Genomic DNA, 56,006 nt, shown 5'->3' with positions numbered 1-56,006 from the left:
CGTGTGGGTCCGTCCGAAGGACGCTTTTTTCGAAACGGTCGAGCTGGACGGGGCGCAGGTGCCTCGCTTTGCGCTCATGTCCGCGCCGGCGCTGCCGTAAACAGCGTATGAATAGATTCTTCCTCCGCGCCGTCGCACCGGCGGCGATCGGCCTGTCCGGCTGCGTCTTCGGCAGCGGCGCCGATGTACTCGATGCGCCCACCCAGCAGGTGGAAGTGCATGCCATCCTCGAACACCGCGAAGTTGCCGGCGTCGGCTGCCTGCTGGCCAACGACATCGGGCGTTGGTTCGTGGTCGCGCCTGGACGCGTGACGATCACTCGCAGCAGCAAGCCGCTGGCTGTCTACTGCAAGCGCGACAAGCTTGGCAGTGCCGAGGAGTGGTGGGGGGCGAATTACCAGGCCAACCGCCTGGTCGGCAATATCCTCTATACCGCCGGCCTTCAGGATTACGTCAACGGCAACTACGCCTACCAGTCGGTCATCACGGTGTTCATGCACCCGGCCAAGCCTGGCGAAGGCGATACCAGTGCGGCGGATCCGGGCTCGCCAGTCTTTTGATTCTCAGTCACAAATCGCGTTGCGATAAAAAACGGGCGCTTCGAAAAGCGCCCGTTTTCGTTCGTGCTTCAGGTGCGGTTTATACGCGGTTCAACAGGAAGGTCGTCAGCAGTGGCACCGGACGCCCGGTCGCACCCTTGGCCGCACCCGATTTCCAGGCGGTGCCGGCGATGTCCAGGTGGGCCCAGGCGTAGTTGCGGGTGAAGTTTTCCAGGAAGGCCGCCGCAGTGCACGAAGCGCCGCCCGGGCTGCCGATGTTGGCCAGGTCGGCGAAGTTCGACTTCAGCTGCTCGTTGTACTGCTCGCCGATCGGCAGGCGCCAGGCGGTGTCGCCGGTCTGCTTGCCGGCGTCCATCAGCTCGTCGGCCAGGGCGTTGTGCTGGTCGTCGTGGCGGGTGAACAGGCCCGAATTATGGTGGCCCAGTGCGACGATGCAGGCGCCGGTCAGGGTCGCGATGTTGACCACGGCGGCCGGCTTGAAGCGCTCGGCGTAGGTGAGGGCGTCGGCCAGCACCAGACGGCCTTCGGCATCGGTATTCAGGATCTCGATGGTCGTGCCGTTCATCGCGGTGACGATGTCGCCCGGTTTGGTGGCGCGGCCCGAGGGCATGTTTTCGCAGGCGGCGACGATGCCGACCACGTTCAGCTTGATGTTCATCTCGCCGATCGCGCGGAAGGTGCCCAGCACCGAGCCGGCGCCGCACATGTCGTACTTCATTTCGTCCATGCCGGGACCCGGCTTGAGCGAGATGCCGCCGCTGTCGAAGGTGATGCCCTTGCCGACCAGGACCACCGGCGCTTCGTTCTTCTTGCCGCCGTTGTGCTTCAGGACGATGAACTTCGGCGGTTCTTCACTGCCGCGGGTGACCGACAGGAAGCTGCCCATCTTGAGGGCTTCGAGCTGCTTGCGCTCCAGGACTTCGATGTCGAAGCCGTAGTCGGCGCCCAGCTTCTTGGCGGTGTTGGCCAGGTAGGTCGGGGTGCAGACGTTCGGCGACAGGTTGCCCAGTTCCTTGGTCAGGGCCATGCCGTTGGCGATCGCCTGGGCCTGGGCCAGCACCGCCTTCACTTGCGGGGTCGCCTGCGGGACGGCGATGGCCAGCTTGCGCACGCCGCTCAAGGCCGGATCCTTCTTGCTCTTTTGTCCGTCGGTGCGGAATTCGGCTTCGCTGGCGGCGACCACGATGCTGCGCACGGACCAGGCGAGGTCGCGCTCTTTCACATTCTCGACCGGGAATGCGATAATGGCATCCTGCGCACCCAGGGTGGCGAAGGTCTTCAGGGCGCTGGTAACGGCGCTGGCGAAGCTCTTCTCGCTCACGGCTTCGTCGGCGCCCATGCCTACCAGCAGCACGCGGGCGGCGGAGACGCCGGCCACGCCGCGCAGCAGCAGTGTGGTGCCGGCCTTGCCGGAGATGTCACCCGACTTGACGGCGGCAGCGATCTCGCCGTTCAGGTCGAGGGCTTTGGCGGCCTCCGACAGTTTCTTGTTCTCGAACACAGCGACTGCGATGCAGCCCGATTTGGCTGCCGTCAGCGTGTTTTTTGTGTCGAATGCTTTTATGCTAAAGTCCATTGGGTTCTCCCTGTTAGTGCCTAACCTGCAATTATAACGATCGAATGATTTTCCGACGCGCCCTACAGCGTGAAATGGCCAGCGTGGCCGGCGCAACCTTCACCGTCCTGTTTTCCATCCTCGTCACCTGGACCCTGATCACCATTCTCGGCAAGGCCGCGGGCGGGAAGGTGGCGTCGGGCGACGTGCTTGCGCTCATCGCTTTTGCGGTGCTGAATTATCTGCCAACTATCCTGATCCTCACCAGCTTTATTTCGGTGCTGGTCGTGATCACGCGCAGCTACCGCGATTCCGAAATGGTCGTCTGGTTTGCCTCCGGCCAGTCGCTGACGCGCTGGATCTCGCCGGTGCTGGTGTTCAGCCTGCCGCTCGTGATCCTGGTGGCGGTGATCTCGCTGGTGGCCATCCCCTGGGCCCAGCTCAAGAGCAACGAGTTCACCGAGCGCTTCGAGAAGCGCGAAGACCTGCAGCGCGTGGCGCCCGGCCAGTTCCGCGAATCGGCCGCGGCCGACCGCGTGTTCTTCGTCGAGAGTTCGGCCGCGCGTTCGTCGACGGTGGTGCAGAACGTGTTCGTCAATACCGTCGACCAGGGCGTCACCACCACCGTGGTCGCCAAGGAAGGCCAGATCGAACCTGACGGCAAGGGCGGCCAGTACCTGGTGCTGAAAAACGGCCGCCGCTACCAGGGCACGCCGGGCAAGCCGGACTTCCAGGCCATGGAGTTCGAGCGCTACCGCATGCGGGTCGCGACCCAGGCGCCGGTGATGGGCGACCTGAAGGTGCAGGGCATGTCGACGGCGGCGCTGATCGCGATGCCGCGCAATCCCTACGCCGACGCCGAGCTCCAGTACCGCCTCACCTGGCCGATCATGTGCGTGGTGCTGATGCTGCTGGCGATCCCGCTCGGCTTCGTCAACCCGCGCGCTGGCGCCTCGGCCAACCTGATCCTGGCGCTGCTGATCTTCTTCACCTACCTGAACCTGACCAAGGCCGCCGAGCAGGCCGTCAAGCAGGCCAAGGTCGGCTTCGGCATGGCCTGGTGGCCGCTGCACCTGCTGGTGCTGCTGGCCGCCCTCGGCCTGTTCGCCTGGCGCCTGAATATCCACCACCGCTGGCACCCGCTGCTGCTGGCGAATGCCTGGAAGCGCCGCCGCCTGCTGCAAAGCGCCGCCGCGAAGGAGGGCGCGAAATGAAGATCCTCGAACGCTACTTCTTCGTCAACATCGCCCAGGCCGTGGCCTTCGTGCTGGTGGCCTTCCTGGCGCTGGCCGCCTTCATGGACCTGACCGGCGAGCTGCCGGCGGTGGGCAAGGGCGGCTACATGATCCAGCACGCGCTGCTGTATGTGCTGATGCTGGTGCCCGGTAACATGTACCGCGTGATGCCGATCGCCGCGCTGCTCGGCACCATCTACACGATGGCGCAGTTCGCCCAGACCTCCGAATTCACGATCATGCGCGCGTCCTCGATGTCGACCCGGATGGCGGGCGGCATCCTTTTCAAGATCGGCATCGTGTTCGTCGTCCTCACCTTCATCTTCGGCGAACTGATCACGCCACGCACGGCGCCGCTGGCCGAGCGCCTGCGCCTGTCGGCCAAGGGCGCAACCCTGTCTGCCGAATTCCGCTCCGGGATGTGGACCAAGGACACCATCCACGAGGGCGGCCAGAAAGGTCCCGTCACCGGTTCGCGCTTCTTCAACGCGCGCCAGATCAGCGCGGACGGCAAGCTGCTCGACGTGCGCCTGTACGAGTTCGACAACAGCATGCGCATGCGCAGCCTGATCACGGCCGCCAGCGCCGTCTTCAGCGGCAACCACACCTGGCGCCTGCAGGACGTGACCGAGACCCAGTTCACCAACAGCCGCACCCTGCCGGCGCCGGGCACGCCGCTGCCGAACGGCCAGGCCATCCAGAACCGCTTCGGCCAGGACACCGCCGCCGTCGGCACGCGCAAGCTGGCTTCGCTCGACCTCGAATCGGAGATCACGCCAAAGATCCTGTCGGTGTCGCGCTCGGACCCGGAACGCATGTCGGCCAACGAACTGGCGGTCTACACGCGCCACCTTGCCGAGAACCGCCAGGAGACGGAGCGCTTCAAGATCGCCTTCTGGCGCAAGCTGATCGGTCCGCTGTCGATTTTCGTGATGATGGCGCTGGCGCTGCCCTTCGGCTACCTGCAGGTGCGCAGCGGCGGCGTCAGCTTCAAGATCTTCATCGGCATCATGCTCGGCGTGAGCTTCATGTTGATCGATAATCTGTTCTCGCACATCGGCATGCTGTCGACCTGGCCGGCCTTCATGACGGCGGCGGCGCCAAGCCTGCTGTATCTGCTGCTCGGGCTCGGGGCCTTGCGCTGGGTCGAGCGGCATTAGGAATATGACCATGGAACGCGCGCTGATCCTGTTCGCACATGGCGCCCGCGCCGCATCCTGGGCGGCGCCCTTCGAACGCCTGCGCGAACTGACCGCGCAACAAAGGCCGGACCTGGCCGTCTCGCTGGCCTTCCTCGAGCTGATGACGCCCAGCCTGCCCGACGAAACAGACGCCCTGGTTGCGCAGGGCGTGCGCGAAATCGTCATCGTTCCCATCTTCCTGGGGCAGGGCGGGCACCTGCTGCGCGACCTCCCGCGCCTGGTCGACGAACTGCACGCGGCGCATCCCGGTATCGCGTTTTCGACCGTGCCCGCGGTCGGCGAAGACCCGGCCGTACTGGCAGCGATGGCGGCCTACTGCGTTTCGTCTTTGCCTAATTAACATCTTTTTTTGTTCGATAACTCTGTTGTTTCAGATGTAATTCTTTCTGCAAACTCCGTTGTTTCCAGACTAATCTTTTGTTGCTTCCAGGGGATATTTCCGTACGGGAAGTAATTTCCGCATTGCATTTCGAATTGCCGTAGGGAATCATACTCGTCATGAGCCGCGCGCGCCGCCGCACGGCAAACCTCTCGAAGACGACCATGACCACTCCCTCGACCACGATCTACGTCCGCCCCAGCTGGGGCATCTCCACCTGGACCTATGCCGGCGCCACCATGCCGTCGGGCGCCGCGTCGAGCGCGGTGACGGCGGTGTCCTTCGACCTCACGAGCAGCCTCGGGCAACAGCTGACGCGCGGCGAGCTGCAGTACAGCTTCGATAACGGCAGGACCTGGAACGCCTATGCAGTGGCGGCCGACAGCCAGGGCGCCTACGTCCCGGCGGCGGGCACGCTGTGGCGCTTCCTCGACCACAGCGCGGACACGGCGAGCCCGAACACCTTCAGCGCACACTACAAGCTGGCGGACGGCAGCGTGGTCAACGCCGATACCACGGTCATTCCCGATAACCCGCCGGCCAGCCTGAGCGGCGAGAACGACACCATGTTCTCGACCCTGCAGGCGGGCGCTGTGGTCGACCTGCTGTCCCCGGTCGACACCGGCTCCCTGACGGGCGGGCGCTGGGTCATCGACAGCCAGTCGGCGCCCGGCCTGTTCTCGATCGCCTATAACCCGGCCACCGACACGGCCGCGCGCCTGGTCATTGCCGACGCCAGCAAGCTGCCGATGACCGGCCTGTCGGCGGCGGTGACGGTCCATTACTACGACCGCGCCCAGCTCGACACCGACGGCAACCCGATCGCCGGCCAGGGCGTCACCCGCACCCTGGGCTACACGGTGCAGGACGGCGTCACCCACGAACTGCCGGGCTTCGGCGACGACATCAAGCTGGGCGCGGCCGGCAATGCCTGGACCGCCAATCCGGCGCTGGCCAAGCTGTCGAACGGCGGCTTCGTCGCCGTCTGGCAGGGCGTCGATACGGCAGCCGGTGGTCCAGGCGCCGGCCTGTGGGCGCAGCTGCGTGATGCCAACGGCGCCGCCAGTGGTGCGGCCTTCGCGCTGACCCCCAAGGGCGACGCCAGCATCGAAGGCGAGCCGGCGGTGGCGGCGCTCTCCGCCGGCCGCTTCGTGGTCGCCTACTCCATCAACGAGGGCGGCGCGAACCGCATCGCCTACCGCGTCGTCGAGGCCAACGGCAGCGCCGGCGCGGAACACGTGGTCGACAGCGGCGCCAGCGGCGATGCGGCGATGCCCACCGTCGCCACCCTGGCCGACGGCTCCTTCGCGCTCGGCTGGCGCAGCGGCGGCACGGTCCACGTGCAGCAGGCGGCGGCCGACGGCAACCTGACGGGCGGCCAGCAGGTCTACGGCGTGCTGTCCTCGGCCTTCAGCCCGAGCATCGCGGCGCTGAAGCAGGGTGGCTACATGGTGTCCTGGGGCGAGATCAACGACGGCAACGTCTACGCGGCCACCAGCGTTTCCAGCCAGGCCTTCGTCGTCAACGGCGACGGCTTTGCCGCCAGCCTGGCGACTGCGGCGCCGCTGCCGCACGCCACCACGCTCGCCAACGGCAACGTCGTCATCGCCTGGGACAGCTATGTCAACGCACCCTTCGGCTTCGCCGGCAGCGACGTCTTCTTCCAGGTCTACGACAGCACCGGCCACACGCTGGGCGCCCCGGTCCAGGCCAACCTGGCAGGCGGCAGCGGGCACTATGACGCCGCGGTGACGGCCTTGTCCGACGGCAGCTTCGTGGTGGCCTGGCAGGCGGAGACCGGCGACTACGACGGCGCCGGCATCTTCGGCCGCCGCTTCGGCTCTGATGGCAGCGCAATCGACCAGCAGGAATTCGCGATCAACCAGATGCGCGCCGGCGACCAGACCGGCCCCGACCTGGTGGCCCTGGCCAACGGCGGCTTTGCCGCGGCCTGGGTCGACAGCCAGGCCGGCAATGTGTCGGTCGAAGCGCGCGTGTACAGCGCGGCCGGGGCTCCGGTTGCGGGGACTGACACCAGCCCGGTCCAGGGCGGCACCGAGGTGTCGACCGCGGGCAGCGGCGCCGGCGAACCGGCGCCCGTCGTGACCCCGCCGGTGGTGACTGCCCCGGTAGTGACGGCGCCGGTAGTGACCCCGCCGGTGGTGACCGCGCCCAGCACACCGGTGGCGACTACCCCGGTGGTGACGGCGCCGGGCACGCCGGTGGCGACCTCGCCCAGCGTGCCGGCCCAGTCCAACGCGGTCGGAACGGCCGGCAACAACGTGATGGCGGCAAGCGGCGCCGGCGGCCTGCTGGATGGGAAGGAGGGGATCGACACGGTGCTCTTCGGCAGCCAGCGCAGCCTGTATTCGCTGTCGAACGATGGCGCCAACGTCTCGGTCTACGACTACAACAAGGGCAGTACGACCACGCTGGCCAATGTCGAGCGCCTGCAGTTCAGCGACCAGAATGTGGCGCTGGACATCCACGGCAACGCCGGCGAAGCCTATCGCCTGTACCAGGCCGCCTTCAACCGCACCCCGGACAAGGCCGGCCTGGGCTACTGGATCGAGGCGCTGGACAACGGCAACAGCCTGCAGAACGTGGCCCACAGCTTCGTCAACAGCGCGGAATTCGCCAGCATGTATGGCGCGAATGCAAGCGACACCCAATACGTCGCGGCGCTGTACGCGAACGTGCTGCACCGCGCGCCGGACGCATCGGGCTACGAATTCTGGCTGCACGCGCTGGAGATCGCGCCGCGCGCCGAGGTGCTGGTGAACTTCAGCGAAAGCGTGGAAAACCAGGCGCAGGTGATCGGCGCGATCGCGAACGGGATCGGCTATATGCCCTGGCACGGCTAAAACGTAGGGTGGGGTTTTGAGGCCGGGGGCCTCAAAACGAACGTGCCCGCCTTAATCGGGGCGCTGGTGCGCGCGGCGTTGTAAAGCTTCGCCGATCATGACCAGCACCGGGCCGTGGGCGGTCTCGAGGCCGTGGGCCAGGTCCGCTAGGGTCAGGCGCAGGATGCGCTGGTCGGGACGGCTGCAGTTTTCGATGACGACCACCGGCAGCTCGGGCCGGCGACCCAGCGCCAGCAGGCGCTCGGCGGTGGCGGCGGCTTCGCGCCCGCCCATGTACTGCACCATGGTGTCGGTTGCCGGCAAGGCCGCATGTTCAGGCTCGTCCGGCGCCGTGCTGGAAGTGAAGAAGGCGACGCTGCGCGCCACGCCGCGCTTGGTGAGCGGCTGCTTCGTCGCTGCTGCCGCGGCCACCGCGGTGGTGATGCCGGGGACGACTTCGACTTCGATGCCGGCTTCCTCGAGCGCGCGCAGTTCTTCGTCGGCGCGGCCGAACAGCATCGGGTCGCCGCCTTTCAGGCGTACCACCATTCCATAGCGCCGCGCGCAATCGACCAGCTGTTCGTTGATGTGGACCTGGGCGGTGGAGCGCTGGCCGGAGCGCTTGCCGACCGAGATCTTCTCGGCCTGGGCGCAGAGTTCCAGCATCTCGGGGGTGACCAGGGCGTCGTAGAGCACGACGTCGGCCTGCGCCAGCAGGCGCGCGCCGCGTACGGTGATGAGGTCAGCTGCGCCGGGACCGGCGCCGATTAGATAGACTTTTCCCAGCACCGGCATACTTTCCTTTCACGTACGTCGTCCCCGCGGAGGCGGGGACCCAAGTTCCGCGCGTTTCGTTAGCTCATGCAAACTTGGGTTCCCGCCTGCGCGGGAACGACGGTCAGATACGAATCATACCTGCTGCAACGGTCTGGTGCGTCACTTCATCGATCAGGATGAAGGCGCCCGTCGCCCGGATATCCTCATAAGCATCCGCCGCCAGCGGCTGCTGCACCGCCAGCTCGATACGCGCGATGTCGTTCAGCTTCAGGCCCTCGGCAGCATGGCGCTGCTGGGTATTCACGTCCAGGATGTTCTCGATCGCCTTCACCTTGGCCATGGTCTGGCGGGTGCCATGCTTGATCCAGTATTTGCGGCGCACGTCCAGCGGCTCGTCGGCCATCCAGCAGACGTCGGCCTTGACCTGCTTGAGCAGGGTGGCCGGCTGCGCGGCGCCGGCCAGCACGTCGCCGCGGGAGATGTCCACGTATTCGTTCAGCAGCAGGGTGATCGACTGGCCGGCCACCGCGGTTTGCAGGGGGCCGTCGAAGGTCTGGATTTCCCTGACCGTGGCTTCGACGCCGGACGGCTGCACCACCAGCTTGTCGCCGACGGACACCTTGCCCGACTCGATGCGGCCCATGTAGCCGCGGAAGTCGTTCGCTTCGTGGCCGTTGTGGCGAGCCACCAGCTGCACCGGGAAGCGGAAGGGCGCGTCGTGGGCTTCGTCGTAGACGCTGATGGATTCCAGCAGCTCGATCAGGGTCGGCCCTTCGTACCAGGCCATGTTGTCGCCGCGTTCGACCACGTTGTCGCCGGCCAGCGCCGACAGCGGGATCGCGGTGATGTCCTTCAGGCCCAGGCTGTTGGCAAATTCCGTGTAGGCGCCGACGATGCGGTCGTAGACGCCGCGGTCGTAATTCACCAGGTCCATCTTGTTGACGGCCACGATCACGTGCTCGATCTGCAGCAGCCTTGCGATGGTCGAGTGGCGTTTCGTTTGCGTCAGGAGCTCCACGGAGCCGTCATCGCCCAGCTTCACTTTCGAGACGTCGACCAGGATGATCACGGCGTCCGCGGTCGAGGCGCCGGTCACCATGTTGCGGGTGTACTGCTCGTGGCCCGGCGTGTCGGCGATGATGAACTTGCGCTTCGGCGTGGCGAAGTAGCGGTAGGCCACGTCGATGGTGATGCCCTGTTCGCGTTCCGCTTCCAGGCCGTCGGTCAGCAGCGACAGGTCGATGGTGTCGCCCACGGTGCGCTTGTGCCTGGAGCGTGAGACGGCGGCCAGCTGGTCCGCGAAGATGCCCTTGCTGTCGTACAGCAGGCGGCCGATCAGGGTGCTCTTGCCGTCGTCGACGGAGCCGGCGGTGATGAAGCGCAGCAGGGCCTTGCCGCCGGGGGCTGCAAGGCGGCCGGACTGGTCGGCGGCGTGGTTCAAGTTTTCAGAGACGGCGTTCATCAGAAATATCCTTGCTTCTTGCGTTTTTCCATCGACGCTTCCGAGGTCTGGTCGTCCATGCGGGTGGCGCCGCGCTCGGTGATCTGGGTGATCGCAGTTTCGGCGATGATGTCGAGCGGATTCGCGGCGGTCGAGGCCACCGGGCAGGTGCAGGAGATGTCGCCGACGGTACGGAAGCGGACCGTTTGCGTTTCGACCGTTTCGCCTTCGCGTGCCGGGGTAAGCGGGGTCAGCGGCACCAGCAGGCCGTTGCGCGGGATCACCTGGCGCTCGTGCGCGTAATAGATAGGCGGCAGCGCCAGCTTTTCGCGGGCAATGTACTGCCAGACGTCCAGTTCCGTCCAGTTAGAGATCGGGAACACGCGCATGTTCTCGCCGGCGTGGACGCGGGTGTTATACAGGTCCCACAGTTCAGGGCGCTGGGCTTTCGGATCCCACTGGCCGAATTCGTCGCGGAAGGAGAAGATGCGTTCCTTGGCGCGGGCCTTTTCCTCGTCGCGGCGGGCGCCGCCGATACAGGCGTCGAAGCCGTGTTCGGCGATGGTTTCCAGCAGGGTCACGGCCTGGGCCGCGTTGCGCGAGTCGGTGGCCGGATTGCGCAGGCGCACCGTGCCCTTCTTGATCGAGTCCTCGACCGAGCCGACGATCAGGCGCTCACCCAGTTCCGCCACGCGCGCATCGCGGAAGGCGATCACTTCGTCGAAGTTGTGGCCGGTGTCGATGTGGACCAGCGGGAAGGGGAATTTACCCGGGCGGAAGGCCTTTTCGGCCAGGCGCAGCAGCACCACGGAATCCTTGCCGCCCGAGAACAGCAGGGCAGGGTTGCTGCACTCGGCCGCCACTTCGCGCAGGATGTGGATCGCTTCCGATTCGAGGGCGTCGAGGTGGCGCGCGTTCACGTCGCCAAGCGTCCGAGGGGTATCAGTAAAAGTCGTCATGATGACTGTGCCTGTTTTACAGTGGAAGGCGCTCAGGCCGCCACGGATTTGATTCGAATTAACTTGCCGTCGACCAGGTGCAGGCCGCACTCCTTGGATTCCGGATTCTCCCACCACCAGCGGCCGGCGCGGACGTCCTCGCCCGGCTGGATCGCGCGGGTGCAGGGCTCGCAGCCGATCGACGGGTAACCGCGCTCGTGCAGGCTGTTGAAGGGCACATTGTTATCGCGGATATATTGCCACACATCCTGCTCGGACCAGTCGGCCAGCGGGTTGAATTTGGCCATGCCGTGGGCCGCGTCATCTTCCTGCACGGCCAGCTCGGCGCGGGTGCTCGACTGGGCGCGGCGCTGGCCGGTGATCCAGGCCTGCTTGCCGGCAAGGGCGCGCCCGAGCGGCTCGACCTTGCGCACGCGGCAGCATTCCTTGCGCATCTCGACGCTGTCGTAGAAGGCGTTCAGGCCGTTCTTCGCCACGTATTGCTCGACCAGCTCCGGCTGCGGACGGTAGAGTTCGATGTCGTGGCCGTAATGGGCTTTGACCTTGTCCAGCACTTCCAGGGTTTCCTTGTGCAGGCGGCCGGTCTCCAGCGAGAAGATGGCTATCGGCAGGCCGGCCTTCAGGATCAGGTCGGTCAGGACCATGTCCTCGGCAGCCAGGCTGGAGGCGAACACGGCCGGTGTAAAGTCGCGCGCAATGCGCTCGAGGATGCCGCGGGTTTCTTCCACGCGTGCGTGCAGGTCGCTCATCTTCTTTCCTTGACCTCAGATGCCCGCGCCGACGTCGCTGTGCTCCAGCGGCATATCGCGCTGCTGGCGGCGGAACAGGGGCAGTGCCTGGTCCACCGAGCCCTGGTAGGTTTCGGAGAACACGGTCAGGCCCTTCAGCGCGTCGTGGATACTGCGGTCCTGGCGCGTCGCGTAGGCATCGAAGCCGCAGCGCTGCATCTGGAACAATTGGTCGCGCAGCACGTCGCCGATCGCGCGCAGCTCGCCCGTATAGCCGAGGCGCTTGCGCAGGTTGAAGGCGATCGAGTAGCCGCGGCCGTCGCTGAACTTCGGGAAGTCGATGGCGAGCACGGCGAATTGGCCCAGCTCGTCCTTGACGGTGCTGGCCAGCTCGTCGGAGGCGAACCAGATGCCGATCTCGCCATTTGCGCCGGCGCGTTTCGACAGCGTCTCGCGCTGCGCCTGCCAGACCTTCAGCGGCACGATAAGCTTGCCGGCCGGGACCTCGACGGTTTCCGGCGCATCGCCCTCGTCGAGGCGCAGCACCCGCCAGTCGTCGGCGACGACCTCGCGGCCCTTGATGATCTGGGCGTGGTGTTGAATATTAGGCATATTGATCTTCTCCGACAGCCAGTTCACCGGCCGGAATCGGCGTGGCATACACATGTTCCTTGAATGGCGCAATGCCGAGACGCTGGGCGACGTCGACGAAGCGCTCGCCCTCGACGCGCTCGCGCAGGTAGACGTCGAGCAGGCGCTGCACGACTTCCGGCATCTGCGCGGCCGAGAACGAGGGGCCGATGATCTTGCCGAGCGCTGCCTGGTTGCCCTGGGCGCCGCCGATCGACACCTGGTACCACTCGGCGCCGTCCTTGTCGACGCCCAGCACGCCGATGTGGCCGACGTGGTGGTGGCCGCAGGCGTTGATGCAGCCCGAGATGTTCAGTTCGATGTCGCCGATGTCGTGCTGGTAATCGATGTCGTCGAAGCGCTGGGCGATGGCGGCCGCGATCGGGATCGATTTCGCATTCGCCAGCGAGCAGTAGTCGCCGCCCGGGCAGGAGATGATGTCGGTCAGCAGGCCGATGTTCGGCGTCGCCAGGCCTTTCGACTTGGCCAGCTGCCAGACGTCGAACAGCTTGCCCTGCTCGACGTCGGCCAGCACCAGGTTCTGCTCGTGGGTCACGCGCAGTTCGCCGAAGCTGTAGCGGTCGGCCAGGTCGGCCACGAAGTCCATCTGCTCGGCGGTGGCGTCGCCCGGCGGCACGCCGGTCTTCTTCAGCGACAGCACGACCGAAGCATAGCCCGGGATCTTGTGCGGCTTGACGTTGCGCTGGAGCCAGTTAGCGAAGGCCTTGTTGTCTTCATGGCCGGCGCGCGGATCGATGCTCTCGAGCTGCGCGTACTGCGGCGGGTTGAACCAGGCGGCGACGCGGTCGACTTCCTCGCGGGTCAGGGTCTCCGGGCCGTCCTTGAGGTCGGCGAATTCCTGTTCGACCAGGCGCGCGAACTCTTCCGGGCCGGTGGCTTTCACCAGGATCTTGATGCGGGCCTTGAATTTGTTGTCGCGGCGGCCGAACTGGTTGTACACGCGCATGACGGCCTGTGTGTAGGTCAGCAGGTGCTGCCAGGGCACGAATTCGTTGATGACGCTGCCGATGATGGGAGTACGGCCCAGGCCGCCGCCAACCATGAACTTGAAGCCGACTTCGCCGGCTTCGTTGCGCACCGCGGTCAGGCCGATATCGTGCACGGCAATGGCCGCGCGGTCGGCGACGGCGCCGTTGACGGCGATCTTGAACTTGCGGGGCAGGGCGATGAATTCGGGGTGGAAGGTGCTCCACTGGCGGATGATCTCGCAGAACGGACGTGGATCGATGATCTCGTCCGCCGCCACGCCGGCGAACTGGTCGGTGGTGGTGTTGCGGATGCAGTTGCCCGAGGTCTGGATCGAGTGCATTTCCACCGAAGCCAGGTCGGTCAAGATGTCCGGGGTCTGCTCCAGCTCGATCCAGTTGAACTGGATGTTCTGGCGGGTCGTGAAGTGGCCGTAGCCGCGGTCGTAGGTGCGGGCGATGTGGGCGAACATGCGCAGCTGCCTGGTCGACAGCAGGCCATAGGGCACCGCGATGCGCAGCATATAGGCATGGCGCTGCATGTACAGGCCGTTCTGCAGGCGCAGCGGCAGGAATTCTTCTTCGGTCAGCTCATCGTTGAGGCGGCGCTGGACCTGGTCGCGGTATTGGGCGATGCGTTCGCGGACGATGAGGTGGTCGTATTGGTCGTAACGGTACATGTTTGGGATCCGCAGGGTCGGTAGACTATGTGGAATCTTAATAAAATGGCGTCTTATTCCAAACTACTGAGAATTTATTTGCTTATATGAGCCTGAGGTATAAGCATCCTTGTAAAATGTCGCCAAGGCTTCTTCTAAGATAAAAAGGGCAATGAACCTACACCAATTACGCTTCGTTCGGGAAGCGGTCCGCCAGAACTTCAACCTGACCGACGCCGCCAAGGCGCTGTTCACCTCCCAGCCGGGCGTGTCCAAGGCCATCATCGAGCTCGAGGAAGAGCTCGGGGTCGACATCTTCACCCGCCATGGCAAGCGCATCCGCGGCCTGACCGAGCCGGGCCGCCTGGTGCTGGAATCCGTCGAGCTGATCATGCAGGAGATCGACAGCCTCAAGCGGATCGGCAAGGAATACGCGGCCCAGGACAGCGGCAGCTTCACCATTGCCACCACGCACACCCAGGCGCGCTACATGCTGCCGAAGGTGGTGCAGGCCTTCATGGTGAAGTTCCCGAAAGTCCGCCTGTCCCTGCTGCAGGGCAATCCGCGCCAGATCGCCGACATGGTCAAGAACGACCAGGCCGACCTGGCCATCGCCACCGAGTCGATCGCCGCCGTCGACGGCCTGATCACGCTGCCTTGCTACCAGTGGGAACACGTGCTGGTGGTGCCGCACGAACACGCACTGACGCGCTCGAAGGCAATTTCGCTGGAAGAGATTGCGGGTTACCCGCTGATCACCTACGATGCCGCCTTCGCCGGCCGCAGCAAGATCGACCACGCCTTCGAACTGCGCAACCTCAAGCCGGACGTGCTGCTGGAAGCGATCGACGCCGACGTCATCAAGACCTATGTCGAGCTGGGCATGGGCGTGGGCATCATCGCCGGCATGGCTTTCGATCCGGAACGCGACCGCAACCTGCGGGCGATTCCCGTCGGCCAGCTGTTCGGCATGAACGTCTCGCGCGTGGCGGTGAAGCAGGGCGCCTATTTGCGCAGCTATATTTATACTTTCATCGAGCTGCTCGCGCCTGTGCTCAACCGCAAGATGGTCGAGTCGGCAATGCGCGGGACCAGCGACAACTACGAGCTGTAACATGAATCACAACGAACACGACGATTACGAAGACTACGACGACGAAGATTACGAGGACGACGGCGAGGGCCTCTCGGACCGCGATGCCGACCTGGCGGACGTGCGCGAGCAGGTCGCGCAGCTGACCGACGGCCTCCAGACCCTGACCCTGACCGGCGATGAGGGTGTGGTGCCGGCCATCCCGGACGACGTCGCCGGCTGTGGCGCGGTGGTCGCGGAGTTCTGCTGGTCGCGCCTGAAGCGCGACGAGCAGGATGCTTTCCTGGCGAAGCTGAAGAAGGCGTCGGGCAAGGATGCGCTGCTGGTGCTGCTGGACGAGATCTATGTGGAAGGGACCAGCAATACGGTGGCGCGTACCGATTTGCAGGGGAATACCTACGAGATCGTGACGACCGAAGATGGCCAGCGCGTCGAGCGGCCGATGAGTTATCCGACCGATAGCGCGCTGCGCAAGCGTCTGGCGAATGCGGCGAAGGAGATCCGGGTGGCGCGCTGGGAGTATTTCTGGGTGGTGACTTGCAAGTTTAAATAATTGTAAATTCTATCAAAGGGCAGCAGGTTCAATCTCGCCGCCTCCGTCAGTACTTCCTTAGCCGTTGATTCGTCGACGGCTTTTTCACGTCTCGGGCACCGAACCTAGCTTTCTGTCTCAAACGACGACCCAAGCTGATCATAGGCAGCTGTCAGCGCATCCTGTCAATATATTGCAAAGATACGAAATCCTTTTACTTTCGGGTAGTAGGGCCGGTAGATCTGTAGTGCTAGTTCCGTTTTAAAGAATTTGTCACCGCCGCCAAGCTGTGGCCACCGCAGCGTCGATTTGATTCATCAAAGCGGTTTATTTAAAGATTAGCCAAGGCGGCAGCTCGCAAGGAATTGCTCAAAGATTTCTAGGGCGATGTTCACGCCGGCAAAGTTCAGTTAGTGCCGTCCGGCGCTTTAATAAATACGCCAGCTGTACAACCGGCACCTGCTCGTGGCTCGCCGGTGGTTGGGATAGAGCGCCTGCCTCACAGATAAAAAGCGCCGGTATCGCTGTAGGGGGCACTCGGAAAATCCTCTGAAGCGCTGCCATATAATCGACTGAAGTTGCTATTTCCTGATCGAATAAATCCAATGCTTTGAGGCAAAGTTCACGAATGCTTTGCAGATATTCGTCTATTAAAGGTACTAGTAAGAACTCATCAGATAGAGCTGCGATTTCTACGCGGAGATTTTTCCAATTGAAACCGCTATCTAAAAGCGGAGCGCGCTCTAAAGTAAGCCCTACGGAAAAACTCATTGGAGCGCCTTCCGCACCTCTTTCGCCGAAAAGCCCAAAGTTTGATATTGGCAAACTCAAGTGTTGTGAAAAATTTCGCAGTTCGTACATGAATCTGTATCCGAATTTACTTGCATGCTCCGACCGACGTGATTCGTTCCAGATCTTTGCTTGTTTCGAGTCCTTGCCAAATGTTCGACCGATACGTGTTTCGGTCTGCGCCAAAAATGCACTTGCAGAAGCGAGAAAATTTGTTACCGTTTGTACAGCATTTACAAGACCATGCATTGAAAGCTCAGAAATAGTAGCCACCTGCGATTTCGCTGTGTTTATTTGCTCTGTTAAAACTGCGCTCGAAGAAAAAATACTTTGGTAATTTTTCTCTACAACGTCTTCAGCGACCATAACGGGCTGCAAAACGAAGATCGTCGATGTTATTTTTTCAAATTCTTCAAGATTTTCGGGTGTCCAGACTTGTGAATAAACGTGAAAATCGAGCGATCTATTTGACCGCTCTTCATAGTAGCCAAACCTACGTACTTTTTCTTTTTCTTTCAAGTCAGTCTCCGTAATGGGAGGTCCCGAATAAAAACTCTTTTTTCTATTCTGCAGTACAATGGTTGTGATTTGGGTATTTTAGAGGCGACGTTGAGTAAGCACAAGATAACTTAAGTATTAATTTTAGGTGAATGAGCCTATCATCCTCAACTTAGAGGATTCTTTACAATGGCAGTCAGATTTGGCGTATCAGTGCTAGCATTGCAAGTGGTATTGAAAATGGGAAGCTTGCGCCGGTCAGATCAGGTGTAACGTTGAAGAATCAAAGACATAGGAACTTTTGCGGTCGAGGATCCGGTTCCCGTTACTTCCTTGAAGATAGCGTGAGCTATTTTTGACGAACGTTTCCTCTTGAGTATTACCTATTTTTCGCATCGACTTTCTGCCATCTACTTGATCTCCAGAAAAGCTTGAGTTGACTCCCGCTAAGCCCTCTCGATCAGCTTGACGCAACAATGCGCTCTTGGTCACGACACATCAACCCAAGGAGCAAAGCATGGCAATCGACGTTTACCTGCAAATCGATGGCATCAAGGGCGAGTCGCAAGACGACAAGCATAAGGACTGGATCGAGGTCACCGGCGTCCACTGGGGAATCCACCAGCCGCGGAGCGCAACGGCATCAACCGGTGGCGGTCACACTGCCGAGCGGGTCGAGATGTCCGACGTAGCCTTTTCCAAGTTGGCCGATCTGTCCAGCCCGATCCTGGCGCAGACCTGCGCAGCCGGGAAGACGATCCCCAAGGCCAAGTTCGAGTTCTTCCGTGCGGACGGTAACGGCGACCGTGTGAAGTACTTCGAAGTCGAACTGGACAACGTCCTGATTGGCATGGTCAAGCCGCATATGGGCGGGGAGGAGTCGTTTTTGACCGAGAACGTCAACCTCAAGTATTCCAAAATCAAGTGGAAGTACACCCAGCAGAAGATCGGCGGGGGTGGCGGCGGTAACACTGCCGGCGGCTGGGATCTGGCAACGAATAAGATCGCCTGAGGTCTGTCATGCCTGTCGATTTGGAGAAATTCGTCAAGCATCTACGCGATCACGCGGACAAGGGGCCTCCCGGCAAAGGCCGATGCGGCCATTACGTTCGGAAGGCGCTACAGGCTGGCGGAGCCGAGTTTTATGGTCAGTATCCTCCAACCGGGAAGGAGTACGGCCCAGCCTTGGAAATGTTGGGCTTCCATGAAATCACCGTTAAAGACCCCGACAAGTTCAACTTTGTCAAAGGCGATGTGATGGTCATGGACCCTTACAAAGGCAGCAAGAACAATGCGGGCCATGTCGCGGGCTACGATGGTAAAGACTGGATTTCAGACTTTGTTCAGAAGGATTTCTGGGCTGGGCAAGCTTACCGTACACAAAGGCCACACTATGCTGTCTACCGTTACTAAAAAACTGCTCGCGGTCCTGTTGTTCGCCGTGATCGGCAACAGTGCGGACGCTGCACCAAGTAACCGCCCGCCACGCTTCTTGCAGGAGCCAGTCCTTGGTTTGCGCCTGGAACTCACTGGACTGAAGCTCGATCCATTACCGGAGAATGTGCGCGCCATGTGCGGGCAGGTCGCAGATGACGACACATGGACGGGCCGGGTCTGGATCGTTGCAGAAGCGAAGGACGCGGCGGCAACCTACTATGTCCTAGCCGGCTACTTCAAGCGCCGTAATCCTGGGCCGGGAGAAAGTCTATATGACACCGATTCCCAAGGAGGGGTTTACACGATAAAAGGTAGCAAGTGTGGAGGCGATCCGGCGCGTGAGGTATTTGATACACGGGATTTTAACGAGACTCCACAGCCAGTCCTGCAGCAGCTGGCCAACGATCTCGCCATAAGACTTATAAAGGCAATGGGTGGTGCGGATCGGTTGCGAGCTGAACTCAAGGGCCAGCGCATTGATTTCAACCAGCTTTCTCCAGAATTGCAAGTGGCGTTCAAACCATACTTTGGGCAGATGAAGTAGTTTGATTGCGCTTGCTGCGACAACGAAAAACGCGGCGCAGGAATCAATTCCTGCGCCGCGGTCATTTCAGGCTACGCGATCAGAAGCTGTGCCGCAAACCCACCGAGAACACATCCGGATCCTTGCCCAGCAAAGTCGCGGCCGGCGCAATGGTCACCGACGAAGAGCTCAGCCCGAACACGCCGCTGCCATTGTTGTCCAGGGAAGCATAGCTGGCGTAGAGATTGGTGCGCTTCGACAGCGAGTAGCTGTAGGCCAGCGCCCAGCTGTTGCCGCGGGCGGCGCCCTGTTCTTGGCGCTGGTAGTTGGCGTACACGCGGTGCGGGCCGAAGGGCATCGAACCGCCCAGGTTGGTCTGCTTGTACTTGGCCGAACCTTCGCGGTCGGCGGCCAGGTAGTTGCCCTTGATCTCGAAGCCGCCCAGCTGGTCGAACTTGTAGCCGGCGCCGAAGGCGGTTTCCTTGTCTTCGTCGGCGGGGACGCGGTTGATGGTGTGATAGGCCGCGCCCAGGTAGAGGCCACCCAGCGTGTATTCGGCGCCGACGCCTTTCAGGTCGCCCGACGGGGTGTTGGCGGCGGTGACTTCGCCGGCGGCGTAGGCGGCCAGCAGCTTGAAGCCGTTCCAGGACGGCGATTTGTAGTTGACCGAGTTGGCCAGGCGGCGGGTCAGGCGGTTGCTGGTGAAGGCCGACAGGTTGCTGCCGTAGAAACCCTGGCCGAAGGCGTCGGTGGCGCCGGCGACGGCGGCGATCGGCGAGTATTCGCGGCCCAGGGTCAGGCTGCCGAAGCCGCCTTCGAGGCCGACCACGGCGCGGCGGCCGAACAGGGCGGAGTCGCCGGCGCCGGTGTCGATCGCGGTGCCCGCTTCCAGGTTGAACATGGCTTTCAGACCATTACCCAGGTCCTCGGTACCGCGGAAGCCGAAGCGGCTGCTCGACTGGTTGCCCGAGTTGACCACGGTGGTGCGGCCTTCCGGGCCGCCGGTGTCCTGGGACGAAATGGCGGCATCGAGGATACCGTAGATGGTCACGTTGGTCTGGGCGGCGGCGAACAGCGGGGTTGCGGCGGCGAAGGTAACCGCGATCGCGGCGGCCAGGCGTTTGGCTTGCATTCAGAACTCTCCAAGTAGATGACGAAACAGGTCGAAACGCGTCGCATCTTATCGAAGAGATATGTCGGTTTGATGACAGAACGAAAGATTGATTAAACGGTATGCCCGTGCACCGGTACAACGATGTCGATGCGCGTGCCGGGCGGCTCGTCGGAGGTGATACTGATTTCGCCATTCATGGCCCAGACCCGTTCGCGCATGCCGATCAGGCCCAGGGACTCGGCCTTTTCCATGTCCTCGGGGCGGATGCCGCGGCCGTCGTCGCGGATCGTGATCAGGAGCTCGCTGTTCGAGCGGAACAGATTCATGGTGACGGCGCTGGCCTCGGCGTGGCGCGCGATGTTGGTCAGCGCCTCCTGCACCATGCGGAAGATGGCCGTGCTGGCGCTGTCGTCGAGGCGCAGCTCGGCTTCGTCGGCGAGCAGGGTGGTGGGGATGTTGTAGCGCTCGACGAAATCGTCGCGCAGGCCTTTGAGGGCGAAATACAGTCCGCCTTCGTCGAGCGCGCGCGGGCGCAGGTTGGTGGCGATGCGGCGCAGCGAGGCGATCGCCGTCAGCAGGTTCTGCTCCATGCCGGCCATCAGGCGCAGGCTGTCCTCGGAGGTGCCGTCGGCCTGCTGCAGCAGGGTCAGGTCCATGCGCAGCGAGGCCAGGATCTGGCCGAGGTCGTCGTGCAGCTCGCGGGCGATATGGGTGCGCTCTTCTTCGCGGATGGTCTGGAGCGCGGCCGACAGCTGGCGCAGCTGGTCGTGCGAGCGCGTCAGCTTTTCCTGCACCCGCTTGCGTTCGGAGACGTCGCGCATGATCACGGTGTAGAAGGGCGCACCTTCGTTGGCGCGCGAGATCGAGCCTTCGATGGGGAAGCGCTGGCCGTCGGCGCGCAGGCCGGTGACGGCGTAATCGGTGGAACGGCGGCCGGCGCGGCCGCTGCCGGCGCGGAAGTATTCGAGCAGCTCTTCCGGCTCGGCCTTGGCCGACTCGACGAAGCGCGCCAGCGGGCTGCCGATCATGGCCTCGACCGTGGTGCCGAACAGCGCGGCGGCGGCCGGGTTGGCCATGACGATGGTATAGCTGCCGTCGGCGGAGACGATGGCATCGTTGGCGTCCTGGACGATCTGGCGGCTGGCCGGCACGGTGTCTGGGTCTCCGGAGGGTTCGCTGCCCAGCCGGCGGCCCGCCGCGAGCCCGATCAGGAAGCAGGTCGCGGCCCAGGCGGTCGAGCGAAGGCGCTGTCGATTCATGGGTGCCAGTAAAAAACAACCCGCGAGGCGGGTCCGGCATCTACCTTACTCGGCAGCGCTTCGCCAGGACTTGATTTACATCTGCTTGAACAAATGCAGGAAGCTGCGGCTGACTTCGAGCTTGTCCGGGCGGCCCTTGATAAGGACCAGGTGGCGGCCGCGGATGTCGCGGGTCACGCCTTCGATGGCGTTGACGTTGACCAGGGTCGCGCGGTGGATCTGCCAGAACAGCGAAGGGTCGAGTTCGTCGGCCAGGTCGCGCACCGGCTTCCTGATCAAGGCTTCGAATTTCTCGGTCTGCACGCAGGTGTACTTTTCGTCGGAGCGGAAGAACAGGATTTCCTCGACCGGGATCATGCGCAGGTCCTGGCCGATGCTGGCCTGGATCCATTGCAGGTATTTCGGCTTCGGCGCGGCGATTTTCTCGGCCAGTTGCGACAGCATGGCGGTGACGGTGTCGCTGACGTTGGCGGAGGCGCTTGCGCCGGCGCCGCTCGGCGCTGCCAGGCGCTCCTTCAGGCGCTCGACCGTGACCTGCAGGCGCTCCGGCTCCGGCGGTTTCAGCACGTAGTCGATGGCGCCGCGCTCGAAGGCCTCGACTGCGTACTGGTCGTAAGCGGTCACGAACACGATCTGGCTGGCGTCGCCGATGTCGCGCGCTGCTTCCATCCCGGTCTTGCCCGGCATGCGGATGTCGAGAAAGGTCAGGTCGGGTTTCAGCGCGGCGACCAGCTGCACGGCTTCATCGCCGTTCTTGGCCTCGCCGACGATTTCCAGTTCCGGCCACACCTGGGACAGGCGGGTACGGAGCAGGTCGCGCATCAGTCTTTCGTCGTCGGCAATGATTGCTGTAGGCATGGCTGGAAGAGGTAAAAGAAAGAGTGACGATTATTCAACGAAATCGGGTAGCAGGCAATAGGCTCGTCCTTACAACTTATTTCGAGGCCAGCTGGTAGGGGACTTCGATGGTGGCGATCACCCCGCTCGGGATGTTGGCGGCGATGTGCAGCTGGCCGGCGTCGCCGTGCAGCAGCTTGAGGCGTTCGCGGATGTTCGACAGGCCGAGCCCGGTACCTTTGCTGGGCACCACGCCGAAGCCGACGCCGTCGTCGGCCACCGTCACGCGCAGCTTGCTGTCGGCGATTTCCGCCGTCACCGCCAGATGGCCGCCGTCGGGCTTGGTTTCCAGGCCGTGCTTGATCGCATTCTCGACCATCGATTGCAGCATCATCGGCGGGAAGGCCGCGCCGCGCAGGGCGTCCGGGATCTGCAGTTCGACCGTCAGGCGCTCTTCCATGCGCATCTTGAGCAGGTCCAGATAAGAGGTGACCATGTCCACCTCGCGCCCGAGGCTGGTGGTCAGGTTGGCGTCGCGCATCTGCGGAATCACGGCGCGCAGGTACTGGATCAGGGTGCGCTGCATGGCCGAGGCGCGCGGCGGGTCGGTCTCGATCAGGTGCTCGACCGAGGCCAGGGTGTTGAACAGGAAGTGCGGCTCCACCTGGGCCTGCATGGCCGCCATCCGCGCCTCCGACAACTGGCGCTGCATGGATTCGCGCTCGGCCGCCTGGGTGGCGCTCTGCATCTCGGCTTCCGCGCGCTTCTTGCCGCTCATCAGGGCCTTGGTGCCGAACAGGGCCATCACCAGCAGCCAGACGAAGCTGGTGAACCAGGTCGACGCCTGCTTGTGGTAGCTCCTCGCCTTGGCTTCGGCGGCATCGTCGACTTCCGCCTCGATCGCGTCGGACAGCGCTTCACCGATCTGCGGCGGCAGGTCGATATGGACTTCGCCGCCGTTCGCACCGCGCACCAGCTTGGCGCCGATGGCCTTGCTGTTTACGGGCGGAACGGGCGTGGCGGGCGTTGCGGGCGGCGCTTCGTCGGCGTTGTTTGCCGCCTCGTTCGCCTTCTTTTCCGCTTCCGCCGCGGCCTTGCCCGCCTGCTCGGCCTGCTTCAGGGCGTCCGCGGAAACAGCGGCGGCCGCCGCTTCGGCGGCTTTCCGGGCATCGGCATCCTCCTCGTTGCCGCGCCGCTTGGCGCGCGGGCTGATGCGGATGCCGCTGTCGTCGATCGTGATGGCCGGCTCGGACTTGCGCGCGCTGCGCTCGATCACCGGATCTTCTTCGCCGCCCGAGAACAGCTCGTCCTGCAGGATCTGCCCGGCCACCAGCATCAGCGCGGCGAACAGAAAGAACTTCCACCATGACAGGCGCGTTACCCAGGTCGCGACCGCGTCGAACGCGTGGTAAAGCCACGACAGGGTGTTGGAAAAAGATTGCTGGGTCGAACGCCGGGTCTGCATGGAGCTCTTCGTTATTAAACGGTAATTTGCGAGTGTAACCGCTGAGGATCCATCTCAGCGGAAAACACCATCTGTGGTCCCAGCGTCACTGTTGGGATGTTGCAACTTTAATTCCTTGCCGCCGCCATAGCCAGAGGAATGCGACAGCCTGCAGGATCAGCGCCCTGGATTGCAGCCGGCGTGCAAATGCAGCTTTGAAAGATGCAAAATTGCAAGGTATGATGGACCACGCCCTGGTTGCGCCAGCCCATTATTCGTTCTTCATGAAATGAAAGGGTAAAGCACATGTCTGCCGTTCCCCAACGCTACCGCCTCGTCACCCGCAGCGACTTCGACGGCCTGGTCTGCGCCGTTTTGCTGAAGCACCTGGACCTGATCGATGACATCCTGTTCGTCCACCCGAAGGACATGCAGGACGGGAAGATCGCGATCAGCCAGCGCGATATCACCACCAATCTGCCCTACGTGGCCGGCGCCCACCTGGCCTTCGACCACCATCTCTCGGAAACCATCCGCATCGGCGGGCGCCGCGAGAACCACGTGATCGACCCCAGGGCGCCCTCTGCGGCCCGGGTGGTCTACGACTACTACGGCGGCACGCGCGCCTTCCCCTCGGCCTGGCGCGGCATGATGGACGCCGTCGACAAGGCCGATGCCGCACAATTCTCGCGCGAGGAGATCCTGGATCCGCAGGGCTGGAACCTGCTGAATTTCCTGATGGACGCGCGCACCGGCCTGGGCCGTTTCCACGATTTCCGCATCTCGAACTACCAGCTGATGATGGACCTGATCGGCCATTGCCGCACTCTCGGCATCGAGCAGATCATGCAGCTGCCCGACGTGCGTGAGCGCACCGCGCTGTACCTGGAGCACAACGAACTGTGCAGGCAGCAGATCCGCCGCTGCGCCCAGGTCCACAAGAACCTGGTGGTGCTCGATCTGCGCGAAGAAAAGACGATCTTCGCCGCCAACCGCTTCCTGATCTACGCGCTGTTCCCGGAGACGAACATCTCGATCCACGTGCTGTGGGGCCTGAAGAACCAGAACACCGTGTTCGCCACCGGCAAATCGATCCTGAACCGCAGCTCGAACACCAACATCGGCGCGCTGATGCTGGAGTATGGCGGAGGCGGGCATGAGAATGCGGGGACTTGCCAGGTGTCGAATGAGATGGCGGAGGATGTGCTGGGGGCACTGATCCAGCGGATTACTTCCGAAGGATGACGGGTCAGGCCGGTTGGTGAGACCTTAACATTTGTTGAGCCGCATCCGCATCCAGCGGCTCACTGAACCAGATCCCCTGAAACTGGTCGCAGCCATGCGACTTCAAAAAGTCCATCTGCGGCCGTGTTTCCACCGCTTCGCCCACCACCTCCATGTTCAGGTTGTGCCCGATGTCGATCAGGCTTTTCACCAGGGCGCTGGTGCCGTCGGCAATGCCGTGCACGGTGTGGCGCGACAGCTTGACCTGGCTGGCTTCGAGCTGCTGCAGGTAGGCGAGGTCGCACAGGCCGGCGCCGAAGCCGTCCACCGACAGGCAGACGCCGAGCGCGCGCAGCTGGCGGGCGACGTCGCGGCCGAGGGCGGGATTGCGCAGCAGGCCGTCGATAGGCAGGTCGAGCTGCAGGCTGTCGGCCGGGAGGGTGTAGCGCGCCAGCATGGCTGCCAGCTTGTCGACGAAGTCGCCCTGGCTGTATTCGCGGTAGGACACGTTGACCGTGACGGGCACGTCGTGCACCCCGCCCTGGCGCAGCCGGGCGGCGAAGGTGCAGGCATGGTCCAGCACGCGCCGGCCGATCGGCACGATGACGCCGTTTTCCTCGGCCTCGGCCAGGAAGCGGCTGGGCGGCAGCACGCCCTGTTCCGGGTGGCGCCAGCGCAGCAGGGCCTCGAAGCCCATCACCTTGCCGGTGCGTAGCGAGACGTGCGGCTGGTAGAGCAGGAACAGCTCGTCGTTCTCGAGCGCGTGCTTCAGGTCTTCCTCGAGCTTGCGCTTGGCGTCGTTACTCGATCGCATGTCGGCCGAGAAGAAATGCACGTCGTTGTGGCCATTGCCCTTGCCGTGGTACATGGCAACGTCGGCCGCGCGCACCAGCTCGGTGGCGGTGGTGCCGTCGTGCGGGTAGAGCGCAACGCCGACGCTGGCCCCGACCGCGATCTCGCGGCCGTTGAAGGACACCGGAATCGCAAAGCTCTGGCGCAGCCGCTCGACCATGCGCAGGGTGAAGCGCAGCGAGGGCTGGTTCGCCAGCACCAGCACGAATTCGTCGCCGGACATGCGCGCCACCGTGTCGCTGTCGCGCACCGAGGCCTGCAGGCGCCGCGCCACCACCTTCAGCACCACGTCGCCGGCCTCGTGTCCCAGGGTGTCGTTGATGGTCTTGAAGTTGTTCAGGTCGATCAGCACGGTGGCCACCAGCGATTTCTGGCGCTGCGCCATGTGCACCGCCTGGTCGAGCCGGTCCCACAGCAGGTTGCGGTTGGCCAGCCCGGTCAGCGGGTCGTGGTTGACCTCGTGTTCGAGGTGGGCGGTGCGCAGCATGGCCGCGGTGACGTCGTTGATGACGCCGATGAAGTGGGTGACCGTGCCGTGCTCGTCGTGGACCGGGGTGATGTTCAGGTCGTTCCAGAACAGCTCGCCGTTCTTGCGCAGGTTGCGCAGCACCACGTTGACCGAGCGTTGCGCCGAGATCGCCTCGTGCAGCTCGGCGCGCTCGCCCGTGTCCATGCCGGGCGCGGCCATGAAGCGCGGGTCGCGGCCCACCACTTCCGCGGCGGAATAGCCACTGATGCGCTCGAAGGCCGGGTTGACGTATTCGATCGGGTTGTCCGGGCCCTCGCTGCGGGCGATCACGATGCCGTTGCTGGCCGCGTGCAGGGCGCGTTCGCGCAGGTTCAGCTGCTCCTCGCGCTGGCGCCGTTCGCCGATGTCGATGCCGATCCCGAACACGTAATGGCCGCCGTTGCAGTGGACCCGGGTGCCGCACAGCAGCACTGGGATCTCCTTGCCGCTGCGCGCCACGTACTCGACTTCCAGCTTCACCTCTTTGCCTTCGTCGAGCACGCGGCGGATGGCGTCATTGAGCAGGGGGCGCTGTTCCAGGTCTAGCAGGTCGGGCGCGCGCGCGGCCGCCAGTTCTTCCGGCGCCATGCCGGTCAGGCGTTCCAGGTTACGGTTCCACAGCACGAAGCGGCCCTCGCGGTTGAGGGCATAGAAGGTGCCGGGGAAGAGGTCGACCACGGCCGACAGCGGGGTGCGGGCGACATGCTCGGATTCGGGCGCGCCGCGCTCGAATTCGGTGGTGACGGCGACGGCGCAGCCGAGCAGCCGGCCGGCAGCGTCGATTTGCGGCGCCAGCGCCAGCGTGGCGGAGAAGACGCGATTGTCGCAGCAGCGCAGGTCGGCGTTCAGCTGGGCGCCTTCGGGATGCTGGACCAGGGCGGCCCAGCCGGCGGTCCAGGCGTCGCGCGCGCTGGCGACGAACAGGCCGGTGACGGGACGGCCGAGAGCGCCATCGGCGGGCATGCCGAACAGGGCTTCGCAGCCCGCATTCCAGGTAATGATGTTGCCCGCATCGTCCGTCAGGAAGACGGCGTGCGCGGGCGGATCGGTGTCGAACATCGGGGTTCCCATGCAAGGCCAACCGCTGTTGGACAGCGGTTCACGGGAACCGTTCCGTGAAGAATATCAGGCGGCGGCTTCGGCGCGCGGGGGCAGGGCGAGCTGGTTGTCGACGCTGAACTGGTAGTCCTTGAACACGTGCTCGGCAGACAGGATCTGGTAGCTGCCGTCGGCCAGCTTGTGGGTCGTGTCCTTCAGGCGCCAGGTGGTCGAGCCGCAGGTCCAGCAGTTGAAGTTGCGCATATGGGTGCACAGGCAGGTCTTGTCGAAGACCTTGATGTCCTTCGAACCCGGATTCGCCTGCACCTCGCGGTTGTACGAGTTGATGTAGGCGCAGTTGCCGGTCGCGTCCAGCAGGTAGCCGTAGGACTCGCAGCCCGGGCGGATGCCGGAACCGATCGCCGGGGTCTGCTTCAGCATGCGCATCGGATAGCCGGTCGGCGAAACGCCGTTGACGATGATGTCTTCCTCGCTGGCGCGGTAGTATTCCTGCTTGACGTCGTCAGGCAGGCCGCACTCGCGGGTCACGGTGAAGCGGGTCGCCACCTGCACGCCGCCGGCGCCTTTTTCGAGGAAACTCACCGCATCGCTGCCGGTGAAGATGCCGCCCGCGGCGATCAGCGGGATGTCCAGGTTTTCCGCCTTCATGTACGCATGGATCTCGTCCATGATGGTGTGCAGGTCGTACTGCTGCCAGTCGTCGATGCCGAAGCCGAGGTGGCCGCCGGCCAGCGGGCCTTCGACGATGATGTAGTCGGGATTGCGGTTCAGGCGCGAGACCTTGCGCAGGAACAGCTGCAGCGCGCGCACCGAGGACACGATGATGCCCAGCTTGGCTTCGCGGAAGCGCGAGTGGTCCTTGATCAGATCGAACGAACCCAGGTGCAGGCCGGCCGACATGGTGATGCCGTCGATGCCGGCGTCGAGCGCGGCCGACAGGCGGGTGCGCAGGGTTTCCTTCGGCGCGTTCATGGTCAGCTTTTCCATGCAGTTCACGAAGATCAGGCCATCGCCTTTCTTCGCCTGCATGGTCGCGCCCACGTGCAGGCGGGTCGCCTCGGCCAGGCGCTCGAGGTCGAACTGGACCACCGACTTGTCCATGTTGTTGATGTTGAACTTGTAGAGCTTGGTCTTTTCCTTGACGAAGCTCGTATCGAACTTGCGGTCCGACACATCAGGCACCATCGCATCGGAAATGTGGCCAATCCCGCCGAGGCGCGCCGCCTCCAGCGCAAGTTCGGAGGTCGAGATATCGACTCCCATTCCGCCGATCATGATGGGCACATATTCCTTGCCACCCAAGCGCAGGCGGAAATCATCTACACGTTTCATTGCATTCCTTAACAGCCATAGACTTATCGCCCGCCATTTTACCGCAGGAGAGGGGCTTTACAGAGGGCCATTTACCGCACGGTCGTGCGCTAACGGCCCGGCTTTCCGGCTCAGTCGCGGAAGTTGTTGAAGGCGAGCGGCAGATCCTGGACATCCTTGCGCAACATGGCGATGGCTTCCTGCAGGGTATCGCGATCCTTGCCGGTGACGCGCACGGATTCGCCCTGGATCGAGGCCTGCACCTTCATCTTGCTTTCCTTGACCAGCTTGGTGATCTTCTTGGCGTCCTCGCTCTCGATGCCGTTACGCACCTTGATCACCTGCTTGACCTTGTCGCCGCCGATCTTCTCGATCTTGCCTTCGTCCAGGAAGCGGACGTCGACCTTGCGCTTGGTCATCTTGTTCAGCAGGACGTCCTTCACCTGGGAGATCTGGAAATCGGAATCGCCGAACAGGGTGATTTCCTTGTCCTTCTGCTCGACCTTGGCCGAGGTGCCCTTGAAATCGAAGCGGGTCTCGATTTCCTTGCTCGAGTTTTCGACCGCGTTCTTCACTTCGACCATGTCCGCTTCGCAGACGACGTCAAACGATGGCATCGTAATTCCTTCTTTTATATGGTGACAGATGGCGATATTGTAACGGACCGCTGCCGCGGTGGCGCGAGTTTCCCTCTATAATCAGCGGGCCAACTCCGGATCCAGCCACCCATGCAAGCACTGCCCATCGCACACGACATCTCCCTCCAGCAATTCAACACCTTCGGCATTCCAGCCCGCGCCAAGCGCTACCTGCGCGTCGAGGATCCCGCGCAACTGGCGCAGCTCGCCGCCGATCCGGAATTGGCCGCGCTGCCGCGCCTGGTGCTGGGCGGCGGCAGCAACCTGCTGATCACCCGCGACGAGGTCGACCTGCTGGTGCTGCACATGGCGCTGGCGGGCAAGGAGATCGTCGGCGAAACGCCGGACGCCATCCTGGTGCGCGCCCAGGCCGGCGAAAACTGGCACGGCTTCGTGCAGTGGACCCTGGACCAGGGCCTGGGCGGGCTGGAAAACCTGTCGCTGATTCCGGGCACGGTGGGCGCCTCGCCGATCCAGAACATCGGCGCCTACGGGGCCGAGATCAAGGACCTGTTCCACTCGCTCACGGCCTTCGACTTCGCCAGTGGGACCACGCGGACGATGGACGCCGCCGCCTGCCGCTTCGCCTACCGCGACAGCATTTTCAAGCACGAAGAGGGCCGCCAACTGGCCGTGCTGGACGTGACGTTCGCGCTGCCGCGCGCCTGGGCGCCCAACCTGCGCTATGCCGAGCTGGCGCGCGAACTCGAGGGCATCGCCGCGCCGAACCCGCGCCAGGTGGCCGACGCCGTCATCGCGATCCGCCGCCGCAAGCTGCCGGACCCGGCGGAGATCGGCAATGCCGGCAGCTTCTTCAAGAACCCGCTGGTCTCCGGCGAGCATTGCGCACAGCTGCTGGCGAGCTGGCGGAACCTGGTTCACCATCCTCAGCCCGACGGCAGCGAGAAGCTGGCGGCCGGCTGGCTGATCGACCAGTGCGGCTGGAAGGGGAGGGCGCTGGGCCGCGCCGGCGTCTATCCGAAGCAGGCGCTGGTGCTGGTGAACAATGGCGGCGCCAGCGGCGCGGAAGTGCTGGCGCTGGCGCGCGCGATCCAGGCGGATGTGCAAGGGCGCTTCGGGGTGCGGCTGGAGCCGGAACCGGTGATGGTCTGAGGGCGCCGGCTCCTTCGCGGTAGGCGCGTCGCCCGTCAGCGCGTGGAAGACGACCAGCGATGTCACCCCTTACGAAAAGCGAAGCAGAATTACGCTAAGACGGTGGCTCCAGGCCTTGGTTCCAGTCGGCCATGGCGAATCAGCGTGCCGCGTAATATTTCGCCAGGATATCTACCTCCTGCTCGCTCAACTGGTGCGCCGCATTCCGCATCTGCTGGTTGATGTCGTTCGCGCGGCGGCCCGACTTGAAGGCGTTCAACTGGTCGCGCAGGTAGGCTTCCGGCAGGCCGTCCAGGATCGGGGTGGCGGCGCGCGCCACGCCCGGGCTGTGGCAGGTCGCGCAGGCGCCGATATTGCGCATCGGCGAGCCGTTGCTGACCAGGCGCGGCACCTGCTCGCGCAGGCTCGCATGCTGGATCAGGGTCTCGCGCGTCTGCTGCGAGTAGAAAGCGGCGAGGTCGCGCATGTCCTGATCGCTGAGGTTGGTCGCCAGCGGCTGCATCACGGAACTCGGACGGTGGCCGGACTTGAAGTCGCGCAGCTGCTTGTAGGTGGAGGTGGGCGGCTGGCCCGCCAAGTGGGGCGCGTCGGTGCCGGCCGAGGCAGTGCCGCGGGCGCCATGGCACATGCTGCATTGCAGGGCCAGGGTGGCGCCGCGGCCGACCGAAGCGGTGTCAACGGCGCCCATCATCTGGCTGTTGACGATGACGCTGGTCGGGTACACCGCCTTTTCGTCGGGCAGGGCCGGGTTCTGGTAACGCGCCGGGGCGCCGGCCGCGCTGCAGATCGCATCCCACAGCGAGGCCGACGGGTCTTGCGCATGCACGCGCGGCAGCCAGACCAGCCCCACCAGCGCGGCCAGTACCGCAACCAGCACCACTGCGCCTACGCTGATCGTGAACCAGCGGTTCTTCATCGAAAACAGCGGCTCGTTCATGGCTTGCCTCCCACCGGCACCGCCGGCACCGAGGTCTGCTTCAGCGACGCCAACTGGGCGATCGGATAGCCGTAGTTGACGATCGACAGGCCGATCATCAGCGCCAGCCACAGCGCGTAGCTGTTCAGGGCGACGGGCAGGCGCCCGGTCGCATGCACCGGCTGGCTGAAGCGGAACTCAGGCAGCTCGATGACCCGGCTGCGGTGGCCGCGCAGCAGTACCAGCAGGAACAGCAGGCCGGAAATTACCAGTAACAGGCCACCGACCGAGCTGATCAGGACCGTCACCGCCTGCGGTGCGATTTCTGGATTGGTGTAGTCGAAATAGGCCATGCGGCGCGGCATGCCCATCACGCCCACCACGTGCCAGGGGAAGGTGAGGATGATCATGCCGACGAACCACAGCCACAGCTGGGCCTTGATCATGCCGTCCTGGACCAGGGCACGGCCGGTCAGGTGGGGCCACAGGTCGTAGGCGACAGCGAAATACATGATGACGATCGCGCCGGCGAAGATCAGGTGGAAGTGGCCGGTGATCCACTGCGTGTTATGGACGGCAAAGTCCAGCTGGTAGCTCATGTTGATCAGGCCGCCCGCGCCGCCAAAGCCTAGCAGGATGAAGGAAAAGGCCACCGCCAGCATCATCGGGTTACGCCAGGGCAGGGCCTTGACCCAGCCAAGCGCGCCGGTGCCGCCGCGCAGCCGACCGGCGATCTCGACCGAGGCCGCGATCGTGAACACCGTCAGCAGGGTCGGCACCGACACCATGGCCGTGAACACGGCGTGCAGGAACTTCATGCCGGAGCCGACCTGCGGATCCTGGAACAGGTGGTGCATCCCGATCGGCATCGAGAACACCAGGAACAGGATGAACGAGATCCGGCCCATGACGTCGCTGTACAGGCGCCCGCCAATGGCGCGCGGCACCAGGGTGTAGAAGGCGATGTAGGCCGGCATCAGCCAGAAGTAGACGATCGCGTGCAGGGTCCAGGAAAAGAACACGCGCGCCAGGCCGGCGTCGATGGTGTTCTTGAAGCCCAGCGCCACCGGCAGGATCAGGAACAGGATCTCGACCGCGGCGCCGACCGAGGTCCAGGCCCACAGGTAGGCGCCGGCCAGGTTGGCGAACATCGGCAGCGGCACCGCATCAAAGGGATGGGCCTTCTTCCAGACCCGCAGGTTCACCGACATCAGCGCCACCCAGATCCAGGAGCCGACCACCACCAGCACCACGCCGATGTAGTAGGCCGGGTGGCCGATCAGCGGCGGATAGAAGGTGTACAGCACGGTAGCCAGGCCCGCCGACACCGGCGCCATCGCGACCACGGTGCCGAGCACCACCAGCGCGAAGCCGGTCCAGGCCCAGCGCCGCCCGACCAGCGGCTGCTTCAGCGACAGCTCGACGATGGCGTAGCCGAAGCCCATCGCCACCAGGGTCGGGAACACATAACCCATCGCCGAACCGTGGGCCGTCACCGAGCGGTAGTAGAGCTCGGGGTTGCCGATCCAGTCGACCAGCGGGCTGCGGATGACCATCTGCCATTCTCCCAGCACGAGGGCGACGAAGAAGGCGGCAAAGGCCACCCAGAAATGGGACAGCACTAAACGCCTGGAATCCTTACTGAACACAGCTCATCCTCCTTCCCGCCGCGGCTGCGGCCGCAGCCTGCCGCATGAATTCGTCCCTGGCTATCACTTTCACGTGCGCCCACATGGCGGCGTGGCCGGTGCCGCAGTATTCGTGGCAGGGCATCACGTGCTCGCCGGTCTGTTCGAACTTCGTGCGAAAGTTCGAGATATAGCCGGGGATGAGCATCAGGTTGACGTTGCTCTTGCTGACCGAGAAGCCGTGCACGACGTCGGCCGCGGTGCCGCGGAAGTGCAACGGGGTGTTGGCCGGCACCACGATGCATTGGGGCGTGAACGAATATTGGTTGGCCAGTACCCGCACCGTGACGGTGCCATCCGGCTCGGCCACGGAACCCAGATTCGTCTCGACGAATTCGCCGGCGATGTGCAGGGTGGTTGGGTCGACGGTCTCGGTGCGCGTCGGCGGCATGGCGGCCCAGTGCAGGCTCATATAGGCCATCATCGCCACCAGGAACAGGATGATGGCGCCAACGATCCAGGCCCAGCGCGCTTCGGCCCTTGCTGCGACGTCCGTGCTCATTCAATCCCCTCCGCGCGCCACGAAGACAAGGAAATAGAAGGCGAGCCAGAGCGCCATCACGATCGCCACCGCGATGCCGGCCAGGGCGAAGGCGCCGCCCGGACCGCGGGCGACGATCTCGTCGACCCGGCGTTGCTCGGCCGCGCTGTCGGCGGCGCCGCCATTCGTCATGTCTGTCGGTTCCAGGAACACGTTGCCTCCGTTGTTATTCGACCGTGGCCGACCGCAGCTGGTTGACCTCGCGCGCATTTACCGGCGCCCCGCGGTTGCCCCAGGCGGTGCGGATGAAGGTCACCACCGCTGCGATCTCGTTGTCGTTCAGGTCCTGGGCAAAGGGCGGCATCCCGTAGGGCATGGGATTGCGCCGCGTGCCGGGCGGGTAGCCGCCGTTCAGCACCATCCGGATCGGATTGACGGCCGAGCTCATGCCGATCGACTGGTTGCGCGCCAGCGGCGGATAGTGAGGCAGCTTGCCGCGTCCCTCGGCGCCGTGGCAGCTGGCGCAGCGTGCCGCGTAGATGCGCTTTCCTTCGGAATAGGCCTGGTTGACGTCGGCCCGGGCCGGGGCTTCGGCCGGATCGGAGGCCGGCCCCTGGTCTGCCGGCAGACTTTTCAGGTAGACGGCCATGGCGCGCACGTCCTCATCGCTCATGAACTGCAGGCTGTTGAAGGTGACCTCCGCCATCGGCCCGTAGACGGTGCCGCGGTTCGACACGCCCTTCTGCAGCAGGTCGACGATGTCCTGCAGCGCCCAGTCGCCGAGACCGGCCTCGCGGTTCGAAGTGAGGGAAGGCGCATACCAGTTCTGCATCGGGATCAGGCCGCCCTGGAAGGCCCGTTCCTGCGACGAGCCGCCCAGGGCGTTGATCGGCGTGTGGCACATCGCGCAGTGGCCGAGGCCCTGAACCAGGTAGGCGCCGCGGTTCCATTCCACCGACTTGCGGCGGTCAGGCTGGTATTCGCCTTCCTTGAAATAGAGGGTGCGCCAGCCGATCAGCAGGGCGCGGTTGTTGTAGGGGAAGCGCAGCTCGTGCTCGCGTGTCTGCAGGCGCACCGCCGGGACCGAGCGCAGGTAGGCGAAGATGGCGTCGCTGTCGGCGCGCGTGACCTTGGTGTAGGACGCGAAGGGCATCGCCGGGTAGAGCAGGTAGCCCTTGGGCGAGCGGCCCGTGTGCATCATGTTGTAGAAGTCGTCGGCGCTCCACTTGCCGATGCCGGTCTCGCGGTCGGGCGTGATGTTGGGCGCGTACAGGGTGCCGAAGGGCGTCGGCATCGGGCGGTTGCCGGAAAAGATCTTAGCGCCCGGCACCGTGTGGCAGGCGATGCAATCTCCTGCCTGGGCCAGGTACTTGCCGCGCTCGACGACCGATTGCTGGCGCGCCGCCGGCGCAGCCTTGTTCTCGGATTTGTTCTGCGCCAGCGAGGGCGCGACCCAGGCGGCGCCTCCGGCCAGCATGGCCAGCAGGGCGGCCGGCAGCATCTTCCTGAAGATGTTCATCGGCTGGCCTCCGGTTTCTGCGGTTGGCTGCCGCACGCGATCGGCAGCCGCATGCCGGGCTGGCGTAGCGGACGCGAGGCCGTCACCGGCAGCGAGGACAAATAGGCCGATACGGCGGCCACTTCGGGTTCGCTGAGGCTGGAAGCGATGTATTGCATGCAGTCAGGCGCCAGTGCCGTGCGGACCCCGAAGCGCCAGGCGCCGAGCTGGGCGCTCACATAGTCGGCGCGCAGGCCCAGCAGGCCGGGGATGCCGGGCTCGCGGCCGCCCAGTTCCGCGCCATGGCAGGTGATGCAGGCCGGGATCTTCTTGCCCAGCAGGCCCTGAGTGACAATGCGCCGGCCCTCGGCCAGCAGCGAGGCCGGACGCGACACGGAGGGCTGCACCAGCGGCGGCGGATTCAGCGCCGCGAAATGCTCGGCCATACGCATCAGGTAGGCGTCGGGAAGGTAGGCCAGCAGGTAATTCATGGGGACGTACTTGCGGCGGCCGTCGCGGAAGGCCACCAGCTGGTTGTACAGGTAGCCGGCCGGCTTGCCGGCCAGGCGCGGGAAGTAGACGTTCTCGACCCCGCGTCCCTGGGCGCCGTGGCAGCCGGTGCAGGCCTGGACCCGCGCTTCCATGGTGTCCGGGATGCGGTCGGCGGCAGTGGCCTGGGCAAAGGCGGCGCCGGCCTGCGCGGCCAACAGGATAGCGATCGAAGCTGTGAGAATTTTCATCCGCAAGACTCCACCTGCCGGCCTGTGCAGGGCCGGTTCCTCATCGTCGTGATAACGAACGTATCACAGCATTTGCGTAGCCCCGCGCACGGATATGTATTTACCGAATGTGAGTGAAATTCAGTGGCGGAGGAGGCAAAATTTACCGATTTTGCCGCTCAGGCCGCGCCGCCGCCTTGGGCCGACAAGGCAGCCGCAATTTTGCCAATCGGCAAAACATACTGCGCCGCCCCCAGCTCGGCGGCCGCGCGCGGCATGCCGTACACCGCGCTGCTATCCTCGTCCTGCGCGATGGTCGCCTGGCCGGCAAGACGCATGGCCAGCAGGCCGGCGGCGCCGTCGCGGCCCATGCCGGTCAGCAAGACGCCGGTGGCCTTGCGGTCCCAATACCGCGCCACCGAGCGGAAGAACACGTCGATGGACGGACGGTGGATCTCGTCGCGTGGATGGGCGTCGTAGCGCAGGCGGTGGCCTGGGGCCAGGCGCAGGTGGTCGGACGTTGCGGCCACCTGCACCACGCCACCTTCCAGGTGGTCGCCGTCATCGATGGCGACGACTTTCACCGGGGTCTGCTCGCCCAGCCATTTCACCAGCTGGGTGGAGAAGCTGGCGTCGATGTGCTGGACCACCACCGCGGCGGTGTCCAGCGGCGGGCGCCAGTCGGCGAACAGGCGCGCCAGCGCTGCCGGGCCGCCAGTCGAGGCGCCGAGCGCGACCAGGCGCGCCACGCGCGGACTGCTGACCGGCACCGGTGCAGGGCGTCCTTTCACCAGCTTGCCGATGGTGCGGATCTTGGCCAGCAGCGCGCCGGCGCCGTCCTCGCGGCCGAGCAGCACCGGGGTGGCGACCACGTCGAGGGCGCCGGCGCCGAGCGCGCGGAAGACCTGGCCGACATTGTCCTGCGGGCGCGCGGTCACCACCAGGATCGCGCAGGGCGTGCTGGCCATGATGCGCCGGGTCGCTTCGACACCGTCGAGCAGGGGCATGTCGAGGTCCATCAGCACCAGGTCGGGGCGCAGGTCGGCGCACAGGCGCACGGCGTCGAGGCCGGTGCGCGCGACCCAGGTGAGCTCGTGTTCGCCGCTGGCCTTGAGCACGCGGCGCAGGGCCTCGGCGGCCATCGGGACGTCGTTGGCGATGCCGATCTTCATGGTGCCGTCTCCGGGTGGGCTTCGCCGATCAGGTCGCGCACGGCGTCGAGCAGGGTGGCGTCGTGGAAGGCGCCCTTGGCCAGGTACCAGTCGGCGCCGGCTTCGAGGCCGCGCGCGCGGTCTTCCGGCCTGTCCTTGTAGGACACGATCATCACCGGCAGGCGCTGCAGGCGCGGGTCCTGGCGGATGCGTTCGAGCAGCTGTATGCCGTCCAGGCGCGGCATGTCGATGTCGGTGATCAGCAGGTCGTAATCGTCGGCGCGCACGCTGTTCCAGCCGTCGGCGCCATCCAGTGCGACGTCGACCCGGTAGCCGCGCGCGGCCAGCAGCTTGCGCTGCATCTCGCGCACCGTCAGCGAATCGTCGACCACCAGGATGCGGCGCGCGGCCTGCTGCGCGGCGCGTGCCGCCGCCTGCGCCTGCGGCGCCGGCTGCAGCGATTCGCCCGCCTCCAGCAGGCGGGCGATCGACAGCAGCATGTCCGGCACGTCCAGGACCAGCACCGGGGCGCCGTCGTCGAGCAGGGCGCAGGAGGCGACGTCGCGCAGCTTGCCGAACATGGGCTCGAGCGGCTGCACCGTCAGGCTTTGCTCGCCGCGCACATCGTCGACGACCAGCCCGTAGCGCTCACGCGCGCTGCCGATGACGATCACCGCCAGCTCGCCGCCGGCATCCGATGCTGTCGCCTCGCCCAGTTCGAGCACCCTCGCGGCGGCCACCAGGCCGAGGTGGGCGCCCTCATGGTCCAGGTACTGCCGGCCCGACAGCGCCTGCACGCTGCTCGCCGGCACGCGCAGCACGCGCTCCACGCGCGCGATCGGCAGCGCATAGGCTTCGCCGCCGACGTCGGCCACCAGCGCGCGCACGATCGACTGGGTGACCGGCAGCACGATGGTGGTGCAAAAGCCCGCGCCGGGCGTCGACTCCACCCGCACCGTGCCATTCTGGCCCTGCACCATCTCGTGCACCACGTCGAGTCCGACGCCGCGGCCGGAGATGGCGTCGGCGTCCTCCTTCAGCGAAAAGCCGGGCAGGAACAGGAACTCCATCAGCTCCGCGGCGGACAGGGCCTGCGCAATGCCCGGCGGGACCAGGCGGCGCGCGAGGGCGGCGCGGCGGACCTGCCCGGTGTCGACGCCGCGGCCGTCGTCGCTGACTTCGATGGACAGCATTCCGCCACGGTGATGGGCAGACAAGCGGATCGTGCCGGCGCGCGGCTTGCCGGCGGCGGCGCGTTCGGATGGCGTCTCCATGCCGTGGTCGACCGCATTGCGCAGCAACTGGCTGAGGGGCGCTTCCAGGCGCACCAGCACGGCGCGGTCGACCAGGGTGTCGGCGCCGCTGAGGTCCAGGTGCACCTCCTTGCCCAGGCTGCGCGCCAGGTCGCGCACCATGCGCGGCAGGCCGTGCAGGCCGTCGCCGAAGCGGCACATGTGCAGTTCCAGCACTTCGTCGACCAGGCGCGTGGCCACGCCCGTGGCCTGGCGCTCGTAGTGCTCGGCGTCGAGGATGATGCGCTGCAGGGTCCCGGGCAGCGTGGCGGCGCGCTCGTCCAGCAGGCGCACCAGTTCCAGCAGGTGCGGATCGCCGTTCCTGGCGATCGCCTCCTTCAGCTGTTCGATCGCGCCGAAGGCACTGCGCTGCTGGCGCTTGTAGCGTTGCAGGGAATCGACCCAGGGCCGCAGCCGGCCTGCGTGCAGGCGCGCCTGGCCGGCCAGCGTGAGCAGTTCGTTGCGTGGGACTTGCACCGGCGCCGCCGGCGCCGCGGCTGGCATCATCACAGGGACCGGGACGGGCACGGGGGCAGAAGCGATGGGCTTCAGCGGCGCCACCGCCGGCGCTGCCCCGGCGCCGGCCTGCAGCGCAGACAGCGCCGCCAGCACAGCCTCCACCTGGTCCGCGTGCGGACCGGCGCCGGGCAGCGCGGCTTCGGGCAGGCCGGCCAGCGCGCGCATCAGGTCGACCGCGCCGAGCAGCACGTCGACGCCGCCGGCGCCCAAGGTCAGCCGGCCCTGCTGGGCGGCGATGAACACATCTTCCATCGCGTGCGCCAGGTCGACCATCGGGGCCAATCCGACGATGGCGGCGGCGCCCTTGGTCGAGTGGGCGGCGCGCATCATCGCTTCCAGCGTGGCGGCGTCCGGCGCGCGCTCGCTGCGCAGCAGGCCGTCGGTGAGCACGCGCGCCTGGGCCTGGGCCTCCATGCGGAACAGGTCCAGCATCGAGAAGCTGCTCAGGTCCTGGCCGAAATGGTCGACGCTCATCGCAGCACTCCCGCGATTGCCCGTTCGAGCAGGGCGGCGTCCAGCAGGCCGGCCTCGATGGCGGCGTCGGCGATCACGCCGGCCAGCAGCGGCGAGGGCTGGTGGCCGAGCGTGGCCGCAGGCGCACGCATGGCTTTCGACGCATGGCGCAGGATGCCGTGCATCTCCGCCACCGGCAGCGCGACGCAGTGGCTGGCCAGCGCCAGCACCAGCAGGCGTTCGAAGGCGTGGCGGCCGTCCGGCGCCGGCACGCCGGCGGTATCGATGCCGAGCAGCGCCGCCAGCGACACCGCCGGCAGCACCCGCCCGCCGACGTTCACCACGCCGAGCAGGGCGCCGTTTGCACGGTGCGGCAGGCGGTGCACGGGCGCCGGCGGCGCCACGCTCGACGCCAGCGCCACCGGCACCGCCAGCCATTCGGCGCCGATGCGGAACACCATGGCGGCGGCGTCGGTGGGCGTCGGGGCCGGTTCGGGCAGGGCCAGTTCGCGCGCCCAGGCGTCGCGGTAGTCCTGCTCGACCGGGCGTTGCAGGTTGCGCTGGGCCGCCGCCGCATACACGCCGCAGTTGCGGCAGTGGACCTGGCGTTCCAGCTCGGCGCAGCTGCGGTCGCCCGCCACGCCGATGCGGCGCCAGCAGTCGTCGCGGGCCAGGTCGAACACGGGCCGCTGTCCCATCGTGCGTTTCATCGCGTGGCTCCTTGCTTGCCATCGCGCGCGTGCACGCGTGCGGCGCGCCGGCGCAGCAGGTCCGCATCCGATGCGTCGCCGCGCTGTTCGCGCAGCAGGGCCAGGCTGCACAGCGCTTCGTAGTGCTCGGGCTGCAGGTAGAGGCAGCGGCGCAGGTGGCGCTCGGCCGCACGCGGCTCGCCGCCGGCTTCGCTGATCAGGCCGAGCAGGAACCAGGCCTCGGCCAGCCCGGGCTGCAGGGCCAGCGCCTGCTGGCAGGCCCGGTCGGCGTCAGGCAGGCGGCCGGCGTCGGCCAGTTGGCGGGCTTGCGCGATCAAGCCGCCGACCGTGGCGGCGGCCGGGGCTCGTGCGGTTTCTCGCGGCGCGCGCGCGGCTTGCGGCTTCACGGCCGGGCGCGCGCCCTCCGCTTTCGGCGCTGCCATGGGCGCGGGCCGCGGACGAAGCCGCACCGTGGCCAGGGCCTGCTTCTGCAGCGCGTAGGCAATGCCCGGCGACTGCGGCGCAAAGCCGCCGCGGCAGAAGGCGGGCGCCTCGGCGCAGCCGGACAGCAGCAGGCCATCGTCCAGCAGCAGTGCCTGGATGGCCGCCGCCGCCGCCGCGCGCCCGGGCTCGTCGAAATAGATCAGCAGGTTACGGCAGAACACCAGGTCGTAGCGGCCGGCGTTCTGCGCCAGCGCGGCCGGCTTCAGGAGGTTGCCCTGGCTGAAGCGCACGTAGCGGCGCGGCGCCTCGCCGATCAGGTACGCGTCGCCGTCATCGTTTCCGTCTTTCCGGAACCAGCGCTCGCGGAAGGCCAGGCCGGCGCCGCGGAAGGCATTGCGCGTGTAGCGGCCCAGGCGCGCGCGTTCGACGGCAGCCTGCGACAGGTCCACCGCGTCGATGCGGCACTGCGCCGGATCGATGCCGGCGTGCGCCAGCGCCATCGCCATCGAATACGGTTCCTCGCCGCCGGCGCAGGGCAGGGACAGGATCGCCAGCTGCCGTCCCGGATGGCTGAGCAGGCGGCGCTGGACGAAGCGCAGGGCGGTCTCGAACACCTCGGGGTCGCGGAACATCCAGGATTCGGGCACGGTCACGAGGTCGACCAGGGCCTCGAACTCCGGCGTGCCGGGCAGGGGCGCGTAGTCCTCGCGCGCGGACAGGCCAAGTTTCAGCATGCGTTCGCGCACGGCGCGTTCGACCGTCTCGCCCGGGAGCACCAGCCCGGTGCCGCTCTTGAGGAGCTGGTGCAGGTTCATGCCGCGGCTCCGCCGAACAGGAGCGCGGCCACCTCAGGCGCAAGCAGGCGCTCCGGCGCGATCAGCTGCAGCATGCCGCCGCCTTCAGCGCCGCCAGGCGCCACTGCGCCGAGCCAGGGCGCGGCCGCCACGCCGCCCTCGCGCAAGGCGGCGTCGATATCGGCCACGCCCGCCACATGCTCGGCCTTCAGGCCCAGGCGCCGCGGCTTGCCGAGGGCCGGCACGTCGAGCAGCAGGATGCGCGTGTCGTAGCGGATGGCATCCGGCGGACTGCCGGCCAGGCGCGAGAGGTCGATCACGGGCACCGGCTCGCCATGCAGGTCGAGCAGGCCGGGCACGTAATGCGGCGCCCCCGGCAGCGGCTTCAGGCGCGCCACCGGCAGCACCCGCAGCACCGCGGCCAGGGGCAGGGCATAGCGTTCGCGCCCGATGTGAAACACCAGCACCTTCATGCGCTTGTCTTAATCGTTCACGGAGAAAGTGGCGACCGACTGCTGCAGGTCGCCGGCCGCATACTGCAACTGGTGCACGGCTTCGCTGGTGGCCTTCAGCGAGTCCACCGTTTGCTGGGTCGCGTCGGACAGCTGCATCATGGTGCCCGAGATCTGCGAGGCGCCGACGGACTGCGACTGCATCCCCTGCAGGACCAGGTCGAAGCGCGGTCCCAGCTTGCGCACCTGGTCCATCATGCCGGACAGCTGCTCGGCCACGTGGCGCGCTTCGCCGACGTTGCGGCGGATCTCCTCGGCGAATTTATCCATGCCCATCACGCTGGCCGACACCGCCGACTGCATCTCCTTCAGCATCTGCTCGATGTCCCAGGTCGAGACCGAGGTCTGGTCGGCCAGGCGGCGGATCTCGGTGGCCACTACCGAGAAGCCGCGGCCCGCCTCGCCGGCCTTCTCGGCCTCGATCGCGGCGTTCAGCGACAGGATGTTGGTCTGGTCCGCAACCTTGGTGATGGTGGTCAGCACGCTGTTGATGTTGCTGGCTTTCTCGGACAGCGCGGCCAGCTTGGCGCCGATCGAGTCGGTGGCGTTGACCATCTGCTGCATGGTGTGGTCCATGTGCTTCAGCTTGTCCTGGGCGTCGGCGGTGGCGCTGGTGGTGTAGTCGGCCACCTCGGTCGCTTCTTCCATGGTGCGCAGCAGCTCGGCGGTATTCGCCGAGATCTCCCTGGTGGTGGCCAGCACCTCGACGCTGGTCTGGGCCTGCTCGATCCCGGTCGCTTCCTGCTGGCGCGCCGAGGCTGCGATCTGGGTCGCCGAGCTGGCCACCTGGATGCCGGCGCGCTGCACGTTGTTCAGCAGGCTGCGCAGGTTGCCCAGCATGGTCGCCAGGCCTTCGCCGAGGCGGCCGACGGCATCTTCGCCGCGGATCGTGACGGTGCCCGTGAGGTCGCCGCGCGCGGCCTTCGAGACCACTTCCAGCAGCGCGTCGACCTTGGCGCGCAGTTCGTTGGTGGCGGCCAGTTCCTTGGCCTGGCTGTCTTCGATGGCCTGGGCCATGCGGTTGAATTCGAGCGCCACCGCGCCCAGCTCGTCGTGCGAAATCACCTCGGCGCGCGCACCCTGGATGCCGGTGCCGAGCTTGCGCGCGGCTTCGCTCAGGCTGGCCAGCGGACGCGAGACGGCGCGCACCAGCAGGGTGCCGATCAGGATCGCCAGCAGCGCGCTCACCGCTGCGCCTATGCTCAGCAGCAGGTCCATCGAACGCCGCAGCATGCTCGACTCCTCGCTGCGCTGCGCCAGCAGGCGGTTCTCTTCCGCTTCGATCTCGCCCAGCACCTGGCGCATGGTGGCGACGTTGCCGGTGCCGGCCAGCACCGTCGTGTCGACCTGCGCCGTCACCGGGCCCAGGCCTCCCTTGCCGGCCTGTCGGCGCAGTTCGATCTGCGGGCCGACCGACTGTTCCATCCACGCCTCCAGTAGCGGCTCGACCTGCCTGAGGCGTTCCTGCTGGGACGGATTGTCGGCCGTCAGGACGATCGCACGCCGCAGGTGGGTGCGGGCGCTTTCGTGTTCATTGTGGACCGGCGCGATCAGCGTGTCGTTGCCGGTCAGGAGATAGGCGCGGGTCGAACTCTGGACCTGCAGCACGGAAGTGGAGACGTGGTTAATCTCCAGCAGCACTTCCAGGCTATGGCGGTCCCACTCGCGCGCTTCCGAGAGCCGCGCGAAGTTGTGATAGGCCAGGACCAGCAGGAGCAGGATGATCGCGACGACACCGCCGAAGCCGATCATCAGTTTGTTCTTGATGTTGAGATTGTGCATAGCCGCAGGGAGTCCGTAGGGGTCAGAGCCCGGTTTTATCGGGTGGGCTCTGACCCCGAAGTCGCCAGCCGCCGAGCTGCAGCATGCATCGAGGATAGAGCCTATCCCCAAATGTAACATCCCTGGCAACTAGCGGGGAAACAATGATGCGCTATCGCAACAACATTTGGTCACATTTCTCGCGACAGGCCATCCACCGGCAAAGCCGGCAAGCCATGCCGCGCCCGCGCCTGCAGGCACTTGTCGTCGCCGATCTGCACCTCGCGGCAGGGAGCCGGCCGCTGCTCGTACACCCGGCAGGCAAAGCCGCCGTCGCTCGAACGCAGCAGGGCCGCGCAATGCGGCCGCTTCGTATTCGTCCCCGCCATGCACGAGAGGAAAGGATTGACCTGTTCGGTCAGGAAGGCGGGCAGGCCGCGCTGCTCGGCCTCCGCCCAGTAGAAGGAGACCCGGTAGCTCTTGCAGCAGGCGCCGCAGGCCAGGCAGGGGTTGAGTTCGCTCGTATCGCTCATGTCGGTCGCGCCAGGAAGCGCACATGGTAGCGCGCTGCCGCATGGTTGAAAAGACATGTTTTCCAATGAATGTTAACGATAATGAGAATGATTCGCGTTTACTTATCTGTAAAGTTTTGTTAAAGTCGCTGGCGTTCGATTAACCCATTCATAACAACGCCAACCGATAAGACATGAAAAAGCCGATCACCAGCCGCAAACACCCCGTCCTCCGTCCAGCCGCGAGCGCCGCCCTGGCCATGCTGGTGCTGCCGCTCGCCGGCCACGCCGCGGACGGCGCCAGCGCCGACGCCGCCGAAGGCCGCTCGCCGCAGCGCATCCACGTCCACGGCGAACGCGAGCGCGAGAACGAGTACAAGGCGGACCAGGCCGGCTCGCCCAAGTACACCCAGCCGCTGCTGGACACCCCGCAAACCGTCATCGTCATCAAGAAGGAACTGTTCCAGCAGCAGGGCGCCGTGACCCTCACCGAAGCGCTGCGCAATACGCCCGGCGTGGGCACGTTCTTCCTGGGAGAGAATGGCAGCACCAACACCGGCGACGCCATCTACATGCGCGGCTTCGACAGCTCGGGCAGCCTGTTCGTGGACGGCATCCGCGATGTCGGCTCGGTCTCGCGCGACGTCTTCAACATCGAGCAGATCGACGTGCTGAAAGGCCCGGCCGGCACCGACACCGGGCGCGGCGCGCCGACCGGCTCGATCAACCTGAACACCAAGCAGCCGCAGCTCAAGAACTTCGGCGAGGCCAGCCTTGTCGCCGGCAGCGCCGACCGCCTGCGCGGCACCGCGGACGTCAACCGCGTGCTGGATGGCCGCCGCGGCATCGCCATGCGGGTCAACCTGCTCGACCAGGACAACGGCAACGCCGCGCGTGACGAGGTGAAGGACAAGCGCTGGGCCGTGGCGCCCTCGATCGCCTTCGGCCTGCGCGGTCCGACCCAGCTCTACCTCGACTACCTGCACGTCAAGCAGGACAACCGTCCGGACGGCGGCGTGCCCACCATCGGCCTGCCGGGTTACACCAGCCCGGATCCGAAGCGGCCCTACCTGAGCGATGCGGCGGCGGTCGATCCGAAGAATTTCTATGGCTCGGTGGGCGATTTCGACCGCGTCAAGGCCGACATGTTCACGGCCATCCTCGACCACGAGTTCAGCCCGCACATGCGCCTGCGGAACACCAGCCGCTACGGCAAGACCCGGCAGTTCTACCTGCTGAGCGCCTTCATGGGCAACACCGCCAACCTCCTCACGCCGAATCAGGCCGACCCCTCAGGCTGGGCCCTGGCACGCACAATCCGTACCATCAAGGACCAGCAGAACACCATCCTGGCCAACCAGACCGTGCTGACTTCGGAGTTCGGCACCGGCAGCCTGCGCCACACGCTGGTGAGCGGCCTGGACCTGAGTTCGGAAAAGCAGAACAACTGGAGCCATACCGGCACCGGCACGCTGCCGGCCGCGAATCTCTATCGTCCGGATCCAGGCAGCCTGGCCAGCGGCGTGAACCTGGTGCGCAGCGGGGCCCGCACCCAGGGCCAGGTCGACACCCAGTCGGCCTACCTGCTCGACACCATCAAGATCGGTGAACAATGGCAGTTCGGCGCCAGCGCGCGCATCGACCGCTTCGACGTCGACTACGACGCCGTCACGCTGTCGACCCTGGCCGCGAATCCGACCCTGCCGGTGAACACGCCGATCCCGGCCCACATCGGGCTGTCCGACCATGTCGTCAGCGGCAAAGTCTCGGCCCTGTACAAGCCGACCCGCAACAGCAGCGTGTACGCCCTGTGGGCCAATTCGAAGCAGCCGCCGGGCTCGAACCTGACCCTGAGCGGCAACGCCAACAGCGCCTCGAACCCGGTCTTCCAGCCGCAAGTCAGCACCACCACGGAACTGGGCGGCAAGCTCGATCTGCTGAAGCAGCGGCTGGCGCTGACCGCGGCCCTCTACCGCACCGAGGTGAAGAACGAGGTCGAACAGGACCCGGTCGACCTGAAGTACTACCAGACCGGCCGTAAACGCGTGCAGGGCGTGGAACTTGGCGTGACCGGCGAACTGGCGCGCCACTGGCTGGTCAGCGCCGGCTACACCTGGATGGACACCAGCGTCGAATCCGGCAAGCTGGTGACGGCGCTCGGCGAGAACGCGTTGTCGTACACACCCAAACAGGCCTTCACCAGCTGGACCACCTACACCTTCCCGTTCGGCCTGCAGGTAGGCGGCGGCGTGCGCTACCAGGGCCGCCTGCTGCGCGGCACCGACGGCGCCGTCGGCACCCCGGCCTTCGCCGACGATTACTGGGTGACGGATGCGACCGCGGGCTACACGGTGAACCGCTGGCTGGACCTGCGCCTGAACGTCTACAACCTGTTCGACAAGCGCTATATCGCGGCGATCAACAAGAGCGGCTACCGCTACACGCCGGGCGCGCCGCGCTGGGCCAGCGTGACGGCGAATTTCCACTTCTGACCACCGGCTATGAAACCGTCGTCCCCGCGAAGGCGGGGACCCAAGTTTGTTTGCGTTTCGATAGCCCATGCAGAACTTGGATCCCCGCCTGCGCGGGGACGACGTTTACGCGCTGCTGGACGAAAAAAAGCCGCCGATCCTTTCAGATCGGCGGCTTTCGCATTCCTACACGAGAAATTTACTGCCCGCGCTTGGCACGCGCCTTCGCAGCAATCCGCATACGCAGCGCATTCAGCTTGATGAAGCCGCCCGCATCCGCCTGGTTGTAGGCGCCGCCGTCTTCGTCGAAGGTCGCGATGTTCATGTCGAACAGCGAATCGGTCTTCGAATCGCGCGAGACCACGATCACGTTGCCCTTGTAGAGCTTGACGCGGACCCAGCCGTTCACCGATTGCTGCGTGTGGTCGATCAGGGTCTGCAGCGCGACGCGCTCCGGCGCCCACCAGTAGCCGTTATAGATCAGCGAAGCGTAGCGCGGCATCAGGTCATCCTTCAGGTGCGCCACTTCGCGGTCCAGGGTGATCGATTCGATCGCGCGGTGGGCGCGCAGCATGATGGTGCCGCCCGGGGTTTCGTAGCAGCCGCGCGACTTCATGCCGACGTAGCGGTTCTCCACCAGGTCGAGGCGGCCGATGCCGTGCTTGCCGCCGAGGCGGTTCAGCTCGGTCAGCACCTGGGCCGGGGTCATCTTGACGCCGTTCAGGCCGACGATGTCGCCGCGCTCGTATTCGATGTCGAGGTACTCGGCCTGGTCCGGCGCCGCTTCCGGCGACACGGTCCAGCGCCACATCGATTCCTCGGCTTCCGCGCTCGGGTTTTCCAGGTGGCGGCCTTCGAAGGAGATGTGCAGCAGGTTGGCGTCCATCGAGTAGGGCGCGCCGCCGTTCTTGTGCTTCATGTCGATTTCGATGCCGGCGTCTTCCGCGTACTTCAGCAGCTTCTCGCGCGACAGCAGGTCCCATTCGCGCCACGGGGCGATGATCTTGACGTCCGGCTTCAGCGCATAGGCGCCCAGCTCGAAGCGTACCTGGTCGTTGCCCTTGCCGGTCGCGCCGTGCGAGACGGCGTCGGCGCCGGTTTCGTTGGCGATCTCGATCAGGCGCTTCGCGATCAGCGGACGCGCGATCGAGGTGCCCAGCAGGTATTCGCCTTCGTAGACGGTGTTCGCGCGGAACATCGGGAACACGAAGTCGCGCACGAATTCTTCGCGCACGTCGTCGATGTAGATGTTTTCCGGCTTGATGCCGAACTTGATGGCCTTGGCGCGCGCCGGTTCCAGCTCTTCACCTTGTCCCAGGTCGGCGGTGAAGGTAACGATTTCGCAGTTGTAGTGATCCTGCAGCCATTTGAGGATGACGGAGGTATCGAGGCCGCCGGAGTAGGCGAGGACTACTTTTTTAATGTCGCTCATGGGAGTTCCAGTGAATGAGAGAGGAGGGGGATTTATGGTCAGCCGGCCCATTGCTGGGCCGACGATCAAACTAGGGTTGTGGTGATGATGCGTTATTTATCTTCGATGCGGCCCAGCAGCAGGTACTCGATCAGCGCCTTCTGCACGTGCAGCCGGTTCTCGGCTTCGTCCCACACCACCGATTGCGGGCCGTCGATGACTTCGGCCGCCACTTCCTCACCGCGGTGTGCGGGCAGGCAGTGCATGAACAGCGCGTCGGGTGCTGCACGCGCCATCTTGGCGCCGTCCACCATGAAGCCATCGAAGGCTTTCAGGCGTTCGGCATTTTCTTTTTCGTAGCCCATGCTGGTCCACACGTCGGTGTTGACCAGGTGCGCGCCGGCGCAGGCATCCGAGGGGTTTTCGAAGAAGGTGTAGTTGTTCGTGTTAACCAGGGACGGGTCGATGTCGTAGCCCTTCGGGGTCGACACGTTCAGGTGGAAGCCGAACACCTCGGCCGCCTGCAGCCACGAGTACAGCATGTTGTTGGCGTCGCCGATCCAGGCGACGGTCTTGCCGACGATGGAACCGCGGTGCTCGAAATAGGTGAACACGTCGGCCAGCACCTGGCAGGGGTGGTGTTCGTTGGTCAGGCCGTTGATCACCGGGACCCGCGAATTCGCGGCGAAGCGCTCGATGATCTCCTGGCCGAAGGTGCGCACCATGATGATGTCGCACATGCGGCTCATGACCTGGCCGGCGTCTTCGACCGGCTCGCCGCGGCCCAGCTGGCTGTCGCGGGTGTTCAGGTAGATCGCCGCGCCGCCCAGCTGGTGCATGCCGGCTTCGAAGCTCAAACGGGTACGGGTCGAGCTCTTCTCGAACACCATCACCAGGGTGCGGTCGACCAGCGGGTGGTAGACCTCGTAGGCCTTGAACTTGCGCTTGATGACGGCCGCGCGCTCGATCACGTACTCGAACTCGTCGCGGGAAAAGTCGGAGAACTGCAGGAAGTGCTTGATGGGGGTCTGGACAGCCATGTTATGTCGGGAATGCGGGGATCTGCCTGATTATATTCGATCAATACAAGGTTTGGGCCGACTCGTGCAGAAGCTGCGCATACAGCTCGTGCCGGATCTTCGCGATCCTGCCTTCTTCGACCGCCGTCAGGATGGCGCACTGCGGCTCGGCCAGGTGGCGGCAATTGTAGTACTTGCAGCCGCCCAGGAAGGGCTTGAACTCGACGAAGGCGCGTTCCAGCATGCCTTCCGTCAGGTGGTACAGGCCGAATTCCTGGAAGCCCGGCGAGTCGATGATCTGGCCGCCGCCATTGCCCGGCAGCCGGTAGAGCCGGGTGAAGGTGGTGGTGTGCTTGCCGGTGTCCAGCGCCGCCGAGATCTCGCGCACGGCGATGTCGGCGTCCGGCACCAGCAGGTTGATCAGCGAGGACTTGCCCATGCCCGACTGGCCGATGAAGATCGAGGACTGGCCTTCGAGCAGCGGCATGAGGGTGGCGACCGCGCCTTCCGGATCGGTCCTGGCCGAGACTTCGTGCAGCGGATAGCCGAGGCTCGCGTACAGGCCGGCGCGCTCGCGGGCGCGGGCCAGCGGCGCTTCGACGTCGACCTTGTTGAGGATCAGGTGGGCCTCGACGCCGGCCGCCTCGCAGGCCACCAGGGCGCGCGAGACCAGGTCGTCGGCGAAGCTCGGCTCGGTGGCGATGACGATGAACAGGCGCGTGATGTTCGCCGCCAGCAGCTTCGACTTGTACTGGTCGGAGCGGTAGAGCAGGGTGGTCCGCTCGGCGATCTTCTCGATCACCGCCTGGTTGTCCGAGGTGCGCTTCAGGTGCACGATGTCGCCGACGGCGACGTTGGTCTTCTTGCCGCGCGTGACGCACTGGAGGAATTCGGAAGACTGCGCATCGCCGACGTCGGCCAGGTAGTGGCGGCCGTGGGCGGCGACGATGGTGCCTTTAAGATCCAGGTCTTTGCTCATGCGCCGGCCCGCCCCGCGTACAGCGCGCCAGCCTTGGCGGCGCAGATGAAATCGTTCTCGCTCAGTTGGTGCCCGGCCGAGTGCGTGGTCCACGAGGCCGTGCAGCGGCGGTAACTCACCTGCAGGTCCGGGTGGTGGTCTTCGCGGTGGACCATGAAGGCCAGCGCGTTCACGAACTCGATGGTCTCGTGATAGTCGCGGAACAGGAACTCGCGCACCAGGCGATTGCCGTCGGCGTGCCAGTCCGGCAGCTGCGCCAGCAGACTGGCGATGGCGGCGGCGTCCAGCGCCGGCGCGCCGTGCGTGCAGTGGCGCTCGATCAAAGGCAGGACCGTGTTCATGCGGGCTCCATGCCGGCCGTGCCGGCGCCGTTCAAGGCGCCCGCCTCGTGCAGGCGCCGGATGCGGATCGAGGCCGGCGGATGCGAATCGTAGAAGGCCGAATGCAGCGGGTCCGGGGTCAGGGTCGAGGCATTGTCCTCGTACATCTTGACCAGGGCCGAGACCAGCTCGCGCGCGTCGCTGTGGCTGGCGGCAAAGGCGTCGGCCTCGAATTCGTGCTTGCGCGAGGTGATCGAGGTGAGCGGCGCGAAGGGGAAGGTGAACACCGGAAGCACCAGCATGAAGAGCAGCAGCGCCATCGCGTCGTTGTTCTGGCCCAGCAGCGGCAGCACGCCCAGGCCGGTGTAGAACCACACCTGGTTCTTCAGCCAGCCCAGCAGCGCCAGGAACACCAGCGACAGCGCAAAGGCGACCACGATGCGCTTGACGATGTGCTTCAGCTTGAAGTGGCCCAGCTCGTGCGCCAGCACGGCTTCGATCTCGCTGGGCGCCAGGCGCTCGAGCAGGGTGTCGAAGAAGACGATGCGCTTGTTGGCGCCGAAGCCGGAAAAATAGGCGTTGCCGTGGCTCGAGCGCTTGCTGCCGTCCATCACGAACAGGCCTTTGGAGGCGAAGCCGACGCGCGCCATCAGGCCTTCGATGCGGCTTTTCAGGCTCTCGTCGCCGAGCGGCGTGAACTTGTTGAACATCGGCGCGATGACGGTCGGGTAGAGCACCATCATCAAGAGCTGGAAGCCGCTGAACACCAGCCAGGCATACAGCCACCACAGCGCGCCGGTGCGGTCCATCAGGGTCAGCACGACCCACAGCAGCGGCAGGCCGATGACCGCGCCCAGCAGCGTGCCCTTGACGGCATCGAGCAGCCACAGTTTCATCGTCATTTTGTTGAAGCCGAAGCGCTGCTCCAGCACGAACTGGAAGTAATACGAGAAGGGCAGGTCGAGCACGCCGGCGATGACGGCATAGGCCACGATCAGGCCGATCTGGTGCGCCATGCCCGGACCCGTCAGCTGCAGCAGCGCGATCGACAGCGCCTGCAGGCCGCCCAGCAGCGTGAAGCCGACCAGCACCAGGCCGCTCCACACCGCGTGCACCAGGCCGTAGCGGGTCTTGGCGACCGTGTAGTCGGCGGCCTTCTGGTGCGCGGCAAGCGGGATCTTGCCGGCGAATTCGGCCGGCACCCGATCACGGTGACGCAGGACGTGGCGGACGTGCCGGCTGGCCAGCCAGTACCGCAACACCAGGGTCAACATGAAAAAAATGACGAACAAAACCGAAAACGCGAATGAAAGCATCGTGTGCCTGTGAGAAAATGGCGGACTGACTATATACAGCCAAAGAACAGATTATGTCACAAGCCAACGAAACCCAAACCCCTACTGTCACCCCACGCCCCAACGACATGAACCTCGTCTGGCTCGACATGGAAATGACCGGCCTCGATCCGGACAACGATCGCATCATCGAAGTGGCCGTGGTCGTTACCGACGCCGAGCTGAACATCCTGGCCGAAGGCCCGGTGTTCGCCATCCACCAGAGTGACGAGACGCTCGACAAGATGGACAACTGGAACAAGGGCACCCACGGAAAATCGGGCCTGATCGACCGCGTGAAAGCCTCGACCGTGAACGAAGCCCAGGCCGAAGAGCAGCTGATCGCCTTCCTCAAGCAGTGGGTGCCGGCCAACAAATCGCCGATGTGCGGCAATTCGATCTGCCAGGACCGCCGCTTCATGGCGCGCGGCATGCCGAAGCTGGAAGCCTTCTTCCACTACCGCAACCTGGACGTGTCGACCCTGAAGGAACTGTGCCGCCGCTGGAAGCCGGAACTGGCTTCGGGCTTCAAGAAGGCCCAGAAACACACCGCGCTGGCCGACATCGTCGAGTCGATCGAAGAGCTGCGCTACTACCGCGAGCACTTCATCAAGCTGTAAAGCGCAAGCTGTAATTTCGCTGCCGCGCAGTGCAGCATGGAAATTGTGAATTATTCCACACGAAATGTGGAATAATTCCTCATGGCTGACATTCTGCGCATTACCGCCGGGCTCGGCGACAGCGGGACGCGGCGCCTGCTAGGCGCCCGCGACTGGCATTCCTCTCCGCTGGGTCCGCCCGGGTCCTGGCCCCCCGAACTGGCCACGGCCTTGTCCATGGTCCTCAGCTCGACCTTCCCGATGTTCGTCGTATGGGGCCCGCAGCAGGTTTTCCTGTACAACGACGCCTACGTCCCCATCCTCGGCGACAAGCACCCGGCTGCCTTCGGCGACCAGTTCTCGCGCGTCTGGGCCGAGATCTGGGCCGACCTCGGACCGATCGCCGGGCGCGCCATGGCCGACCAGTCCTCCTATTTCGAGGACATGCCGCTCACCATGGAGCGCAAGGGCTATCTGGAGCAAACTTATTTCACCTTCTCCTACTCGCCGCTGCACGACGGCGAGGGCAGGGTGATGGGGGTGTACTGCACCTGCATCGAGACCACCGCCCGCGTCGAGGCCGAGCGCCGCGCCGCCTTCGAGCTGGCCCTGGCCGACGCGCTGCGGCCGCTCACGTCCAGCGAAGAGGCGATCGCCACCGCCAGCGAGCTGCTCGGCCGCGAGCTGGGCGCCGGGCACGTGATGTACGGCGAAGTCGACGAGGCGCGCGGGACGTTTTACGTGCCGCGCGACTGGACCGGCAGCGGCAGCTCGACCCTGTCCGGCAAGACCTTCTCGATCGCCGCCTTCGGCGAGGACGTGGCGGCGCGCGGGCGTGCGGGCGAAGTCATCGCCATCACCGACGTCCGCATGGACCCGCGCACCATGCCCTACCAGCAGGCCTACCTGTCGGCGATGGGCGTGAGTTCCAGCCTGCTGGTGCCGCTGGTGAAATCCGGCCGCCTGCTGGCCTTCCTGGCGCTGGGCCACGAACAGCCGCACCGCTGGAGCGAGGCCGAGATCGCGCTGGCGCGCAGCATGGCCGAGCGCCTGTGGAGCGCGTTGGACCTGGCGCGCGCCCTCGAAGCCCTGCGCGAAGAACGCGACCGCAGCCGCAACATCCTCGACTCGATCGCCGAGGGCTTCGTGCTGATCGCCGCCGACTGGACCGTGCTGCAGATGAATGCCGAAGGACTGCGCATGTCGAATCGCACGGCCGCCCAGGTGATCGGCCACAATCACTGGGAGGTCTGGCCCGAGACCCTGGACACCGAGGCCGGCCGCCTGTACCACCAGGTGATGCGCACGCGCGTGCACGGCAGGACCGAGTTCCAGCACCTGGGCAACCGCGCCAGCGGCGCCTGGTTCGAGGTGCGCGCCTATCCGGCCGGCGACGGCGGCATCGTCGGCTTCTTCCTTGACATCACCGAGCGCAAGCAGGCGGAAGAAAAGCTGCGCGCGGCCGACCAGCGCAAGGATGAATTCCTGGCCATGCTGGCGCACGAACTGCGCAACCCGCTGGCGCCGATCAGCGCCGCGGCCGACCTGCTCAAAATCGGCCGCCTCGACGAGCAGCGCGTACGCCAGAGCAGCGCCATCATCGGCCGCCAGGTCAGGCACATGACCAGCCTGGTGGACGATTTGCTGGACGTCTCGCGCGTCACGCGCGGGCTGGTGACGCTGGCGCGCGCGCCGGTGTCGGCGCGTACCATCGTCGACGAAGCCATCGAGCAGGTGCGGCCGCTGTTCGAGACGCGCCGTCAGTCGCTGTCGGTCAGGCTGGTCGAGCCCGAGGCCACGGTCCTCGGCGACAAGGCGCGCCTGGTGCAGGTCATGGCCAACCTGCTCAACAACGCGGCGAAATACACCCCCGAGGAAAAACGCATCGAGATCGAAGCCCGCGCCGAAGCGGGCGCCGACAGCCTGGTGCTGTCGGTGCGCGACGAAGGCATCGGCATGGAGAAGGAATTGACGGAGCGCGTGTTCGAGCTGTTCGCCCAGGCCCAGCGCTCCTCCGACCGCTCGCAGGGCGGGCTCGGACTGGGCCTGGCCCTGGTCAAGAACCTGGTCGAGCTGCATGGCGGCACGGTGGCCTGCGACAGCCCGGGCCCGGGCCGGGGCAGCACCTTCACCGTCACGCTGCCGCTGATGCAGCAGCCCGCGCGCGGCGCCGACGAGCTCACGGCCAGCGTCCAGGAAGGGCAAGCGCGTCCGCTGCGGGTGCTGGTGGTGGACGACAACGTCGACGCCGCCGCCACGCTGTCCATGCTGCTGGAAGCCTGCGGCTACGAGGTGATGGTGGAGCACGATTCGCTGCGCGCGCTGGAGCTGGCGAAAAAGGAATGCCCGGACGTGGGCCTGCTGGACATCGGCCTGCCCGAGATGGACGGTAACGAGCTGGCGCGCAGGCTGCGTCTCGAGCCCTGCACGCGCGCGACGCTGCTGGTGGCGGTGACCGGCTACGGGCAGGAGCAGGACCGCCGCGCCGCCCTGGAAGCCGGCTTCGACCATCACATGGTCAAGCCGGTCGACCTGGACAAGCTGGCGGCGATCCTGGCCGCCGCCACGAACGCCTGAGTTAGCGCATCTGGGTGTAGTTGACGGGCACCCAGCGGTAGCCCTTGCCCTGGGTCTGCAGGTGGCCCAGGCCGGGGAATTGCAGGTGGGCGCCGCCGATCAGCCAGCCGTTCTTGGCGGCGTCGTCGAACACTTTCTTGCGGGAGGCAGCGGCGGCCTTTTCGTCGCTGTCGAAGCCGATCGTGACCTGCGGATTGTCCATCTGGACCGCCGCCACGTGGATCAGGTCGCCGATCAGCACCAGCTTCTGGCCCTTGCTTTCCACCACATAGGTCGTGTGGCCCGGGGTGTGGCCGTGTTCCGCCACCGCCGAGACGCCCGGCACCAGCTCGCCGTTGCCTTCGATGGCCTTGAACTTGCCGGCCTGGACGTAGGGGTTGATCGAAGCCATCGCGCCCTGGAAGAAGCCTTTCTTCTCTTTCGGCGCCTTGTCCATGTTCGCCTGGCTCAGCCAGAAATCGGCGTCCGCCTTGCCGGCGCGAACCACGGCGTTCGGGAAGGCGCGCTTGCCGTCGCGGGCCAGGCCGCCGACGTGATCGCCGTGCATGTGGGTGACGTAGATCTCGTCGATCTGCTCCGGCTGGTAGCCGGCGGCCTTCAGGTTCTGCACGAACTTGCCGAGGGTCGGGCCGAACAGGGCGCCGGCGCCGGTATCGACCAGCACCAGCTTGCTGCCTGTATTGATCAGGAAGGCGTTGTCCGAGGTTTCCAGCGGCAGCTTCAGGAAGTTCTTTTCCAGCGTCGACCTGGTCTGCTCGGGCTTCTGGCGCAGCAGCTGGTCGACCGGCAGGTCGACGGTGCCGTCGCTGATCGGGGTGACTTCGATGTCGCCCACCATCACGCGGAAGAAGCCGGGGGCCGGGCTCTTGACCATCGGCGCCGCGGCGTGGGCGGCGGAGGCCAGTGCCGCGGCGGCGGCGATGGCGGTGAGGGTGCGCTTGAGCGGTTTCATCATGTTCTTGTCCTCAAGTGAAAATAGGCAACCGCGCGGATGCGCGTGTTGCCTATCGTACATGATTGTTCAGCAAAAAGCTGGACCCGGCGCAGTGCTCAGCTCCGCTTTGTCAACGGCACGCGACGCAGCACGCGGCGCTCGTGCTCCTCGACATGCAGGCCGGCGGTCGCCTTGATCAGGTCGCTGCGGCTGACGATGCCCAGCAGCCGCGGTTCGGCTGCGCTGGCCACCACCGGCAGGCGCTCGATGCCGTGCACCGCCAGGCGGGTGGCGACGATGCGGCAGGTCTCGCCGGCCAGCGCATGCGGCGGCTTGTTGATGCCGAACAGCTGGCCGACTTTCGTGTCCATTGCCTGGCCGTCGAGGGCGTCGCGGTCCAGCATGCCGACCAGCAGGCCGCCGCGCGTGACCGGGAAGCCGCGGTGCTTCTGCTCCGCGCCGAAGTGCGAGGCCAACACGCTCGCCACGGTGGCGTCGGCGTCGACGCTCAGGACCTGGGCCGTCATGACTTCGGCCACGCTGTGGCGCTCGAGCGGGTCGATGCCGTATTCGCGGTAGATGTGGTGGCCGCGGCGGGCGATCTTCTCGGTCAGGATCGAGCGGCCCATCGCCAGCACCGTGAAGCCGTAGGCGCCGGCGGCGGCGGCCAGCAGCGGCAGCAGGGCGTTGGAATCGTGCGTGAGTTCGAAGGCGAACACCACCGCCATCACCGGCGCGCGCATCATGC

Annotated in this window: 51 protein-coding genes (2 of these 51 only partly in view); 16 read left to right on the top strand and 35 right to left on the bottom strand. The window is 65.5% G+C overall.

Annotated elements, in window-relative coordinates; genetic code table 11:
- Window positions 1-100, top strand: partial view of a DUF1653 domain-containing protein gene (locus LQV39_RS20115; RefSeq protein WP_230028231.1) — the 3' end only. Its footprint begins 104 nt before the window's first position; the window shows 100 of its 204 coding nt (coding positions 105-204); its start codon lies beyond the left edge, outside the window; it ends in the stop codon at window positions 98-100.
- A gap of 7 nt (window positions 101-107) precedes the next feature.
- A complete protein-coding gene (locus tag LQV39_RS20110) occupies window positions 108-560 on the top strand; it encodes a hypothetical protein (RefSeq protein WP_230028229.1) in 453 nt (150 codons plus the stop codon).
- A gap of 79 nt (window positions 561-639) precedes the next feature.
- Here the strand turns inward: LQV39_RS20110 and LQV39_RS20105 are convergent, their stop codons facing one another.
- Window positions 640-2,136, bottom strand: coding sequence for a leucyl aminopeptidase (locus LQV39_RS20105; protein ID WP_230028227.1), 1,497 nt, complete (start codon window positions 2,134-2,136; stop codon window positions 640-642).
- Between the two features lie 44 nt (window positions 2,137-2,180).
- On the opposite strand from LQV39_RS20105, the gene lptF reads away from it, so the two are divergent.
- From lptF to LQV39_RS20085, 4 genes are all read left to right on the top strand, one after another.
- On the top strand, window positions 2,181-3,329 hold the full coding sequence (gene lptF / locus LQV39_RS20100; RefSeq protein WP_230028224.1) for an LPS export ABC transporter permease LptF: 1,149 nt from the start codon (window positions 2,181-2,183) through the stop codon (window positions 3,327-3,329).
- Window positions 3,326-4,510, top strand: a complete 1,185-nt coding sequence (lptG, locus tag LQV39_RS20095; protein ID WP_230028217.1) for an LPS export ABC transporter permease LptG — start codon at window positions 3,326-3,328, stop codon at window positions 4,508-4,510. The genes lptF and lptG overlap by 4 nt, the downstream gene beginning before the upstream one ends.
- 10 nt (window positions 4,511-4,520) lie before the next feature.
- Complete coding sequence (locus LQV39_RS20090; protein WP_230028210.1) at window positions 4,521-4,892, top strand: sirohydrochlorin chelatase; 372 nt, start codon at window positions 4,521-4,523, stop codon at window positions 4,890-4,892.
- 203 nt (window positions 4,893-5,095) lie between these two features.
- A complete protein-coding gene (locus LQV39_RS20085; RefSeq protein ID WP_230028204.1) occupies window positions 5,096-7,795 on the top strand; it encodes a DUF4214 domain-containing protein in 2,700 nt (899 codons plus the stop codon).
- Window positions 7,796-7,846: 51 nt separating this feature from the next.
- Here the strand turns inward: LQV39_RS20085 and cobA are convergent, their stop codons facing one another.
- The 6 genes from cobA to LQV39_RS20055 all read right to left on the bottom strand — a co-directional run bounded on the left by cobA (window position 7,847) and on the right by LQV39_RS20055 (window position 13,975).
- Window positions 7,847-8,569, bottom strand: a complete 723-nt coding sequence (cobA, locus tag LQV39_RS20080; protein ID WP_230028197.1) for a uroporphyrinogen-III C-methyltransferase — start codon at window positions 8,567-8,569, stop codon at window positions 7,847-7,849.
- 103 nt (window positions 8,570-8,672) lie between these two features.
- Window positions 8,673-10,013 (bottom strand): sulfate adenylyltransferase subunit 1, encoded by a 1,341-nt coding sequence (locus LQV39_RS20075; protein ID WP_230028190.1) that lies wholly within the window; start codon window positions 10,011-10,013, stop codon window positions 8,673-8,675.
- Window positions 10,013-10,951 carry a sulfate adenylyltransferase subunit CysD gene (gene cysD / locus LQV39_RS20070; protein ID WP_230028184.1) on the bottom strand — a complete coding sequence of 313 codons (939 nt, stop codon included), beginning with the start codon at window positions 10,949-10,951 and terminating at the stop codon, window positions 10,013-10,015. Before cysD ends, LQV39_RS20075 begins: the two co-directional genes overlap by 1 nt.
- Window positions 10,952-10,983: 32 nt before the next feature.
- Window positions 10,984-11,700: a phosphoadenylyl-sulfate reductase gene (locus tag LQV39_RS20065; protein WP_230028178.1), complete on the bottom strand. Its 717-nt coding sequence runs from the start codon at window positions 11,698-11,700 to the stop codon at window positions 10,984-10,986.
- Between the two features lie 15 nt (window positions 11,701-11,715).
- On the bottom strand, window positions 11,716-12,291 hold the full coding sequence (locus LQV39_RS20060) for a DUF934 domain-containing protein (protein WP_230028170.1): 576 nt from the start codon (window positions 12,289-12,291) through the stop codon (window positions 11,716-11,718).
- On the bottom strand, window positions 12,284-13,975 hold the full coding sequence (locus tag LQV39_RS20055; protein WP_230028153.1) for a nitrite/sulfite reductase: 1,692 nt from the start codon (window positions 13,973-13,975) through the stop codon (window positions 12,284-12,286). Before LQV39_RS20055 ends, LQV39_RS20060 begins: the two co-directional genes overlap by 8 nt.
- A 151-nt stretch (window positions 13,976-14,126) precedes the next feature.
- On the opposite strand from LQV39_RS20055, the gene LQV39_RS20050 reads away from it, so the two are divergent.
- Window positions 14,127-15,068: a CysB family HTH-type transcriptional regulator gene (locus LQV39_RS20050; RefSeq protein ID WP_230028146.1), complete on the top strand. Its 942-nt coding sequence runs from the start codon at window positions 14,127-14,129 to the stop codon at window positions 15,066-15,068.
- A 1-nt stretch (window position 15,069) separates the two neighbouring features.
- The gene (locus LQV39_RS20045) at window positions 15,070-15,600 is read left to right on the top strand and encodes a hypothetical protein (protein WP_230028136.1); all 531 of its coding nucleotides are present in this window, start codon (window positions 15,070-15,072) and stop codon (window positions 15,598-15,600) included.
- A gap of 348 nt (window positions 15,601-15,948) precedes the next feature.
- Here LQV39_RS20045 and LQV39_RS20040 read toward each other — a convergent pair whose 3' ends face one another.
- A complete protein-coding gene (locus tag LQV39_RS20040) occupies window positions 15,949-16,887 on the bottom strand; it encodes a hypothetical protein (RefSeq protein ID WP_230028133.1) in 939 nt (312 codons plus the stop codon).
- Window positions 16,888-17,383: 496 nt separating this feature from the next.
- Here LQV39_RS20040 and LQV39_RS20035 point away from each other — a divergent pair, with 496 nt between their 5' ends.
- From LQV39_RS20035 to LQV39_RS20025, 3 genes are read left to right on the top strand one after another with little or no spacing between them, the layout of a single operon-like run.
- Entirely contained in the window at window positions 17,384-17,878 is a 495-nt protein-coding gene (locus LQV39_RS20035; RefSeq protein ID WP_230028131.1) for a type VI secretion system tube protein Hcp, read from the top strand.
- An 8-nt stretch (window positions 17,879-17,886) separates the two neighbouring features.
- Window positions 17,887-18,279, top strand: coding sequence for a hypothetical protein (locus tag LQV39_RS20030; protein WP_230028128.1), 393 nt, complete (start codon window positions 17,887-17,889; stop codon window positions 18,277-18,279).
- Window positions 18,260-18,847 carry a hypothetical protein gene (locus tag LQV39_RS20025; protein ID WP_230028126.1) on the top strand — a complete coding sequence of 196 codons (588 nt, stop codon included), beginning with the start codon at window positions 18,260-18,262 and terminating at the stop codon, window positions 18,845-18,847. Before LQV39_RS20030 ends, LQV39_RS20025 begins: the two co-directional genes overlap by 20 nt.
- Window positions 18,848-18,926: 79 nt before the next feature.
- Here LQV39_RS20025 and LQV39_RS20020 read toward each other — a convergent pair whose 3' ends face one another.
- The 4 genes from LQV39_RS20020 to LQV39_RS20005 all read right to left on the bottom strand — a co-directional run bounded on the left by LQV39_RS20020 (window position 18,927) and on the right by LQV39_RS20005 (window position 23,501).
- Entirely contained in the window at window positions 18,927-19,958 is a 1,032-nt protein-coding gene (locus tag LQV39_RS20020; RefSeq protein ID WP_230028122.1) for a porin, read from the bottom strand.
- Window positions 19,959-20,050: 92 nt separating this feature from the next.
- Window positions 20,051-21,199, bottom strand: a complete 1,149-nt coding sequence (locus tag LQV39_RS20015) for a PAS domain-containing sensor histidine kinase (protein ID WP_230028120.1) — start codon at window positions 21,197-21,199, stop codon at window positions 20,051-20,053.
- Window positions 21,200-21,274: 75 nt separating this feature from the next.
- Window positions 21,275-22,057, bottom strand: a complete 783-nt coding sequence (locus LQV39_RS20010) for a LytTR family DNA-binding domain-containing protein (RefSeq protein ID WP_230028118.1) — start codon at window positions 22,055-22,057, stop codon at window positions 21,275-21,277.
- A 76-nt stretch (window positions 22,058-22,133) separates the two neighbouring features.
- Window positions 22,134-23,501 (bottom strand): sensor histidine kinase, encoded by a 1,368-nt coding sequence (locus LQV39_RS20005; RefSeq protein WP_230028116.1) that lies wholly within the window; start codon window positions 23,499-23,501, stop codon window positions 22,134-22,136.
- 285 nt (window positions 23,502-23,786) lie between these two features.
- Between LQV39_RS20005 and LQV39_RS20000 the strand changes: the two genes are divergently transcribed.
- The gene (locus LQV39_RS20000) at window positions 23,787-24,725 is read left to right on the top strand and encodes an exopolyphosphatase (RefSeq protein WP_230028113.1); all 939 of its coding nucleotides are present in this window, start codon (window positions 23,787-23,789) and stop codon (window positions 24,723-24,725) included.
- Between the two features lie 4 nt (window positions 24,726-24,729).
- On the opposite strand, the gene LQV39_RS19995 is transcribed toward LQV39_RS20000, so the two are convergent.
- From LQV39_RS19995 to LQV39_RS19985, 3 genes are all read right to left on the bottom strand, one after another.
- Complete coding sequence (locus LQV39_RS19995; RefSeq protein WP_230028112.1) at window positions 24,730-27,123, bottom strand: EAL domain-containing protein; 2,394 nt, start codon at window positions 27,121-27,123, stop codon at window positions 24,730-24,732.
- A gap of 66 nt (window positions 27,124-27,189) precedes the next feature.
- Window positions 27,190-28,455: a nitronate monooxygenase gene (locus LQV39_RS19990; RefSeq protein WP_230028109.1), complete on the bottom strand. Its 1,266-nt coding sequence runs from the start codon at window positions 28,453-28,455 to the stop codon at window positions 27,190-27,192.
- A 110-nt stretch (window positions 28,456-28,565) separates the two neighbouring features.
- Window positions 28,566-29,051, bottom strand: coding sequence for a YajQ family cyclic di-GMP-binding protein (locus LQV39_RS19985; protein WP_230028107.1), 486 nt, complete (start codon window positions 29,049-29,051; stop codon window positions 28,566-28,568).
- A gap of 111 nt (window positions 29,052-29,162) precedes the next feature.
- On the opposite strand from LQV39_RS19985, the gene murB reads away from it, so the two are divergent.
- On the top strand, window positions 29,163-30,185 hold the full coding sequence (gene murB, locus LQV39_RS19980; protein WP_230028105.1) for a UDP-N-acetylmuramate dehydrogenase: 1,023 nt from the start codon (window positions 29,163-29,165) through the stop codon (window positions 30,183-30,185).
- A gap of 139 nt (window positions 30,186-30,324) precedes the next feature.
- Here murB and LQV39_RS19975 read toward each other — a convergent pair whose 3' ends face one another.
- From LQV39_RS19975 to LQV39_RS19915, 13 genes are all read right to left on the bottom strand, one after another.
- Window positions 30,325-31,122: a cytochrome c gene (locus LQV39_RS19975; protein WP_230028102.1), complete on the bottom strand. Its 798-nt coding sequence runs from the start codon at window positions 31,120-31,122 to the stop codon at window positions 30,325-30,327.
- Window positions 31,119-32,723, bottom strand: coding sequence for a cbb3-type cytochrome c oxidase subunit I (locus tag LQV39_RS19970; RefSeq protein WP_230028099.1), 1,605 nt, complete (start codon window positions 32,721-32,723; stop codon window positions 31,119-31,121). The genes LQV39_RS19975 and LQV39_RS19970 overlap by 4 nt, the downstream gene beginning before the upstream one ends.
- Window positions 32,724-32,739: 16 nt before the next feature.
- Window positions 32,740-33,291: a cytochrome C oxidase subunit II gene (locus tag LQV39_RS19965; RefSeq protein ID WP_230028097.1), complete on the bottom strand. Its 552-nt coding sequence runs from the start codon at window positions 33,289-33,291 to the stop codon at window positions 32,740-32,742.
- Complete coding sequence (locus tag LQV39_RS19960) at window positions 33,292-33,483, bottom strand: hypothetical protein (protein WP_230028387.1); 192 nt, start codon at window positions 33,481-33,483, stop codon at window positions 33,292-33,294.
- Window positions 33,484-33,496: 13 nt separating this feature from the next.
- Complete coding sequence (locus tag LQV39_RS19955; RefSeq protein ID WP_230028094.1) at window positions 33,497-34,789, bottom strand: cytochrome c; 1,293 nt, start codon at window positions 34,787-34,789, stop codon at window positions 33,497-33,499.
- On the bottom strand, window positions 34,786-35,508 hold the full coding sequence (locus LQV39_RS19950) for a cytochrome c (protein WP_374199449.1): 723 nt from the start codon (window positions 35,506-35,508) through the stop codon (window positions 34,786-34,788). Before LQV39_RS19950 ends, LQV39_RS19955 begins: the two co-directional genes overlap by 4 nt.
- A gap of 158 nt (window positions 35,509-35,666) precedes the next feature.
- Complete coding sequence (cheB, locus tag LQV39_RS19945; protein ID WP_230028092.1) at window positions 35,667-36,659, bottom strand: chemotaxis-specific protein-glutamate methyltransferase CheB; 993 nt, start codon at window positions 36,657-36,659, stop codon at window positions 35,667-35,669.
- Entirely contained in the window at window positions 36,656-38,923 is a 2,268-nt protein-coding gene (locus LQV39_RS19940; protein ID WP_230028090.1) for a hybrid sensor histidine kinase/response regulator, read from the bottom strand. The genes cheB and LQV39_RS19940 overlap by 4 nt, the downstream gene beginning before the upstream one ends.
- The gene (locus LQV39_RS19935; RefSeq protein ID WP_230028087.1) at window positions 38,920-39,612 is read right to left on the bottom strand and encodes a chemotaxis protein CheW; all 693 of its coding nucleotides are present in this window, start codon (window positions 39,610-39,612) and stop codon (window positions 38,920-38,922) included. The genes LQV39_RS19940 and LQV39_RS19935 overlap by 4 nt, the downstream gene beginning before the upstream one ends.
- Window positions 39,609-40,850 (bottom strand): protein-glutamate O-methyltransferase CheR, encoded by a 1,242-nt coding sequence (locus tag LQV39_RS19930; RefSeq protein ID WP_230028085.1) that lies wholly within the window; start codon window positions 40,848-40,850, stop codon window positions 39,609-39,611. Before LQV39_RS19930 ends, LQV39_RS19935 begins: the two co-directional genes overlap by 4 nt.
- Window positions 40,847-41,302 (bottom strand): chemotaxis protein CheW, encoded by a 456-nt coding sequence (locus tag LQV39_RS19925; protein ID WP_230028082.1) that lies wholly within the window; start codon window positions 41,300-41,302, stop codon window positions 40,847-40,849. The genes LQV39_RS19930 and LQV39_RS19925 overlap by 4 nt, the downstream gene beginning before the upstream one ends.
- A gap of 9 nt (window positions 41,303-41,311) precedes the next feature.
- Window positions 41,312-43,123 (bottom strand): methyl-accepting chemotaxis protein, encoded by a 1,812-nt coding sequence (locus LQV39_RS19920; RefSeq protein ID WP_230028079.1) that lies wholly within the window; start codon window positions 43,121-43,123, stop codon window positions 41,312-41,314.
- Between the two features lie 170 nt (window positions 43,124-43,293).
- Window positions 43,294-43,635: a YkgJ family cysteine cluster protein gene (locus LQV39_RS19915; protein ID WP_230028077.1), complete on the bottom strand. Its 342-nt coding sequence runs from the start codon at window positions 43,633-43,635 to the stop codon at window positions 43,294-43,296.
- 173 nt (window positions 43,636-43,808) lie between these two features.
- Between LQV39_RS19915 and LQV39_RS19910 the strand changes: the two genes are divergently transcribed.
- A complete protein-coding gene (locus tag LQV39_RS19910) occupies window positions 43,809-46,106 on the top strand; it encodes a catecholate siderophore receptor Fiu (protein WP_230028075.1) in 2,298 nt (765 codons plus the stop codon).
- Window positions 46,107-46,284: 178 nt separating this feature from the next.
- Here the strand turns inward: LQV39_RS19910 and LQV39_RS19905 are convergent, their stop codons facing one another.
- The 5 genes from LQV39_RS19905 to LQV39_RS19885 form a co-directional block, all read right to left on the bottom strand.
- On the bottom strand, window positions 46,285-47,517 hold the full coding sequence (locus LQV39_RS19905) for an argininosuccinate synthase (protein WP_230028073.1): 1,233 nt from the start codon (window positions 47,515-47,517) through the stop codon (window positions 46,285-46,287).
- A 92-nt stretch (window positions 47,518-47,609) separates the two neighbouring features.
- Window positions 47,610-48,536, bottom strand: coding sequence for an ornithine carbamoyltransferase (argF, locus tag LQV39_RS19900; protein WP_230028070.1), 927 nt, complete (start codon window positions 48,534-48,536; stop codon window positions 47,610-47,612).
- Window positions 48,537-48,576: 40 nt separating this feature from the next.
- Entirely contained in the window at window positions 48,577-49,494 is a 918-nt protein-coding gene (gene rsgA, locus LQV39_RS19895; protein WP_230028067.1) for a ribosome small subunit-dependent GTPase A, read from the bottom strand.
- Window positions 49,491-49,835 (bottom strand): 4a-hydroxytetrahydrobiopterin dehydratase, encoded by a 345-nt coding sequence (locus LQV39_RS19890; protein ID WP_230028065.1) that lies wholly within the window; start codon window positions 49,833-49,835, stop codon window positions 49,491-49,493. The genes rsgA and LQV39_RS19890 overlap by 4 nt, the downstream gene beginning before the upstream one ends.
- Window positions 49,832-51,130, bottom strand: coding sequence for a M48 family metallopeptidase (locus LQV39_RS19885; protein WP_230028062.1), 1,299 nt, complete (start codon window positions 51,128-51,130; stop codon window positions 49,832-49,834). Before LQV39_RS19885 ends, LQV39_RS19890 begins: the two co-directional genes overlap by 4 nt.
- A gap of 53 nt (window positions 51,131-51,183) precedes the next feature.
- Between LQV39_RS19885 and orn the strand changes: the two genes are divergently transcribed.
- On the top strand, window positions 51,184-51,768 hold the full coding sequence (gene orn / locus LQV39_RS19880; RefSeq protein WP_230028057.1) for an oligoribonuclease: 585 nt from the start codon (window positions 51,184-51,186) through the stop codon (window positions 51,766-51,768).
- A gap of 81 nt (window positions 51,769-51,849) precedes the next feature.
- On the top strand, window positions 51,850-54,324 hold the full coding sequence (locus LQV39_RS19875) for an ATP-binding protein (RefSeq protein ID WP_230028050.1): 2,475 nt from the start codon (window positions 51,850-51,852) through the stop codon (window positions 54,322-54,324).
- A 1-nt stretch (window position 54,325) separates the two neighbouring features.
- Here LQV39_RS19875 and LQV39_RS19870 read toward each other — a convergent pair whose 3' ends face one another.
- Entirely contained in the window at window positions 54,326-55,276 is a 951-nt protein-coding gene (locus tag LQV39_RS19870; protein ID WP_374199452.1) for an MBL fold metallo-hydrolase, read from the bottom strand.
- Between the two features lie 98 nt (window positions 55,277-55,374).
- Window positions 55,375-56,006, bottom strand: partial view of a chloride channel protein gene (locus LQV39_RS19865; RefSeq protein WP_230028039.1) — the final stretch only. It continues 1,129 nt past the right edge of the window; the window shows 632 of its 1,761 coding nt (coding positions 1,130-1,761); its start codon lies off the right edge, out of view; its stop codon occupies window positions 55,375-55,377.

It is taken from the genome of Massilia sp. Bi118 (assembly GCF_918697865.1).
Classification (GTDB): domain Bacteria; phylum Pseudomonadota; class Gammaproteobacteria; order Burkholderiales; family Burkholderiaceae_D; genus Telluria.
This window is presented reverse-complemented; position numbering and strand designations above follow the sequence as displayed.

Excerpts from the sequence above, each read along its gene's own strand:
- LQV39_RS20045 (WP_230028136.1), top strand. The coding sequence starts at position 15,070 with ATGAATCACAACGAACACGACGATTACGAAGACTACGACGACGAAGAT.
- LQV39_RS19950 (WP_374199449.1), bottom strand. The coding sequence starts at position 35,508 with ATGAAAATTCTCACAGCTTCGATCGCTATCCTGTTGGCCGCGCAGGCC.
- LQV39_RS20025 (WP_230028126.1), top strand. The coding sequence starts at position 18,260 with ATGCTGTCTACCGTTACTAAAAAACTGCTCGCGGTCCTGTTGTTCGCC.
- LQV39_RS20015 (WP_230028120.1), bottom strand. The coding sequence starts at position 21,199 with ATGAATCGACAGCGCCTTCGCTCGACCGCCTGGGCCGCGACCTGCTTC.
- LQV39_RS19915 (WP_230028077.1), bottom strand. The coding sequence starts at position 43,635 with ATGAGCGATACGAGCGAACTCAACCCCTGCCTGGCCTGCGGCGCCTGC.
- LQV39_RS19935 (WP_230028087.1), bottom strand. The coding sequence starts at position 39,612 with ATGAAACGCACGATGGGACAGCGGCCCGTGTTCGACCTGGCCCGCGAC.
- LQV39_RS19890 (WP_230028065.1), bottom strand. The coding sequence starts at position 49,835 with ATGAACACGGTCCTGCCTTTGATCGAGCGCCACTGCACGCACGGCGCG.
- LQV39_RS19930 (WP_230028085.1), bottom strand. The coding sequence starts at position 40,850 with ATGAACCTGCACCAGCTCCTCAAGAGCGGCACCGGGCTGGTGCTCCCG.
- LQV39_RS19995 (WP_230028112.1), bottom strand. The coding sequence starts at position 27,123 with ATGTTCGACACCGATCCGCCCGCGCACGCCGTCTTCCTGACGGACGAT.
- LQV39_RS19925 (WP_230028082.1), bottom strand. The coding sequence starts at position 41,302 with ATGAAGGTGCTGGTGTTTCACATCGGGCGCGAACGCTATGCCCTGCCC.
- rsgA (WP_230028067.1), bottom strand. The coding sequence starts at position 49,494 with ATGAGCAAAGACCTGGATCTTAAAGGCACCATCGTCGCCGCCCACGGC.
- LQV39_RS20060 (WP_230028170.1), bottom strand. The coding sequence starts at position 12,291 with ATGCCTAATATTCAACACCACGCCCAGATCATCAAGGGCCGCGAGGTC.
- LQV39_RS19920 (WP_230028079.1), bottom strand. The coding sequence starts at position 43,123 with ATGCACAATCTCAACATCAAGAACAAACTGATGATCGGCTTCGGCGGT.
- LQV39_RS20030 (WP_230028128.1), top strand. The coding sequence starts at position 17,887 with ATGCCTGTCGATTTGGAGAAATTCGTCAAGCATCTACGCGATCACGCG.
- LQV39_RS20110 (WP_230028229.1), top strand. The coding sequence starts at position 108 with ATGAATAGATTCTTCCTCCGCGCCGTCGCACCGGCGGCGATCGGCCTG.
- LQV39_RS20010 (WP_230028118.1), bottom strand. The coding sequence starts at position 22,057 with ATGCCTACAGCAATCATTGCCGACGACGAAAGACTGATGCGCGACCTG.
- LQV39_RS19965 (WP_230028097.1), bottom strand. The coding sequence starts at position 33,291 with ATGAGCACGGACGTCGCAGCAAGGGCCGAAGCGCGCTGGGCCTGGATC.
- LQV39_RS19905 (WP_230028073.1), bottom strand. The coding sequence starts at position 47,517 with ATGAGCGACATTAAAAAAGTAGTCCTCGCCTACTCCGGCGGCCTCGAT.
- LQV39_RS19940 (WP_230028090.1), bottom strand. The coding sequence starts at position 38,923 with ATGAGCGTCGACCATTTCGGCCAGGACCTGAGCAGCTTCTCGATGCTG.
- LQV39_RS19875 (WP_230028050.1), top strand. The coding sequence starts at position 51,850 with ATGGCTGACATTCTGCGCATTACCGCCGGGCTCGGCGACAGCGGGACG.
- LQV39_RS20090 (WP_230028210.1), top strand. The coding sequence starts at position 4,521 with ATGGAACGCGCGCTGATCCTGTTCGCACATGGCGCCCGCGCCGCATCC.
- LQV39_RS20000 (WP_230028113.1), top strand. The coding sequence starts at position 23,787 with ATGTCTGCCGTTCCCCAACGCTACCGCCTCGTCACCCGCAGCGACTTC.
- lptF (WP_230028224.1), top strand. The coding sequence starts at position 2,181 with ATGATTTTCCGACGCGCCCTACAGCGTGAAATGGCCAGCGTGGCCGGC.
- orn (WP_230028057.1), top strand. The coding sequence starts at position 51,184 with ATGTCACAAGCCAACGAAACCCAAACCCCTACTGTCACCCCACGCCCC.
- LQV39_RS20020 (WP_230028122.1), bottom strand. The coding sequence starts at position 19,958 with ATGCAAGCCAAACGCCTGGCCGCCGCGATCGCGGTTACCTTCGCCGCC.
- LQV39_RS20055 (WP_230028153.1), bottom strand. The coding sequence starts at position 13,975 with ATGTACCGTTACGACCAATACGACCACCTCATCGTCCGCGAACGCATC.
- LQV39_RS20085 (WP_230028204.1), top strand. The coding sequence starts at position 5,096 with ATGACCACTCCCTCGACCACGATCTACGTCCGCCCCAGCTGGGGCATC.
- LQV39_RS19885 (WP_230028062.1), bottom strand. The coding sequence starts at position 51,130 with ATGCTTTCATTCGCGTTTTCGGTTTTGTTCGTCATTTTTTTCATGTTG.
- LQV39_RS20065 (WP_230028178.1), bottom strand. The coding sequence starts at position 11,700 with ATGAGCGACCTGCACGCACGCGTGGAAGAAACCCGCGGCATCCTCGAG.
- LQV39_RS19910 (WP_230028075.1), top strand. The coding sequence starts at position 43,809 with ATGAAAAAGCCGATCACCAGCCGCAAACACCCCGTCCTCCGTCCAGCC.
- LQV39_RS19870 (WP_374199452.1), bottom strand. The coding sequence starts at position 55,276 with ATGAAACCGCTCAAGCGCACCCTCACCGCCATCGCCGCCGCCGCGGCA.
- cobA (WP_230028197.1), bottom strand. The coding sequence starts at position 8,569 with ATGCCGGTGCTGGGAAAAGTCTATCTAATCGGCGCCGGTCCCGGCGCA.
- murB (WP_230028105.1), top strand. The coding sequence starts at position 29,163 with ATGCAAGCACTGCCCATCGCACACGACATCTCCCTCCAGCAATTCAAC.
- LQV39_RS19990 (WP_230028109.1), bottom strand. The coding sequence starts at position 28,455 with ATGAAACGTGTAGATGATTTCCGCCTGCGCTTGGGTGGCAAGGAATAT.
- lptG (WP_230028217.1), top strand. The coding sequence starts at position 3,326 with ATGAAGATCCTCGAACGCTACTTCTTCGTCAACATCGCCCAGGCCGTG.
- LQV39_RS20005 (WP_230028116.1), bottom strand. The coding sequence starts at position 23,501 with ATGCAGACCCGGCGTTCGACCCAGCAATCTTTTTCCAACACCCTGTCG.
- LQV39_RS19955 (WP_230028094.1), bottom strand. The coding sequence starts at position 34,789 with ATGAACATCTTCAGGAAGATGCTGCCGGCCGCCCTGCTGGCCATGCTG.
- cysD (WP_230028184.1), bottom strand. The coding sequence starts at position 10,951 with ATGACGACTTTTACTGATACCCCTCGGACGCTTGGCGACGTGAACGCG.
- LQV39_RS19985 (WP_230028107.1), bottom strand. The coding sequence starts at position 29,051 with ATGCCATCGTTTGACGTCGTCTGCGAAGCGGACATGGTCGAAGTGAAG.
- LQV39_RS20035 (WP_230028131.1), top strand. The coding sequence starts at position 17,384 with ATGGCAATCGACGTTTACCTGCAAATCGATGGCATCAAGGGCGAGTCG.
- LQV39_RS20075 (WP_230028190.1), bottom strand. The coding sequence starts at position 10,013 with ATGAACGCCGTCTCTGAAAACTTGAACCACGCCGCCGACCAGTCCGGC.
- LQV39_RS20105 (WP_230028227.1), bottom strand. The coding sequence starts at position 2,136 with ATGGACTTTAGCATAAAAGCATTCGACACAAAAAACACGCTGACGGCA.
- cheB (WP_230028092.1), bottom strand. The coding sequence starts at position 36,659 with ATGAAGATCGGCATCGCCAACGACGTCCCGATGGCCGCCGAGGCCCTG.
- LQV39_RS20050 (WP_230028146.1), top strand. The coding sequence starts at position 14,127 with ATGAACCTACACCAATTACGCTTCGTTCGGGAAGCGGTCCGCCAGAAC.
- LQV39_RS19975 (WP_230028102.1), bottom strand. The coding sequence starts at position 31,122 with ATGAACGAGCCGCTGTTTTCGATGAAGAACCGCTGGTTCACGATCAGC.
- argF (WP_230028070.1), bottom strand. The coding sequence starts at position 48,536 with ATGGCTGTCCAGACCCCCATCAAGCACTTCCTGCAGTTCTCCGACTTT.